Raw genomic sequence first — 54,060 nt, forward strand, 5'->3', positions numbered from 1 at the left:
TGCTTTTGCGCGCGGAAAAAGGCGTGCTTCCTCGCTTCTTTTCTCGACTGCGAATGCCGGCGGCGACTGTCACAATTGCCCTGGAAACTACCCATCCTGCATGAAACGGATGGACGGCTACCTCCCCCAGGCGGATCGAAAACGCGCTCCAGAGGGCCTCCCCGGCCCCTCCGTGAAAGGCTGGAGCCCTTGTGTTTCCAGGCTTTTAGGGGTGTGGCAGGGCTTCTCCCAAGGCTTGCGGAAAAATGTCGGAAGGCTGATGGCATTTCATCCAACTGTCACATTCCTTTCATAGAGTCTTCATGCGGCCTGACGATACTGGCCCCCGTTCCATCCAACCCCATCCTGTCCAAGGAGCAAGGCATGAAACTCAAGCGTTTGATGGCGGCCCTGACGTTCGTCGCCGCAGGCGTAGGCGCCGCTTCCGCGGTAGCCGCGATCGACCCGGCGCTGCCGGAATATCAGAAAGCCAGCGGTGTGTCGGGCAACCTGTCGAGCGTCGGCTCCGACACTCTGGCCAACCTGATGACCATGTGGGCCGAGGAGTACAAGCGCCTCTATCCGAACGTGAACATCCAGATCCAGGCTGCCGGTTCTTCCACCGCGCCGCCGGCCCTGACCGAAGGCACCGCCAACCTGGGCCCGATGAGCCGCAAGATGAAGGACGTCGAGCTGCAGGCTTTCGAGCAGAAGTACGGCTATAAGCCGACCGCTGTCCCGGTCGCTGTCGACGCCCTGGCGATCTTCGTGCACAAGGACAACCCGATCAAAGGCCTGACCATGCAGCAGGTCGATGCGATCTTCTCCGCTACCCGCCTGTGTGGCAGCAAGCAGGACGTGAAGACCTGGGGCGACCTGGGCCTGACCGGTGACTGGGCGAAGAAGCCGGTGCAACTGTTCGGCCGCAACTCGGTTTCCGGCACCTACGGCTACTTCAAGGAAGAAGCCCTGTGCAAAGGCGACTTCCGTCCGAACGTCAACGAGCAGCCGGGTTCGGCTTCCGTGGTGCAGTCGGTCAGCCAGTCGCTGAACGGCATCGGCTACTCCGGTATCGGCTACAAGACCGCCAGCGTGAAGACCGTGGCCCTGGCCAAGAAGGAAGGCGCTGCCTTCGTCGAGGACAACGAGCAGAACGCCCTGAACGGCACCTATCCGCTGTCGCGCTTCCTCTACGTCTACGTGAACAAGGCGCCGAACAAGCCGCTGGACCCGCTGGAGGCTCAGTTCCTCAAGCTGGTTCTGTCCAAGACCGGCCAGCAGGTCGTGGTCAAGGACGGCTACATCCCGCTGCCGGCCAAGGTGGCCGAGAAGGCGATCAAGGAACTGGGCCTGTAATCCAGTGACTTGAGCGGATGGCCCAGCGATGGGCCGTCCAGGCATGAAGGCTCTGCCGGCGGGCGCTAGGATCCGCCGGCCTTTCCCGCCAGCGAGGCTCTGCTGGCGGGCTTTGTTGCGTCATGTTGCTGTCATCTGTCTGTCATACAGAGCCTTTAGGGTGTCACCCCATGAACGACATGGCCAACTCCCCGATGAACTCCTCCCTTGCTCCCGAGCGGATTGACTTCAATACGCCAGCCCTGCAACGCAAGCGCCGCATCCGTGCCCTCAAGGACCGCCTGACCCGCTGGTACGTGCTGGTCGGCGGCCTGGCCGTGCTGGCGGCGATCACCCTGATCTTCTTCTACCTGGCCTACGTCGTGCTCCCCCTGTTCCGCGGCGCCGACCTGGAGACCCGCGAAGCGCTGACTCCGGCCTGGATGCAGCAGGCGCAGGTGCCCCTGCTGCTCAGCATCGAGGAGCAGAACCAGGTGGCCATGCGCGTCGGCGGCCAGGGCGAGATTCTCTTTTTCAACGCCAAGACCGGTGTCGAACTGAAGCGTGTCGCTCTGCCGCTTCCGGCGGGCAGCGAGATCCGCTCGATCGCCCAGGACCAGCCGGGCAGCCCGACGGTCGCCCTGGGCCTGTCCAACGGACAGGTGCTGGTGTTCCAGCACACCTACAAGGTCACCTACCCGGACAACAAGAAGACCATCACCCCGGAGATCGCCTTCCCCTACGGCGAGACCCCGATCGGTCTCGATCCGCAGGGCCGCCCGCTGGAGCATGTGAGCATCAATGCCGGCGACGACAGCCTGCTGCTGGCTGGCTCCGTCGCCAAGCAACTGCTGCTGTTGAGCATGACTCGGGAAGAGAACATGCTGACCGGCGAAAGCACGCTGGACGAGGAGCGCATCGAACTCCCGCAGATCGCCGAACCGGTGAAAGCCATCTACCTCGACCCGCGCAAGCAGTGGCTGTACGTGATCAACGGACGTGCCACCGCCGATGTGTTCGACCTGCACAGCCGCCAGTTGAACGGTCGCTACAAGCTGCTGGAAGACCCCAACGCCGAGGTCACCGCGAGCACCCAGCTGCTGGGCGGCATCTCGCTGCTGGTGGGCGACTCCAAGGGTGGCATCGCCCAGTGGTTCATGGCTCGCGATACCGACGGCGAACCGCGCCTGTCGCACGTTCGCGACTTCAATCTGGATGGCGCGCCGATCAGCGCCATCGCTCCGGAACAACGGCGCAAGGGCTTCATCGCCCTGGACGAGAAGGGCAACCTCGGCGTCTTCCACAGCACCGCGCACCGTACCCTGCTGGTCCAGCCGGTCGCCGACTCTTCCGGGGTCATCACCCTGTCGCCGCGGGCCAACCGCCTGCTGCTGGAGCAGGGTGGCAAGATCCACCGCTTCGCCCTGAGCAACCCGCACCCGGAAATCTCCTGGAGCGCGCTCTGGGGCAAGGTCTGGTACGAGAGCTACGACAAGCCGGCCTACGTCTGGCAGTCCACCGCCGCGACCACCGACTTCGAACCGAAGCTGAGCCTCTCGCCGCTGACCTTCGGCACGCTCAAGGCCGCCTTCTACGCGATGATCCTGGCAGCTCCGCTGGCCATCGCGGCCGCCGTCTACACCGCCTATTTCATGGCTCCGGCGATGCGCCGCAAGGTCAAGCCGGTGATCGAGCTGATGGAGGCGCTGCCGACGGTGATCCTCGGCTTCTTCGCCGGCCTGTTCCTGGCGCCCTACGTCGAAGGCCACCTGCCGGGTGTGTTCAGCCTGCTGTTGCTGACGCCGCTGGGCATCCTTCTTGCCGGCCTGCTCTGGAGCCGCCTGCCCGAGCGTATCCGTCTGAGCCTGCCGGCCGGCTGGGAAGCCGCGCTGCTGATCCCGGTGGTGCTTGCCGTCGGCGCCTTCGCCCTGTGGCTGAGCCCGCACCTGGAGACCACCTTCTTCGGCGGCGACATGCGCCTCTGGCTGAGCCACGACCTGGGCATCACCTACGACCAGCGCAATGCCCTGATCGTCGGGCTGGCAATGGGCTTCGCGGTGATCCCGAATATCTTCTCGATCGCCGAGGACGCCATCTTCAGCGTGCCGCGCAGCCTCACCTACGGCTCCCTGGCCCTGGGCGCCACGCCCTGGCAGACGCTGACCCGCGTGGTGATCCTGACCGCCAGTCCAGGCATCTTCTCGGCGCTGATGATCGGCATGGGCCGCGCCGTCGGCGAGACCATGATCGTGCTGATGGCGACCGGCAATACCCCGGTGATGGAAGTGAATATCTTCGAGGGGATGCGCACCCTGGCGGCCAACGTCGCGGTGGAGATGCCCGAGTCGGAGGTCGGCGGCAGCCACTACCGCGTGCTGTTCCTCTCGGCGCTGGTACTGCTGACGTTCACCTTCGTGATGAACACCCTGGCAGAGCTGATCCGTCAGCGTCTGCGCAAGAAATACGCGTCGTTGTAAGCGGCGGAGGTATAGCTCTGTGAAACAGAAACAGGAAACCGTCAAAGCCTGGTTCGGCAGCGGCTCGCCCTGGGTGTGGATGAACGCCGGCGCGGTGTCGATCGCGGTGATCATGACCATCGGCCTGCTGGCGGTGATCGCGGTACGCGGCCTCGGCCACTTCTGGCCGGCGAACGTCATCGAGGCGACTTACCAGATCCCTGGCGAAGCCGCCAAGACCGTGATCGGCGAGGTGGTCCAGGCCGAGGAAGTGCCGCGCGCGCGCCTGCGCAGCGCCGGCATGCCGGTCCCGGAGGCCGGCCCCGAATTCATGACCCGCGAGCTGCTCAAGCTGGGCAACCGCGAGCTTTACGGCAGCGATTTCTCCTGGGTCGTCGGCGAGTGGCTGCAGGACATCAAGCGTCCCGAAGCGCTGATGGTTCTCGAACGCCGCGAGTGGGGCAACTTCTACGGCTACCTGCTGAGCGTCAAGGAGAACGGCCAGGTGGTCGCCGAAGGCGACGCCGCGGTAGGCGAACTGCAGAAGCGCATGCAGCGGGTGGATGACCTCTACGCCAAGCTCTACAAGCTGGAGAAGGGCGACATCGGCGGGATCAACCACGGTCTCGAGCGCCTGCGCCTGAAAGAGCGCAAGTTGCAGTTGGACGGCAAGCTGGACGCCGCCGCCCAGGCCGACCTGGCCGCCGAGCGCAGCGAGTTGCAGGCGCGCTACAAGGTCCTGGAAGAGCAGCTCAACGGCCTGCACCAGGAGTTCAACCGCGACAGCGTGGTAATGCGCGACGCCAGCGGCCGCGAGAGCGAAATCACCCTTGGCAAGCTGGTGCATGCCTACCAGCCCAACGCCATGGGCCTGGGCACCAAGATGACGGTGTACTTCAAGAAGCTCTGGGAGTTCCTCAGCGACGATCCGCGCGAGGCCAATACCGAGGGCGGTATCTTCCCGGCGATCTTCGGCACCGTGATGATGACCCTGGTGATGGCGCTGATCGTCACCCCGTTCGGCGTGATCGCTGCGGTCTACCTGCGCGAGTACGCCAAGCAGGGGCCGCTGACCCGGGTGATCCGCATCGCCGTGAACAACCTCGCCGGCGTACCGGCGATCGTCTACGGCGTGTTCGGCCTGGGTTTCTTCGTCTACGTGCTGGGCGGTTCCATCGACCGGCTGTTCTTCCCCGAGGCCCTGCCGGCGCCGACCTTCGGTACCCCCGGGCTGTTCTGGGCCTCGCTGACCCTGGCGATCCTCGCCGTGCCGGTGGTGATCGTCGCCACCGAGGAAGGCCTGGCGCGGATTCCGCGCGCGGTCCGCGAAGGCTCCCTGGCGCTCGGCGCGACCAAGGCGGAAACGCTGTGGAAGATCGTCCTGCCGATGGCCAGCCCGGCGATGATGACCGGCCTGATCCTCGCCGTGGCCCGTGCCGCCGGCGAAGTGGCGCCGCTGATGCTGGTCGGCGTGGTGAAACTGGCACCGTCGCTGCCGGTCGACGGTAACTATCCGTACGTGCATCTCGACCAGAAGATCATGCACCTCGGTTTCCATATCTACGACGTCGGTTTCCAGAGCCCCAACGTCGAGGCCGCACGGCCGCTGGTATACGCTACGGCGTTGCTGCTGGTCGTGGTGATCGCCCTGCTGAACTTCTCCGCCATCGCGATCCGCAATCGCCTGCGCGAGAAGTACAAGGCCCTGGAAAACTGATTGAGGGAGCTTCCCATGCAAAACGAGACCGCCAGCCACGGCATCAACTTCGATGCGCTCGGCCGCGACCGCCAGAGCCTCGACCTGGCTTCCGAAAGTGTCGAACTGGAAGTGCCCGGGCTGAACCTGTTCTACGGCGCCAAGCAGGCCCTTTTCGACGTCCGGATGAACATTCCGAAGCAGCGCGTGACCGCCTTCATCGGCCCGTCCGGCTGCGGCAAGTCGACCTTGCTGCGCTGCTTCAACCGGATGAACGACCTGGTGGATGGCTGCCGCGTCGAAGGCGAGATTCGCCTCGATGGCCACAACATCTTCGCCAAGGGCGTCGACGTCGCCGAGCTGCGCCGTCGCGTCGGCATGGTGTTCCAGAAGCCCAACCCGTTCCCCAAGAGCATCTACGAGAACGTGGTCTACGGCCTGCGTATCCAGGGCATCAACAAGAAGCGCGTACTTGACGAGGCCGTCGAGTGGGCGCTGAAGGGGGCTGCGCTGTGGGAGGAGGTGAAGGATCGCCTGCACGAGTCCGCCCTCGGCCTGTCCGGCGGCCAGCAGCAGCGCCTGGTGATCGCCCGGACCATCGCGGTGGAACCGGAAGTGCTGCTGCTCGACGAGCCGTGCTCGGCGCTGGACCCGATCTCCACGCTGAAGATCGAAGAGCTGATCTACGAGTTGAAGTCGAAGTTCACCATCGTCATCGTTACCCACAACATGCAGCAGGCCGCGCGGGTTTCCGACTATACGGCGTTCATGTACATGGGCAAGCTGATCGAGTTCGGCGACACCGATACGCTGTTCACCAACCCGGCGAAGAAGCAGACCGAAGACTACATCACCGGCCGCTACGGCTAGCGGCGCGTCCGGAGGCGCGGCGATACCGCTGCCTCCGGCGCTCTCCGTAGCTCGTTGATGTCACCGGTCGCAGCGGCTCCAGAAGGATTCCCCACATGATCAACAAAGACAGTCTCACCCATCACATCTCCCAGCAGTTCAACGCCGAGCTGGAGGATGTGCGCAGCCACCTCCTGGCCATGGGCGGGCTGGTGGAAAAGCAGGTCAACGACGCGGTCAACGCGCTGATCGACGCCGACTCCGGCCTCGCGCAGCAGGTCCGCGAGATCGACGACCAGATCAACCAGATGGAGCGCAACATCGACGAGGAGTGCGTGCGTATCCTCGCCCGGCGCCAGCCGGCGGCCTCCGACCTGCGCCTGATCATCAGCATCTCGAAGTCGGTGATCGACCTCGAGCGGATCGGCGACGAGGCCTCCAAGGTCGCCCGCCGCGCCATCCAGCTGTGCGAGGAAGGCGAGTCGCCGCGCGGCTACGTCGAGGTTCGGCACATCGGCAGCCAGGTACAGAAGATGGTGCAGGAGGCACTGGATGCCTTCGCCCGCTTCGATGCCGACCTGGCGCTGTCCGTGGCGCAGTACGACAAGACCGTCGATCGCGAGTACAAGACCGCCCTGCGCGAACTGGTCACCTACATGATGGAAGACCCGCGGGCGATATCCCGCGTGCTCAACATCATCTGGGCCCTGCGCTCGCTGGAGCGCATCGGCGACCATGCGCGCAACATCGCCGAGCTGGTGATCTACCTGGTTCGCGGCACCGACGTTCGCCACATCGGCCTGACCCGCATGAAGGAAGAGGTCGAGAACAACCGCGGCGAGTGATCTTCCGCAGGCAAGGCTCCCTTGACCTGGAGCCTTGTTTCTTCGCGCGACTGCAGCAAGGCTTGGCATCCTGCCAGCAGGGGAGGCTATCCTAGGCGGACCTGTCCAGGAGAAGTCGATGAGCAAAGTCAGCGCGCTAGTGGTGGATGACGCCCCCTTCATCCGAGATCTGATGAAGAAAGGGTTGCGCGACAACTTCCCCGGCCTTCATATCGAGGAGGCCGTGAACGGCCGCAAGGCCCAGCAACTGCTCAGTCGGCAGAACGTCGACCTGATCCTCTGCGATTGGGAGATGCCGGAGATGTCCGGCCTCGAACTGCTGACCTGGTGCCGTGCCCAGGAAAACCTCAAGACTACCCCGTTCATCATGGTCACCAGTCGCGGCGACAAGGAGAACGTGGTCCAGGCGATCCAGGCCGGGGTGTCGGACTACATCGGCAAGCCATTCTCCAATGACCAACTGGTGGCCAAGATCAAGAAGGCCCTGAGCCGCAGCGGCAAGCTGGAAGCCCTGGCGGCCCACGCGCCGCGCCGGGAGATCGCCAGCGGCATGGCCAACGATTCGCTGGCCGCCCTGACCGGTGGTCGCGCCGAGGTGATCAAGCCCGCCGCCAGTCCGGCAAAACCGGCCCCCGCGCCGAAGCCGGCTTCGGCTCCCCAGGCCAGCGCGCGTCCCGCCGGCAGCGGCAACCCGCTGGGGCAGGCGCAATTGCGCCTGCCGCAGAGCAGCATGCCCTGCGTGATCAAGGCGGTCAGTCTGAAGGAAGCGCAACTGGTGGTGAAGCGCGCCGACCCGTTGCCGCAGGTGCTGGAAAGCGCGGTGCTGGACCTCGAGGAAAACAGCGACGTGGCGCGCCTGAACGGCTACCTGCACGCCATCGCCGGGCTGGAGCCGAAGCCGGATAGCGATTGGCTGCTGTTGACCCTGCGTTTCGTCGACCGCGACCCGCAGAAGCTCGACTACCTGTCGCGCCTGATCGCCCGCGGAAGTACCCAGAAGCACTACGTTCCCGGCGCCTGAGCGGTTTTTTCCCGACGATCCGTTCACAGCCCGCTCGCTGTCGTCTCGCCCTGGCAATAAAGCGCTGCTAGTCTTGCCGATTCGGGATAACCAGAACGACACGATCCGTGCAGTCATGCTAGGGCGCCTTCTCCTTCTCTGTGGCCTGTTCGCCGCGGCAGCTCCGGCTGCGGCCCTGACCATCTACAAGTACACCGACGCCAATGGCGTGGTGACCTACTCCGACCGCGCCGTGGCCGGGGCGCAGGTGTTCGTCTTCCGCGACCGGATGGTCGAGCACCTGGAACGGGAAGTGAAGCTGGAGACGAAGAAGCACGCGGGTGGCGAGACCCTGCAGGTGCGCAACGACCTCTACGCGCCGGTCGAGGTCGAGTTGCGGATCCGCAACCCGCGCAATGCCGTTGGGGTGCCCGACGGGCCGATTCGCTGGGTGGTCCCGGCGCGCAGCCAGGTGCGCCTGGCGACCCTGGCGCCGCGCAAGGCCGGCAAGCCGATGAGCTACACCCCGAAGCTGCGTTACGCGCTCGGCGACCCGCGCCAGCAGCCGCTGCTCTATCGCTATCCGCTGCCCTGGCGCGGCGGGCCGTTCCGCCTGTCCCAGGGCGCCAATGGCAAGTACAGCCACTTCACCCCCAAGGGCCGCTACGCGATGGACATCGCCATGCCCGAGGGCACGCCGATCATCGCTGCCCGCGGCGGCACCGTGGTGAAGATCGAGAACAACCAGAGCGGGCGCGGCAACAATCCCTCGGGCAACTTCGTCCGCATCCTGCACGACGACGGCACCATGGGCGTCTACCTGCACCTGATGCGCCATTCGGTACTGGTCGCCGAGGGCCAGCGGGTCCAGGTCGGCACGCCGCTGGCGCGCTCCGGCAACACCGGCAACAGCAGCGGGCCGCACCTGCACTTCGTGATCCAGCGCAACGTCGGCCTGGCGCTGGAGTCGATTCCCTACGACTTCGCCCAGCCGGTCGACAGCCTGCCGAACTTCGCCATCGTCCGCGAGCCTTGAAAAGTCGCCGGCGCCGTGGCGGCGCCGGCTCGTCTCAGTCGAGCTTGACCACCTTGGCCAGGACGATCTTCGGACCGCGCATCTTCTTCACGATGATCCGCAGGCCCTCGGTGTCGAGGACTTCCTCTTCCTCCGGCACCCGCTTCAGGGTGTCGTAGACCAGCCCGGCGAGAGTGTCCGCCTCGACATGATCGAGGTCGATGCCGAGCAGGCGCTCGAGCTTGAACAGCGGTGTGTCGCCGCGCACCAGCAGCTTGCCCGGCTGGTAGGCGAGGATGCCGCGCTCGGTCTTGCGGTGTTCGTCCTGGATGTCGCCGACCAGCACTTCCAGCACGTCCTCCATGGTCAGGAAGCCGACCACCTTGTGATCGGCCTCTTCCACCACGGCGAAGTGCGCGCCGCCCTTGCGGAACTGCTCCAGCAGGCGCGACAGCGGGGTGTGCTTGGTGACGATCTCCAGCGGGCGCACCAGTTCGTCGAGGTCGAAGGTCTCCGGCAGGCTGTCCAGGGCGGACAGCGCCAGCAGCAGGTCCTTGATGTGCAGCAGGCCGATGAACTCGCCCTTGTGGCTGTCCCAGACCGGGTAGCGGCTGTACTTATGGCGGCGGATCACCGCGAGGATGTCCGCCAGCGGCGCGTCGTGCTCGAGGTAGACCAGGTCTTCGCGGGAGTTGGCCCAGTCGACCACCTCCAGTTCGCCCAGCTCCACCGCCGAGGCCAGCACGCGCATGCCCTGGTCGCTGGGGTCCTGGGCGCGGCTGGAGTGGAGGATCAGCTTCAGTTCGTCGCGGCTGTAGTGATGCTCGTGGTGCGGGCCGGGCTCGCCCTGGCCGGCGATCTTGAGGATGGCGTTGGCGCTGGCGTTGAGCAGCCAGATCGCCGGGTACATCAGCCAGTAGAAAAGGTACAGCGGCACCGCCGTCCACAGCGACAGCAGTTCCGGTTTGCGGATCGCCCAGGACTTGGGCGCCAGCTCGCCGACCACGATGTGCAGGTAGGAAATGATGAAGAACGCGGTGAAGAAGGAGATCCCGCGGATCAGTTCGTCGGAATGCACGCCGATCATCGCCAGCAGCGGTTCCAGGAGTTCGGCGAAGGCCGGCTCGCCGACCCAGCCCAGGCCCAGGGAGGCCAGGGTGATGCCCAGCTGGCAGGCGGACAGGTAGGCGTCCAGCTGGTTGTGAACCTTGCGCAGGATGGCGCCGCGCCAGCCGTGCTGCTTGGCGATGGTTTCCACGCGGGTGGCGCGGAGCTTGACCATGGCGAACTCGGCGGCGACGAAGAAGCCATTGAGCAGGACGAGGAAAAGCGCGAAGAGGATCAGGCCGGCATCGGCGAAATAGGTGGCGATGCTGGTACTAGGAGAAGGGTCCATGGGGGTGTGCGGTAGCCAAAAGGCCCTTAAGAATGAGGGGCTGTGTCGTCGCTTGCAAGCCTTGGCCGTGCCGACGCCGGCGGCGCGGCACCGCGACGAGGCTCACTTCGGCGCCTTGCGCTCGGCCTCGGCGACCTGCGCCGGGGCGAAATGGCAGGTGAAGGTGCTGCCCTTGCCGGGCACGCTGCTGATTTCCAGGCGCGCGCGGTGGCGGATCAGCACGTGCTTGACGATGGCCAGGCCGAGGCCGGTGCCGCCGGTGTTGGAGGCGCGGCTGGAGTCCACCCGGTAGAAGCGCTCGGTCAGGCGCGGCAGGTGCTTGGGATCGACGCCGATACCGGTGTCCTGCACCGACAGGTGCGCGCCCTGTTCGTCGGCCCACCAGCGGATGCGGATCTCGCCTTCGTCGGGGGTGTACTTCACCGCGTTGAATACCAGGTTGGAGAAGGCGCTGCGCAGTTCCGCCTCGCTGCCCTTGAGCTGCACAGCGGGTGCGGCGTCCAGGCTGATGCGGTGGTTGCGCCCGGCGGACAGGGCCTGGGCGTCGTTACGGATGCTGACGAGGAGAGCGTCCACCGCCACCGGCTTGTTGTCGCCGGGGTAGTCGGTGGCCTCCAGCTTGGCCAGCAGGAGCAGGTCGTTGAGCAGGTTCTGCATGCGTCCGGCCTGCTGCTGCATCTGCTGCAGGGCGCGCAGCCAGCGCGGGTTCACATCCTCGACGTTGTCGAGGAGGGTCTCCAGGTAGCCGGCGATCACCGTCAGCGGCGTGCGCAGCTCGTGGGAGACGTTGGCCACGAAGTCCTTGCGCATCTGCTCCAGCTGGTGGACGCGGGTGACGTCGCGGACCAGCATCAGGTGCTCGCGGTTGCCGTAGAGGGTGATGTGGAATTGCAGGCGCAGGCGCTCGTTGATCGGCGAGGGGATTTCCAGCGGCTCGCGGTAATCCTCCTGGTCGAAGTATTCCTTGAAGCGCGGATGGCGGATCAGGTTGCTCACCGGCTGGCCACCGTCCTGCGGGGTCTTCAGGCCGAGCAGGTTTTCCGCGGCGAGGTTCCACCATTCCAGGTTGCCGTCGCTGTCGAGCATGATCACCGCGTCACGCAGGGCCGCGGTGGACTCCTGGATCCGGTCGATCACCGCCTGCAGGCGGCCACGGGCGCGCTGGTTGCGGCGTTGCAGGTGGTAGATATTGTCGAAGACTTCGCCCCAGAGGCCGTAGCTGTCCGGCGGTGGCTCGTCTGGCTGGTGGTTGCGCAGCCACTGGTGCAGGCGCAGTAGCTGCCAGAGGGTCCAGCCGAGGTAGAGAGCCAGGCCGAGGGCCAGGGCCCAGCCGTAATGGCCGCTGACCACGCCGAGCACGAGGCTGGCGGCCAGCACGAGAAGCAGGTGGCGGATCAGCGCTCCACGCCAGTCTTGGTTCACGACGGATTGCATCCTGTCCAGTGGCGGTCCGTCACGGACCGTCCAGGGGAAACGACTCCGGCCGCCGGGCGGCCGGGAGCGGGGTCAGCTCTTGGTGGAGAAACGATAGCCGGTCCCGCGGACAGTCTGAACCAGATTTTCGTAGACCTCGCCGAGCGCCTTGCGCAGGCGGCGGATATGCACGTCGACGGTGCGCTCCTCGACATAGACGTTGCCGCCCCAGACCTGGTCCAGCAGTTGGCCGCGGGTATAGGCGCGTTCCTGGTGAGTCATGAAGAACTGCAGCAGGCGGTACTCGGTGGGGCCCATCTCGGCCGGCTTGCCGTCGATGGTCACGCGGTGGCTGATCGGGTCCAGCAGCAGGCCGCCGACCTCGATCGGCGCCTCGCTGTCGCCAGGCCCGGTGCGGCGCAGCACGGCCTTCAGGCGGGCGACCAGCTCGCGGGGCGAGAACGGCTTGGTGATGTAGTCGTCGGCACCGACCTCCAGGCCCTGGATCTTGTTGTCCTCCTCGCCCTTGGCGGTGAGCATGATGATCGGGATGTCGACGGTCAGTTCGTCACGCTTCAGGCGTCGCGCCAGTTCGATGCCGGAAGTGCCGGGGAGCATCCAGTCGAGCAGGATCAGGTCCGGCTTGCGGTCGACGATCACCGCGTGCGCCTGCTGGGTATTTTCCGCCTCCAGGCACTCGTAGCCGGCCATCTCCAGGGCCACGGCGATCATCTCGCGAATCGGTGCTTCGTCATCAACGATGAGGATTGTCTTGCCAACCATGGTCTTGCCTCGGGTCGATCTGTCTTGCGCCGCATTAGATAACGAAATTGTGTCAGGTATGTGACACAACGGCGTAGTTTCCGCCGACTGCCCGCGGCGGAGCTATGCTCAACAGGTTCCGGTGCCGTCCCTGCGGGCGGCGAACGCTCCACCTGAAGACACAGGAGAGAGACGCGATGAACAGAATCCACCTGGCGCTGGGTCTGGCGCTGGCCCTGCCGGCGTTCGCCGCGCTGGCCCAGGAAACGGTGGCGCCGGCCACCGAGAAGGACGGCGTGCTGGTCGATGGCAAGGGCATGACGCTCTATACCTACGACAAGGACAGCGAAGGGCAATCCGCCTGTTCCGGGCAGTGCGCGAAGAACTGGCCGCCGCTGGCAGCGGCCCAGGGAGCGCAGGCCAGCGGCGACTGGAGCCTGGTCGCTCGCGAAGACGGCACCCAGCAGTGGGCCTACTACGGCAAGCCCCTTTATACCTTCATCCAGGACAAGAGGCCTGGCGACAAGAACGGTGACGGCAAGATGGGCGCCTGGCACGTCGCCCAGCCGGACATGGACTAGACGGCCGCCGGCCTGCGCGCCGCTCAACGCAGCGCGTAGTCGGCGACCGTGCCGAGGAAGATCGCCAGGCCAGCCCAGTGGTTGTGCAGGAAGGCGCGGAAGCAGGCCTGCGGGTCGCGGTCGCGGGTCGACCAGGCTTCCCAGACGAAGCAGGCCGCCGCCACCGCCAGGCCGAGGTAGAAGCACAGGCCCAGTTCGAAGCGGTTGCCGGCCAGCACTAGCAGGAGCAGGGTCAGGCCCTGCAGGCTGCCGATGATCAGGCGGTCGGCATCGCCGAAGAGGATTGCGGTGGACTTGATGCCGATCTTCAGGTCGTCCTCGCGGTCGGTCATCGCGTAGTAGGAGTCATAGGCGACCGTCCACAGCACGTTGGCCAGGAACAGCAGCCAGGCGCTGGCCGGCAATTCGCCGCGCTCGGCGGTGAAGGCCATCAGGATGCCCCAGGAATAGGCGGCGCCCAGCACCACCTGCGGATAGTAGGTGTAGCGCTTCATGAAGGGGTAGAGCGAGGCCACGGCTACCGCGCCGAACGACAGCCAGACGGTCGTTGCATTGGTCAGCAGGACCAGGCCGAAGCTCAGCGCGACCAGGACGGCGAAGGTGATCCAGGCCTCGCGCACGCTGATCTTGCCGGTGGCCAGCGGGCGCGCCTTGGTGCGTGCGACATGGCCGTCGAAATTGCGGTCGGCGAAATCGTTGATCACGCAGCCGGCGGCGCGCATCAGGATGACGCCGAGGACGAAGATCAGCAGGTTCTTCAGTTCCGGCACGCCGTCCGCGGCGATCCACAGCGACCAGAGGGTCGGCCAGAGCAGCAGGTAGATGCCGATCGGCCGGTCCAGCCGCACCAGTTGGACGAAGTCCCAGGCGCGGGGGTGCAGGCGGGCCAGCGGCTTGATCAGGGTGACGAACATGGGGACCTCCGGAGTCGACCGGGGGATTATACGTCGGCGATTCCCGCCTGGTCCCACAGGCGCGGTAGGTACACCTCCGCTACCAGCACCCCGAGCGCGCCGCGGGAAAACCGTGAGCGACGGCCCCAGAGACCCTCGGCGCGGACCTCGGCGGGCAGACCGGCCGCCGGATAGCGGCAGACTTCGATGGGCCCGCGCTCGAAGGCGCTGTCGCTGAACAGCAACTCGCCCAGCGAGCGGGTGCCGAGCAGCGCCAGGTCGAAGCCCGAGCCTTCCAGGGCGCTGCGCGCCGCCACGCTGCGGGCGAACACCCAGGGACGGTCGTGGCCATGCAGGTAGACCTCGCGGACCCAGCCGCTACTGCCGGTAGGGACGTCGAGCCCCTGGCATTCGTCGTCGCGCAGGGTCTGCCAGCCTTCCAGCAGGGGTTCGACGCGGAACGCGCCGTCGGCCAGGGCGGTCAGGCGCCGGGTCAGCGACCCCTCGTCGAACAGCCAGTCGAGGACGGCGGGGGAGACGCTGGACAGTTGGTCGGCGCGAAGCCAGAGCGCATTGCTGGGCATGACGGGACTACGAGACGGCGGCAGAAGGCGGCGAGGGTAGCACGTTCGGCCGGCGGCCGGTCTGCGACGCGGTGGCGCGTCACCCCCAGCCGTTCAGGCGCAGGGTGGCGCGGACCAGGCGCTGTTCTTCCTGCTCGATCTCCCGCAGGTTGTCGCGGATGCTGTGGATATGTTCGCGCGCCGCCCGTTGCGCCTGGTCCGGCTGGCGCTCGCGGAGGGCCGCGTAGAGGCGCGCGTGCTGGCGGTCGATCTGGCGTTTCTGCGGCGGCCGGTGATAGAGGTTGTTCACTGAGGCGAACACCGTGCTCAGCAGCAGTTCGTTGAGCGATTGCAGGGTATGCACCAGCACCGGATTGTGCGATGCCTCGCTGATCGCCCGGTGGAACGCGTGGTCGCGGCGGGCGTGCTCGCGGGGATCGATCGGCTGGGTTTCCTCGTGGCTGGCGAGCATCTCTTCGTAGCGCCGGGCGAGCAGGACGAAGTCTGCCTCGGTGCCGCGTAGCGCTGCCAGGCGGGCCGCCTCGCCCTCCAGCAGGGCGCGGACTTCGAGCAGGTCGTAGAGGGTGCGCGGCTGGGAGCCGAACAGGTGCATCAGCGGGCTGACGTCGGCGTTGCGGTCGAGGTCGGCGACGAACGACCCACGGCCATGCTCGGTGTCGATGATGCCGCGCCCGCGCAGCGCCCGCAGGCCCTCGCGCAGGGCCGAGCGCGAGCAGCCGAGCTTGGCCACCAGGCGCCGCTCGGACGGCAGAGCCTGGCCGACCTTGAGCACGCCGTCGACGATCAGCCGCTCGATACGCTCTGCGACCTGGTCGGCCACCCGCTGTTTCTGCATGGAAGCTCCCGTTGCACTGGTAGGACCAGTTGGCTGTCGTTACTCACTATAGAAGCTCAGGGACTTTCTAGCATGCGCCTCATGCCCATGGCTCCTGGTGATACTGGTAGGACCAGTTAGACGCCTGCTGGACCCCGGCGTCCGCGCGGTACAGGCTGTGGACGCTTGCTGATCCCGCCGACAACCACAACAAGGACAGCCGCCATGAACATCCTCTACGACGAGCGTCTGGACGGTCCGCTGCCGCAGGTGGACAAGGATGGCCTGCTGGCCGAGTTGCGCCTCCGCCTGCCCGACCTCGAACTGCTGCACGCCGCGGAAGACCTGCGTCCCTACGAGTGCGACGGACTCTCGGCGTATCGCTGCACGCCGTTGCTGGTGGCATTGCCGGAACGCATCGAACAGGTTCAGGGCCTGCTCGCCCTCTGCCATCGGCTGAAGGTGCCGGTCGTGGCGCGCGGTGCCGGCACCGGCCTGTCCGGCGGCGCGCTGCCGCTGGAGAACGGCGTGCTGCTGGTGATGGCGCGTTTCCGGCGGATCCTCGAGATCGATCCGCTGGGTCGTTTCGCCCGGGTCCAGCCTGGCGTGCGCAACCTGGCGATCTCCCAGGCCGCTGCCCCTCATGGTCTGTACTACGCACCGGACCCGTCCTCGCAGATCGCCTGCTCCATCGGCGGCAACGTCGCGGAGAACGCCGGCGGCGTGCATTGCCTGAAGTACGGCCTGACCGTGCACAACCTGTTGCAGGTGGACATCGTGACCCTGGAAGGCGAGCGCCTGAGCCTGGGGTCCAGCGCCCTGGACAGCGCCGGCTTCGACCTGCTGGCGCTGTTCACCGGCTCCGAAGGGCTGCTCGGCGTGGTGGTGGAGGTCACCGTCAGGCTGTTGCCGCGCCCGCCGGTGGCGAAGGTCCTGCTGGCCAGCTTCGACGATGTGGAAAGCGCCGGGCGGGCGGTGGCCGACCTGATCGGTGCCGGCATCGTCCCGGCCGGGCTGGAAATGATGGACAACCTGTCGATCCGCGCCGCTGAGGATTTCATCCACGCCGGTTACCCGGTCGACGCGGCGGCGATCCTGCTCTGCGAACTGGATGGCGTGGAAGCCGACGTGCACGAGGATTGCGAGCGGGTCCGCGAGCTGTTCGAGGCGGCTGGCGCCACCTCGGTGCGACAGGCCCAAGACGAGGCCGAGCGCCAGCGCTTCTGGGCCGGGCGCAAGAATGCGTTTCCGGCGGTCGGGCGGATTTCCCCCGATTACTACTGCATGGACGGCAGCATCCCGCGCCGCGAGCTGCCGCGGGTGCTGCATGGCATCGCCGAGCTTTCGCGCGAATACGGCCTGCGGGTGGCCAACGTATTCCACGCCGGCGACGGCAACATGCACCCGCTGATCCTCTTCGACGCCAACCTGGCGGGCGAGCTGGAGCGCGCTGAAGCGCTGGGCGGCAGGATCCTCGAGTTGTGCGTGGCGGTAGGCGGCAGCATCACCGGCGAACATGGCGTCGGCCGCGAGAAGATCAACCAGATGTGCGCTCAGTTCAATGCCGACGAGCTGACCCTGTTCCACGCCGTGAAGGCGGCGTTCGACCCGGCCGGGCTGCTCAATCCCGGCAAGAACGTGCCCACCCTGCATCGCTGCGCCGAGTTCGGCGCCATGCACGTCCACCACGGTCGACTGCCGTTCCCCGAACTGGAGCGTTTCTGATGAGCCAGCCGTATTTCGATCCGGACGCTGGCGCCGACCATGCCGGCGCGCTGCTCGAGCGGGTCCGCGACGCCCTGGCGCGGCGCGCGCCGCTGCGCATCGTCGGCGGCGATAGCAAGGCGTTCCTCGGCAGGCCGGTTGCGGGCGAACCGCTGGCGCTCGCCGAACACCGTGGGATCGTCGCCTACGATCCCTGCGAACTGGTGATCACCGCCCGTGCCGGTACGCCGCTGGACGAGCTACAGGCCGTGCTGGCGCGCGGCGGGCAGATGCTTGCCTGCGAGGCGCCGGGTTTCGGCGGCCGGGCGACGGTCGGCGGGGTGCTCGCCAGCGGCCTGTCCGGACCGCGCCGGCCCTGGGCGGGAGCGGTACGCGATTTCGTCCTCGGCACGCGGCTGATCAGTGGCCTGGGCACCCACCTGCGCTTCGGCGGCGAGGTGATGAAGAACGTCGCCGGCTACGACCTGTCGCGGTTGCTGGCGGGCAGCTTCGGTTGCCTCGGGGTGGTCACCGAAGTGTCCTTCAAGGTGCTGCCCATGCCGCGCTGCCAGGCCGGCCTGAGCCTGGACCTGCCGGTGGCGACGGCGTTGCGCAAGCTGGCCGAGTGGGGAGGCCAGCCATTGCCGATCAGTGCGGCCTGCCACGACGGCGAAGCCCTGCGCCTGCGCCTGGAGGGCGGCGAGGGCTCGGTACGCTCGGCGCGCGACCGCCTCGGTGGCGAAGCGCTCGAGGACGGCTTCTGGGCCGACCTGCGCGAGCAGCGCCTGCCGTTCTTCGACGACCCGCGACCGCTCTGGCGCCTGTCGCTGCCGGCGCTGGCGCCGGAGACGCCGTTGCCCGGTCGTCAGTTGCTGGACTGGGGCGGGGCGCTGCGCTGGCTGAAGAGCGACGCGCCGGCCGCGGACATCCGTGCGTGGACCGCCGCCCATGGCGGCCACGCCACCTGCTACCGCGCCGGCCATCTCGATGCGCCGTTCCAGCCGCTACCGCCTGGACTGCTCGGCCTGCACCGGGCACTCAAACGCCAGCTCGACCCGCAGGGCATCTTCAATCCCGGGCGGATGTACGCCGAACTCTGAGGAGGCGCGATGCAAACCAACCTCTGCGATTCCGCCCGGCAACGCGCCGAGGCCGCCGAAGCCGAGCGCATCCTGCGCAGCTGCGTGCACTGCGGTTTCTGCAACGCCACCTGCCCGACCTACCAGGAGCTGGGCGACGAACTCGACGGCCCGCGCGGACGGATCTACCTGATCAAGCAGTTCCTCGAGCGCGACGAGGCCAGCGAGCGCACCCGCCTGCACCTCGATCGCTGCCTGAGCTGCCGCAACTGCGAAACCACCTGCCCGTCCGGAGTCGAGTACCACAAGCTGCTGGATATCGGCCGCGACCTACTCGCCGAACGCCTGCCGCGCGGCTTCCGGCAACGCCTGCTGCGCGACGGGCTGCGCCTGCTGGCCCCGCGCCCGGGGTTGTTCGGCGCGCTGGCCGGCGCTGCCGGGCGGCTGAGGCCTCTGCTGCCTGAGGCGATGCAGGGCAAGCTGCCACGTCGGGTCGCGGCGCCGGGCAGGCGGCCGCAGCCCCGGCATGCGCGGCGCGTGCTGCTGCTCGAAGGTTGCGTGCAGCCGGCGCTGTCGCCGAACACCAACGCCGCCGCCGCGCGGGTTCTGGACCGCCTGGGAATCAGCGTGACGCCGGCGGCCGCGGCCGGCTGCTGCGGCGCGCTGGATTTCCACCTGGATGCGCAGGAGCGCGGCCGCCAGCGCGCGCGGCGCAATATCGACGCCTGGTGGCCGTTGCTGCGCGAGGGTGCCGAGGCCATCGTGCAGACCGCCAGCGGCTGCGGCGCCTTCGTCAAGGACTACGCCTACCTGCTGCGCGACGACCCACGGTACGCGGACAAGGCGCGCGAGGTCGCCGCCGCTGCCCGCGACCTGGTGGAAGTGCTTCGCGACGAGCCGCTGGAGTCCCTCGGCCTGCGCTGCGACCAGCGCCTGGCGTTCCACTGCCCATGCACACTGCAGCACGCGCAACGACTGGGCGGGGCCGTGGAGGCGGTGCTGCGGCGACTGGGCTTCCATCTCACCGAGGTGGCCGACGGTCATCTCTGCTGCGGGTCCGCCGGCACCTACTCGCTGACCCAGCCGGCGCTGTCCCGGCGTCTGCGCGACAACCGCCTGGACGCCCTGGAAAGCGGCGCGCCGGATGTCATCGCCACGGCCAACGTCGGTTGCCAGGCCCATCTCGACGGGGCCGGACGGACCCCGGTACGCCACTGGATCGAGCTGCTCGACCAGGCCTTGCCCGGAGGAGAGTGAAACCATGCACAGCAAGCCGGTACTCGGCCGCGAGGAGGTCGCCCGCGTCCTTGGCGCGGCCCGCGAGGAGGCACAGCGCCAAGGCTGGGCGGTGAGCATCGCGGTGGTCGACGACGGCGGCCACCCGCTGGCGCTGGAGCGCCTCGACGGCTGCGCGCCGATCGGTGCCTACATCGCGACGGAAAAGGCCCGCAGCGCCGCCCTGGGACGCCGGGAAACGAAGCGCTACGAGGACATGATCAACGGCGGACGCAGCGCCTTCCTCTCGGTGCCGCTGCTGCAGGCCACCCTGGAGGGCGGTGTGCCGATCCTGGTGGACGGACAGGTGGTCGGCGCGGTCGGGGTTTCCGGCGTACGCGCCGAAGAGGATGCCCGGGTGGCGCGGATCGGAGCCGAGGGGTTGTGAGGCGACCGGTGGGCACCACCCATCTTTGGTTGGCCCGTTCGGCACCACCTTGCCTTTCGGGCAGGTTGGCGGACAGGGTGGATTTGTTATAGGTTGCCGGCGCTGAACCGTGGTAACCCGCCCGAGGTAAACAATGAAGAAGTGGCAATGCGTGGTGTGTGGACTGATCTATGACGAGGCCAAAGGCTGGCCGGAAGAAGGCATCGAGGCGGGAACGCGCTGGGAAGACGTGCCTGAAGACTGGCTGTGCCCCGACTGCGGCGTCGGCAAGCTGGACTTCGAGATGATCGAAATCGGCTGAGCCCCGCTCGCCGGCGAAGAAGGCGGCCCTGGCCGCCTTTTTTCATGCCTGGCCAGCGGCCGTCCAGGAGTTATCCTTGGGACTTGGGTCCGGTCATTGACTGTCCTGCCGGGAACGCCCGGCAGCCTTGCCGTTGGCCGGCCACCGACGCTGAGCTAGGTTCGACGAACGAGGAGGGTGGCTATGCGCAAGTGGCAATGCGTGGTCTGCGGCTTCATCTACGACGAAGCCCTGGGCCTGCCCGAAGAAGGCATTCCGGCGGGAACCCGTTGGGAAGACATCCCGGCGGACTGGGTCTGCCCGGATTGCGGTGTCGGCAAGATCGATTTCGAGATGATCGAGATCGCCTGAGCGAAATCCACAGAAGCGGCGCCCGGCGCCGGCAATCACAGAGGAACGGAAATGAGCGAGCGTGCGCCCCTGGTAATCATCGGAACCGGCCTGGCGGGCTACAACCTGGCCCGCGAGTGGCGCAAGCTGGACAGCGAGACGCCGCTGCTGATGATCACCGCCGACGACGGCCGTTCCTATTCCAAGCCGATGCTCTCCACCGGCTTCTCGAAGAACAAGGACGCCGACGGCCTGGCCATGGCCGAACCGGGCGCCATGGCCGAGCAACTGAACGCACGCATCCTGACCCATACCCGGGTCACCGGTATCGATCCCGGCCATCAGCGGATCTGGATCGGCGAGGAAGAGGTGCGTTATCGCGACCTGGTCCTGGCCTGGGGCGCGGAGCCGATCCGGGTGCCGGTCGAGGGCGATGCCCAGGACGCGCTCTACCCGATCAACGACCTGGAAGACTACGCGCGCTTCCGCCAGGCGGCTGCCGGCAAGCACCGGGTACTGCTGCTCGGTGCGGGGCTGATCGGTTGCGAATTCGCCAACGACCTCTCCAGCGGCGGCTACCAGCTCGACGTGGTGGCGCCTTGCGAGCAGGTCATGCCGGGCCTGCTCCACCCGGCCGCGGCGAAGGCCGTGCAGGCAGGCCTGGAAGGCCTCGGCGTGCGCTTCCACCTGGGGCCGGTGCTGGCCAGCCTGAAGAAGGCCGGCGAGGGGCTGGAAGCGCATCTTTCGGATGGCGAGGTGATTCCCTGCGACCTGGTGGTCTCCGCCGTCGGCCTGCGTCCGCGCACCGAACTGGCCTTCGCCGCCGGGCTGGCGGTCAACCGCGGGATCGTCGTCGACCGCTCGCTGCGCACCTCCCACGCCAACATCTACGCGCTGGGCGACTGCGCCGAAGTGGACGGCCTCAACCTGCTCTATGTGATGCCGCTGATGGCTTGCGCACGCGCGCTGGCGCAGACCCTCGCCGGCAACCCCAGCCAGGTGGCCTACGGTCCCATGCCGGTGACGGTGAAGACCCCGGCCTGCCCGCTGGTGGTGTCGCCGCCGCCCCGCGGAATGGATGGCCAATGGCTAGTGGAAGGCTCTGGAACGGACCTCAAGGTCCTGTGCCGGGATACCGCTGGTCGAGTGATCGGTTATGCCCTGACCGGAGCGGCGGTGAACGAAAAATTGGCCCTGAACAAAGAGTTACCCGGCCTCATGGCTTGAATGCCATTGGTTCCGGCCGTTATGCCGTCGAGACTTGCGGCAAAATTGTCGGACGATACTGGCGCAGTCCTCGGGAGCATGCCATCCTCCATCGCGTCTACCGCAGTCTAGAGCCTATGGTTCCGGTGGACTGCGGTGCCTTTGAGCGCTGCTGGGAAGACAGCACGGACACAAAAACAACAAACCGTCAAAGAGGCAACTATGCGTAAACCAGAACTAGCCGCCGCTATCGCCGAAAAGGCCGATCTCACCAAGGAACAGGCCAATCGCGTTCTCAACGCCCTGTTGGATGAAATCACCGGCGCGCTGAACCGCAAGGACAGCGTGACCCTGGTCGGTTTCGGCACCTTCCTGCAACGCCATCGCGGAGCCCGCACGGGGAAGAACCCGCAGACCGGCCAGCCGGTGAAGATCAAGGCCAGCAACACCGTCGCCTTCAAGCCGGGCAAGGCCCTGCGCGACGCGGTCAACTGACCGCCGAGAGCCCGGAGTCAGAGCGGCTCCGGGCTTCGTCGAAGACGCTTCCGCGCTCATCGAAAGGACAGCTGTAGTCCTCCTCGCGAACAGCTACAATGCGCCGCTCATCTCCCCGGATATCGAGGCGCGTGCATGAAATTTCGTCTTCTCCTGTGGATGCTTGGTCGCCTGATGGCCAAGGTCAGCCGCGACAATCCCGCTTTCCAGAAGCAGCTCGAGGGCAAGGACCTGGTGTTCCAGTTGCATACCCTCGACGGCAAGGTGGCGCGCCACTACCTGGTCAGGGACCTGCGCGTCAGCAGCAAGCGCGGTACCCATCCGCAACCGGCATTTTCCCTGGGGTTCAAGGACGGAGCCTACGGTTTCGCCGCGATGACTTCGAAGAACCCGCAGTTGGCCTTCATGCAGGGCATCCAGAACAAGGACATCCAGATACAGGGCAATCCGGCGCTGGTGATCTGGTTCCAGGGTCTGGTGAAGTACCTCAAGCCGAAGAAGAAGGCTCCGGAGAAGAAAGCCGCCTGAGGGCGGCTTTCGATCTCATCCGGGCTGCGGCCGCAGCCTTTCGGTAGTGCGTTTCGCAGCGGACTACCCGGTCACCCCGGCAAGCGATTGAACTGGGCCGCCAGTTCGCGCAGGGCCGCTTCCGCTTCCAGCACCTTTTTCACGGCGTCCCCGGCCTTCTCCGGGGTGATCCCCATGCGCTCGTACAATGCCGCCGGAATCGCTTGCTGCGGGCCATCGCCGATGCCGCTGTTGCGCAGCAACCGGTTGGTCAGGCAGATCAGGTTGGCGTAGACCGCGTTCGGCCCGGTGTAGCTGGGGTCCTGCTGGAAGCGCAGGGCGCAATAGAGGTCGTCAGGCATGTCCCAGACGCGCATCAGCCAGGCGCCGATCTGCTCGCGGGTGATCCCCAGCAGGTGCTGTTCGATATAGGCATGGCCGAGGTGCGGGTTGACCTCCAGGTGCCGGCAGATCAGCGAGAAATGCGGCGGGAAGACATGCGCCAGGACCAGGTAGCCGAAATTGTGCAGCAGGCCGCCCAGGTAGCTCAGGCCGGACTCCGGGCGCAGCTCGCGCGGCATGGCGCGGGTCAGGCCCTCGATCACCGCGGCGGTGTAGATCGCTTGCTGCCAGTAGGGCGTGGCCTGCTGTGGCTGGTCCTTGGGCAGGCTCAGGCTCTTGCCCAGGGCGAGGCCGAGGGCCAGGTTGATCACCAGGTCGAAACCGAGGACGCGGACGATCGCGTCTTCCACCGAGCGGATCTTGCCCGGCGCGGCGTAGTAGGGCGAGGCCGCCCAACTGACCACCTGGGCGGCGAGCGCCGGATCGGTTTCCACCAGGCCGGTGATGTCGTCGACGCTGGCGTTGGGGTCGACCCGCAGCTTGATGATCTTCTGCGCCGTCTGCGGCAGCGGTGGAATCTCGATGGTCTGCTCCAGGCGCTGCTGGATGCGCCGGGCGGTGAAGGCCTGCACGGCCTGGCTGATTTCCGCGCGGTCGTCGTCCGGGCGGTCAAGGTTCAGGTTGATGTTTTCCAGCGGTTCGCCGAAGCGCGCGGCGCTGGCCTTGCCCAGCAGGCCGCGGAAGTCGTTGCTGGCGATCTCCAGGAGGATGCCGGGCTGGCCGGACTCGATCAGCAGGCGCGGTTCCTGCAACAGGCGCTCGTCGTACAGGCAGGGCGAACTGGTCAGGGGCGGCAACGCCGGCAGGCGGTGCAACTCGTGCTTGCCGAGCATTCGTTCCAGGCGCTCGGGCTTGATCGCCAGCAGCTTGCGGCCGGTCAGTTCGGTGAGCCGGGCGAGGTCCAGCAACTGGCTCTGCGGGAACAGCACCAGCAGGGTGCCGACGGCGTCGTCCAGCAGCACCGCCTGGACCCGGCGGGCGGCAGGCAGCTCCGCGCTGTCGCTGACCTCGCGGCAGGCGATGCCTAGCTTGGCGAGCAGCTGGAGGATGACCTGGGGGGCGTGCGGAGCATCGGCGGAGGCCAGGGCGGCTTCTGTCATGACGAGACCATGCGAGCTGGATTTTCCCTCAGTATAACCAGAGCTGCTTCAAGACTGAGACCTACGCCGGTCAGCGAGAGCGAAATAGATCACACTTGACCGTATTGCTGGCCGTGGCGCAACCACCGTTCGAGCAGCGGGCTGACATGCTGCGGCCAGTGCGCCAGGAGGGATTGGGCGGCACCGCGGACCGCCGGCAGCAGGTCTGCGTCGCGCATCAGGTCGGCGACCTTGAATTGCAGCAGGCCGGTCTGGCGGGTGCCGAGCATTTCGCCGGGGCCGCGCAATTCCAGGTCCTTCTCGGCGATGACGAAGCCGTCGCTGGTTTCGCGCATGATGCCCAGCCGCTCGCGGCCGATCTGCGACAGCGGTGGGTGGTAGAGCAGCACGCAGTGGCTGGCGGCGCTGCCCCGGCCAACCCGGCCGCGTAGCTGGTGCAGTTGGGCCAGGCCAAGGCGCTCGGGGTTCTCGATGATCATCAGGCTGGCGTTGGGCACGTCGACGCCGACCTCGATCACCGTGGTCGCCACCAGCAGTTGCAACATGCCTTCCTTGAAGGCCTCCATCACCACGGCCTTGTCCGCCGGCTTCATGCGCCCGTGGATCAGGCCGACACGCAGTTCGCCCAGCGCCGAGGAAAGCTCTTCGTAGGTGGTCTCGGCGGCCTGGCAGGTAAGCTCCTCGGACTCTTCGATCAGGGTACACACCCAGTAGGCCTGGCGCCCTTCGCGGCAAGCCGCGCGGACTCGCTCGATCACCTCGATACGGCGGCTGTCGGCCACCAGCACGGTATTCACCGGGGTACGCCCGGGCGGCAGCTCGTCGAGGATCGAGGTGTCGAGGTCGGCATAGGCGCTCATCGCCAGGGTCCGCGGGATCGGCGTGGCGGTCATGATCAACTGGTGTGGGCAGAGCCTGCCGTCCACGCCCTTCTGGCGCAGGGCCAGGCGCTGCTGCACGCCGAAGCGGTGCTGTTCGTCGATGATCGCCAGTGCAAGGCGCTTGAATTTCACTTCATCCTGGAACAGCGCGTGGGTGCCGACCACCATCGGCGCGCCGTCGCCGATGCGTTCCAGTGCCGCCGCGCGGGCCTTGCCCTTGAGCTTGCCGGCCAGCCAGGCGACTTCGATGTCCAGCGGCTGGAGCCACTTGCTGAAGTTGAGGAAATGCTGCTCGGCGAGGATCTCGGTCGGCGCCATCAGCGCCACCTGGTAACCGGCCTCTATGGCTTGCAGGGCGGCGAGGGCGGCGACCACGGTCTTGCCGGCGCCGACGTCGCCTTGCACCAGGCGCAGCATCGGTTCGTCCTGGGCCAGGTCGTAGGCGATCTCCGCGCCGACCCGGCGTTGCGCGCCGGTCGGCTGGAAGCCGAGGTTGGCAAGGAAGCGTTTCGGCAAGCGGCTGGCCGCCGGCAAGCGCGGCGCTGCCTGCGAACGCACGGCTTCGCGCAGGCGCTGCAGGGATAACTGGTGGGTCAGCAGTTCTTCGAAGGCCAGGCGCAACTGCGCCCAGTGCCGGCCTTCGGCCAGTTCCTCGATGTCGGCATCCGGCGGCGGCCGGTGCAGGTAGCGGATCGCCTGGTCGAGCGGGCCAAGTTGGTAATCGCGGGCCAGTTCCGCCGGCAGCCAGTCGGGCAGGCTGCTGGGGCCGAGCATGGCCAGGGCCTGTTGGCTCAACTGGCGCAGGCGCTGCTGGGTGAGGCCCTCGGTAGTCGGGTAGATCGGCGTCAGGGTCTGCTCCACCGGAATCGGCTCGTCGCCGTTCAGCGCGCGGTATTCCGGATGGTAGATCTCCAGGCCCGAGGCACCCGGCCGGACTTCGCCGTAGCAGCGCAGGTGGGTGCCGCGCTTGAGACCGTCCTTCTGCGCCTGGCTGAAATGGTAGAAGCGCAGGCTCAGGGTGCCGCTGCCGTCCTGCAGGCGCACCAGCAGGCTGCGGCGGCGCCCCATCACCACGTCGGCGCCGGCCACCACGCCCTCGACCACCGCGTCGGCCCCTGGCCGCAGGGCGCCGATGGCGGTGACGCGGGTACGGTCCTGGTAGCGCAGGGGCAGGTGGAACAGGATGTCCTGCAGGGTTTCCAGGCCTACCCGAGCGAGCTTCTCCGCCAGCGCGGCGCCTACGCCCTTTAGCGCGGTGACCGGGACCCTGGACAGCTCGGTCATGCGATTTGCGGTTGTTCCTGGGTTTGCGGACGGGCCACCGAGCACAGGCGGATCGAGTCGGCCAGCACTTCGATGGCGCGTGGACGCGGGAAGCTGGCGCGCCAGGCGATGGCAACGGTACGGAACGGCACCGGCGCGCTGAACGGGCGCACTTCGATGACGCCCGGCGCGTAGTGGTGGCTGTCCACCGCGGAGAACGGCAGCACCGAGACGCCCAGTCCGGAGGCGACCATGTGGCGGATGGTCTCCAGCGACGAGGACTCCACCGTGGTGTGCTTGTTCTCGTCGCCCTTGCGCACGGTCGGGCAGGCTTCCAGCACCTGGTCGCGGAAGCAGTGGCCTTCGCCGAGCAGGAGCAGGCTCTTGTCGTTGAGCAGCTCGGAATCGATGCTGGCCTTGGCGGTCCAGGGATGGTCGGCCGGCATCAGCACATAGAAGGGCTCGTCGAACAGCGGCTTGGTCAGGACGTCGGCTTCCTGGAACGGCAGGGCGATGATGATCGCGTCGAGTTCGCCGGTACGCAGCTTGTCGCGGAGGATATGGGTGAAGTTCTCCTCGATGTACAGCGGCATCTGCGGCGCGACCCGGTGCAGCTGGGGAATCAGGTGCGGGAACAGGTAGGGACCGATGGTGTAGATGGCGCCGACCTTCAGCGGCGCGGCCAACTGGTTCTTGCCGGCCTGGGCCAGCTCGCGGATGCCCTGGGCCTGTTCGAGGACCTTCTGCGCCTGGGCGACGATGCCTTCGCCCACTGGCGTCAGGCGCACGGCGCTCTTGCTGCGCTCGAAGATCAGCACCCCCAGCTCGTCCTCGAGCTTCTTCACGCCGACCGAGAGGGTCGGTTGGCTGACGTGGCAACGCTCGGCGGCGCGGCCGAAGTGTTGTTCCTGGGCGAGGGTGACGATGTAGCGCAGTTCGGTGAGGGTCATGGCTGCTCATCCGTTAAGATCGGCCAAGCATAGCGGCTGCACCGCCGCGAACCAACCTCCGGGGGCATGATCGGGCGTGCATTGCAGACGATTCGACGCCTACACTGCCCGCCTTGTTGTAGGAAGGAGACGGCTTCATGTCGCAAACAGTGATGATCGCCGGCTGCGGCGATGTCGGCGGGCGCCTCGGCGAGGCGCTGCTGGCCGATGGCTGGCGGGTCCATGGCCTGCGTCGCTCGGTGGACGCCTTGCCGCAGGGGATCCTGCCGGTGGCTGGCGATCTGCAGGCTCCGGAGTGTCCCGCGCAGTGGCCGAGCGAGCCGCTCGACTACCTGGTGTACAGCGCCGCCGCCAGTCAGCACGACGAGGCTGGCTACCGTGCCGCCTACGTCGACGGCCTGCGCCATGTGCTGGGCTGGTTGCAGGCCCGCGGCCAGCGGCCCAGGCGCCTGCTGTTCGTCTCCAGCACCGGGGTCTACGCGCAGACCGATGGCGGCTGGATCGACGAGGAGTCGCCGGCGCTTTCCCAGGCCTATTCCGGACGGATCATGCTCGACGCCGAGCAGGTCGCGCTGGACAGCGGGATACCGGCTACCCGCGTGCGCCTGGCCGGCATCTACGGTCCGGGGCGGGAGTGGCTGCTCAACCAGGTGCGCCAGGGGTACCGGGTGGTCAGCGAGCCGCCCCTGTATGCCAACCGGATCCACGCCGACGATGCGGCCGGGCTGCTGGCCTTTCTGTTGCGCGCCGATGCCGGCGGCCAGGCGCTGGAGGACTGCTACATCGGTGTCGACGACGCGCCCGTGGCGATGCACGAGGTGGTCGACTACCTGCGCCAGCGCCTGGGCGTCAGCCAATGGGCCGACGAACATTCGGTACGCCGCGCCGGCAGCAAGCGTTGCAGCAATCGCCGCGCCCGGGCGCTCGGCTGGGTGCCGCGCTATCCCAGCTACCGCGAGGGCTACGCGGCGGTGCTCGGGGACGCCTGATGGCTGCCAACCGGTTGTTGGCGCGTCCCTGGCTGCCTGGCGTGGAGCTGTTCCATGCGGACTTCTCCGGCCAGGCGTTCGGCCGCCACAGCCATTCGGCCTTCGCCATCGGCTCGATCCTCCACGGCGTCGGCGGCTACCAGTGCCGCGGGCGGCGCCATGCGCTGCCGGCCGGCACCCTGTCGCTGATGAACCCGGAAGAGCCACATACCGGGCACGCCGAATCCGAGCGGCTGGTCTACCGGATGCTCTATGTCGAGGAAACGCGCCTGCTCGGCCTGCTCGGCCGCAAACAGTTGCCGCGCGGCTTCGGCGAACTGAACCCGGCCGACGACGGCAGCGTGGCGGTTGGCCTGGCGCGACTGGCCGAGGACTTCCAGCGCAGCGACGCATTGGGGTTGGAAAGCCGCCTGCTGGCCTTGCTCGAACAGGTCTTCGTGCGCCACGGCGGCTTGCGCCCGGCGGCCGCGGCGCCCCGCGACGGCGGAACCACCGCACGCCTGCGCGATTACCTGGAAGCGCATGCCACCGAGGCGCTCGGTCTGGACCAGCTGGCGCAGTTGCTGCAGCGCCACCCGCGCCACCTGATCGAGGCTTTCCGGCGTGCCTACGGCGTGCCGCCGCATACCTACCAACTGCAATGCCGGGTGCGCCAGGCCAAGCGCCTGTTGCTGGAAGAGCGGCCGCTGGCGGAACTCGCCCAGCACCTCGGCTTCTACGACCAGGCGCACTTCTCCACGACCTTCCGGCGTTTCACCGGGGTCACTCCGGGGCAGTTCCGGCGCAGCGCCAAGACCTGAGTTTTTTCCAATACGGCGCCCGCCGCGCTGCACAGACTGGAGGCCTTCGCGTTTCGAGGGGCCTTCATGTTCGCCGCGTTCGTCCTTGTCGCCAGTACCCATTTCGCTGCCCTGCTGTCGCCGGGGCCGGACTTCTTCCTGTTGGTACGCGCCGCCCTGCTGCGCGACCGGCGCCAGGCCGACGGGGTGGCCGCCGGCATCGCCCTGGCCAACCTCCTGAGCATGCTGCTGGTGCTCGGCCTGCTGGCCAGCGTGCCGGACTCGGCGCACAGCGCCTTGCGCTGGCTGCAGGCGCTCGGCGGACTGTACTTCCTCTGGTTGGCGGGCCAGGCGCTGCTTGCGCAGAGGCGACTGGAAATGCCGGCGCAGCGCGACGTCCCGTCCCGCGGTGGCTATCTGCGCGGGCTGCGCGACGGCCTGCTGGCGAGCAGCCTGAATCCCAAGCTGCCGATCTTCTATGCGGGGCTGTTCGGCGTGCTGGCGCGCTTCAGCCTGCCGGGCTGGGCGCTGGCCCTGTGCCTGGCGTGGATGAGCCTGGCGGTGCTGTGCTGGGACATGGCGCTGGTGCGCCTGCTGGACAGGCCGCGCTGGCGCGGCTGGTTGCAACGGCGGGTAGGTGCGCTGGACCGGCTGTGCGGCGTCCTGCTGCTGGCGCTGGGCGGCTGGCTGGTGCTGGCCGCCCTCTGAGAGGCCTCAGCGCTCCAGCAGCCAGACGCGCTTGCCGGGCACGTAGCTGGGCATCTCGTTGGCGCCGGCGGTATTGACCGCTTCGAACAGTTGCAGCTCGTCGTCGTCGAGGCTGAACAGCAATTCGCGGCCGCGGTTGCCTTGTTGCAGCCAGATGCTGTCGTTGTCGCCGCTCATCGCTGCGCAATCGCCGGCCAGGCACAGCGCGTAGCGTTCGGCGCCGGGCAGACCGCTGACCAGGCCATTGGCCTGGAACTCGACCTTGCCGCCCTGGCCCTGGCCTTCGCGGATCTTCCAGCTGCCCTTCAGATAGCTGCCATACAAGGCCCGCTCGAAACCGCTGCCGGCAGGGCTGTTGGCCGCGGGTTGCGGGTCGAGACGGCGGAAACGCTGTTCCGGGCCGTTGGCGCTGGCCTGCTGGATCAGCTCCTTGCCGTCCAGTTCGAGACTCTCCTGGTTGTCGTCGCCATAGAAGGCAACCTTCCAGTGCTCGTCATCGCTCTTGCTCAGGGTCCCTTCGCCCAGTTCGAAGCCGTTGCTGAAGGTGGCTTCGCCTGCCTTGCTGTCGAGCTTCCATTCCAGGTTCGGGCCATAGGCGAGCAGGGCCTCGCGCAGCTTGCCGTCCTTGCTCGCGGCGTCGATCGCGGCCTGGTTGATCCAGGTGCCGGACGGATCGGCCGTGCCGGCGCAGCCGGCCAGCAGGGTGGCGGCTGCGGCGAGGAAAATCACGCGGCGCATCGTGCTACTCCATGCAGAGCGACGGGGCCTTGGGCCCCGTCGCGAACATCCGGCTTATTCGAGGACGACGATGGCGTCCATTTCCACCTGTGCGCCCTTCGGCAGGGCGGCTACGCCGATAGCGGCGCGCGCCGGGTAGGGCTGGGTGAAGTAGCGGCCCATGATCTCGTTGACCTTGGCGAAGTGCGACAGGTCGGTGAGGAAGATGTTCAGCTTGGCGACGTCGTGCAGGTAGCCGCCGGAAGCCTCGATCACCGCCTTGAGGTTCTCGAACACCTGGACGGTCTGCTCCTCGAAGCCTTCCACCAGTTCCATGGTCTTCGGGTCCAGCGGGATCTGCCCGGACACGTAGACGGTATTGCCGGCCTTGATGGCCTGGGAGTAGGTGCCGATGGCGGCCGGGGCGTTGTCGGTGTGGATAACGGTCTTGGTCATGGGAACTCCTTGCTGAAATCGAGTGGGCGCGGGGGCGCCGGATGACACAGGAAAAAGCGGGTCAGCTACGCAGGCGGGTGATCCGGATCACTCCCTTGAGGGCGCGCAGCTTCTTGATGACGCGGGCCAGGTGGACGCGATCGTGCACGCTGACGACCAGCTGGACCACGCTGATGCGACCGTCGCGCTCGTCCATGCTGATCTTCTCGATGTTGCCGTCGGCCGCGTTGACGCTGGTGGCGAGCAGGGCGATCAGGCCACGCTGGTGCTCCAGCTCGACGCGTAGTTCGACATTGAATTCGCCGGTGACATCCTTGGCCCAGCTGAGCTGGATGCATTTTTCCGGGTTGTGGCGTACTTCGCTGATGTTCTTGCAGCTTTCCAGGTGCACCACCATGCCCTTGCCGGCGGACAGGTGGCCAACGATCGGGTCGCCGGGAATCGGCGTGCAGCACTTGGCGTAGCTCAGGACCAGGCCTTCGGTGCCGCGGATCGCCAGCGGACCCTCGGCGCTTGGCGCTTCCTCGCCCTCGCTGGACAGCAGGCGGCGGGCGACCACGTAGGCCATGCGGTTGCCCAGGCCGATCTCTTCCAGCAGGTCCTCGAAGACTTCCATGCGGTACTCGGCGAGCACGGCCTGGATGCGTTCCTGGGGAATCTTCTCGAGGTGGCTGTCGAAGCCGGTAAGGGTCTTGTTCAGCAGGCGCTCGCCGAGGTTGATCGACTCGGAGCGGCGTTGCAGCTTGAGCGCATGGCGGATATGGGTGCGCGCCTTGCCGGTGACCACGAAGCTCAGCCAGGCCGGGTTCGGCCGGGCGCCCGGGGCGGTGACGATTTCCACCGTCTGGCCGCTCTGCAACGGCTCGGAGAGCGGCGCCAGGCGACGGTTGATGCGGCAGGCGATGCAACTGTTGCCGACGTCGGTGTGCACCGCGTAGGCGAAGTCGACCGCGGTGGAACCCTTGGGCAGTTCCATGATGCGGCCCTTGGGCGTGAACACGTAGACCTCGTCCGGGAACAGGTCGATCTTCACGTTCTCGATGAATTCCAGCGAGTTGCCGGCGCGCTGCTGCAGTTCCAGCACGCCCTTCACCCATTGCCGGGCGCGGGCATGGGTGCCCTTGGGCGTCTCGTCGTTGGACTTGTACAGCCAGTGCGCGGCGATCCCGTGGTTGGCCATCTCTTCCATCTCGCGGGTACGGATCTGGATCTCGATGGGCACCCCGTGCATGCCGAACAGGGTGGTATGCAGCGACTGGTAGCCGTTGGCCTTGGGAATCGCGATGTAGTCCTTGAAGCGTCCGGGGAACGGCTTGTACAGGCTGTGCACGGCGCCCAGTACGCGATAGCAGGTATCGACCTTGTCGACGATGATGCGGAAGGCGTAGACGTCCATGATCTCGTTGAACGCCTTACGCTTGCCGCGCATCTTCTGGTAGATGCTGTAGAGGTGCTTCTCGCGGCCGATCACCTGGCCTTCCATGCCTTCGCGGGCGAGGCAGTTGACCAGCGACTCCTGGATCTTGCCGACGATCTCGCGGCGGTTGCCGCGGGCCTTCTTCACCGCCTGGCGGATGCGCTCGGCGCGCATCGGGTGCATGGCCTTGAAACCGAGGTCCTCGAACTCCACGCGCATGGTGTGCATGCCCAGGCGGTTGGCGATGGGCGCGTAGATTTCCAGGGTTTCCTTGGCGATGCGCCGGCGCTTCTCGCCGGACAGCACCTCGAGGGTGCGCATGTTGTGCAGGCGGTCGGCCAGCTTGACCAGGATCACGCGGATATCGCGGGCCATGGCCATGGCCATCTTCTGGAAGTTCTCGGCCTGGGCCTCGGCCTTGGTCTCGAAGTTCATCTGGGTCAGCTTGCTGACCCCGTCGACCAGTTCCGAAACCGTCTCGCCGAACTGCGCGGTGAGCGCTTCCTTGGCGATGCCGGTGTCCTCGATCACGTCGTGCAGCATCGCGGCCATCAGGCTCTGATGGTCCATGTGCATGTCGGCGAGGATGTTGGAGACCGCCAGCGGGTGGGTCACGTACGGTTCGCCGCTGCGGCGGCGTTGCCCGTCGTGGGCCTGCTCGGCGTAGTAGTAGGCGCGGCGGACCAGGTTGACCTGGTCCGGCCCGAGGTAGCTCGACAGTCTGTCGGCGAAGGCGTCTATGCCCGGCAAGGGTTCACCCCCTGCCCGTAGGCGGGTTGCGGCGCTCGCAGGCGACGTCGAGCCGAGGCCATGGCTTACAGGGCCTCGGTGTTGGCCTCGTCGTCGAACGCTGCGAACAGCGGTTCGTCCTCGACGATGTCTTCCTGCTGGACGACGTTCTCATCGACCAGGCCGGAAGCGATCTCGCGCAGGGCGACGACGGTCGGCTTGTCGTTTTCCCAGGCCACTTTCGGCTCCTTGCCGCCGGTAGCCAGCTGACGGGCGCGCTTGGTGGCGAGCATGACCAGCTCGAAACGGTTATCGACGTTGTCCAGGCAGTCTTCAACGGTGACGCGGGCCATGGTGTTCCTCGTAACGAAAAGTGAGCCCGACGTTTGCCGGGCGGACTGAATAGTCTAAAAAATCGCCAATCTTTATGGAAGAGCCGATTTAGGCGAGCAGACGACCGAGCAGTTCGGCGTGGCGTTGCTGCTGGGCGTCCTGGCGCAACTGGCGGGCGCGGAAGATCGCCTTGAGGTCGTCCAGGGCGTGGGCGAAATCGTCGTTGATCACCAGGTGATCGTACTCCACGTAGTGGCTCATTTCGCTGACGGCTTCGCGCATGCGCCGCTCGATCACCTCGTCGCTGTCCTGGCCGCGGTTGGTCAGGCGCTGGCGCAGGGCTTCCTGGCTCGGCGGGAGGATGAAGATCGATTGGGCCTCGGGCATCAGCCGGCGCACCTGCTGGGCGCCCTGCCAGTCGATCTCGAGGATCAGGTCGAGGCCTTCGGCGAGGGTTTTCTCGACCCAGCGCTGCGAGGTGCCGTAGAGGTTGCCGAAGACTTCGGCGTGCTCGAGGAACTCGTTGCGTTCGAGCATGGCGAGGAATTCCTCGCGGCTGGTGAAGTGGTAGTTGACCCCGTCCACCTCGCCCGGACGCATGCCGCGGGTGGTATGGGAGACGGACACGCGGACCTCGGGGGCGGCGTCGAGCAGGGCCTTCACCAGGCTGGTCTTGCCGGCGCCGGAGGGAGCGGAAACGATGTACAGGGTGCCGGACATGAGGTGTTCCTGGTGCTTCGTACGGGTTGGAAAGAGATCGGGCGGAGGCGCCCGCCGGTCATTCGATGTTCTGGACCTGCTCGCGCATCTGCTCGATCAGGACCTTGAGGTTGACCGCCGCCTGGGTCGAGCGCGGGTCGAACGCCTTGGAGCCTAGAGTGTTGGCTTCCCGGTTGAGTTCCTGCATCAGGAAGTCCAGGCGCCGACCGGCGGCGCCGCCGGCCTTGAGGACCCGGCGGACCTCGCCGACGTGGGTGGCGAGGCGGTCCAGCTCCTCGGCGACATCGCTCTTCTGCGCCAGCAGGACCAGTTCCTGCTCCAGGCGCTGCGGATCGAGTTCGGCCTTGAGTTCGGCGAAGCGGTCGAGGATCTTCTGCCGCTGGTTGGCCAGCATGGTCGGCACCAGTTCGCGCAGGTTGCCGACTTCCACCAGCATCGCGTCGAGCCGATCGTTGAGCAGCTTCGCCAGCTCCTGGCCTTCGCGCGAGCGGCCGGCCTTGAGTTGCTCCAGGGCCTGGCCGAAGGCTTCCAGGGCGGCGGCGTTGAGTGCCTGCGGATCGGCCGAGTCGGCCACCAGTACGCCGGGCCAGGCCAGCACGGCGAGCGGATCGAGCGGCGCCGGCTGGCGGATCAGGGCGGCTACGCCTTCGGCGGCGGCGACCAGTTGGCGGGCGCGCTCCTGGTCGACCTGCAGGCTCTTGCCGGCGGTTTCCTCGGCGAAGCGCAGGGTGCATTCCACCTTGCCACGCGACAGGCCCTGGCGCAGCGCCTCGCGCACCGCGCCTTCGAGGTCGCGGAAGGCGTCGGGCAGGCGCAGGTGGGGCTCCAAGTAACGGTGGTTGACCGAGCGCAGCTCCCAGCTCAGGGTGCCGTGGGTACCGGCCTGCTCGACGCGGGCGAAGGCGGTCATGCTGTGCACCATGGGTCTACCTCGATAGTCGTGTGGGGAGTGCGTTCGGCGCCGGACGCGCGCGGCTGCCGTGATTCGAGCCGGGCATTGTAACCCACGTCCGGCGGGGCCCGCACGCCGACGGTGGTTGAGAGCCCAGGCTGGCCTCTATAATGGCGGCCAATTCCGCTTTCTCAGTACAGGATATCCACGATGAATCGTCCCAGTGGCCGTGCCGCCGACCAGCTGCGCCCGATCCGCATCACCCGCCATTACACCAAGCACGCAGAAGGTTCGGTGCTGGTCGAGTTCGGCGATACCAAGGTGATCTGCACCGTCAGCGCCGAGTCCGGGGTGCCGCGCTTCCTCAAGGGCCAGGGCCAGGGTTGGTTGACCGCCGAGTACGGCATGCTGCCGCGCTCCACCGGCGAGCGTAACCAGCGCGAGGCCAGCCGCGGCAAGCAGGGCGGTCGTACCCTGGAGATCCAGCGCCTGATCGGCCGCTCCCTGCGAGCGGCGCTGGACCTCAGCAAGCTCGGCGAGAACACCCTGTACATCGACTGCGACGTGATCCAGGCCGACGGCGGCACCCGCACCGCCTCAATCACCGGCGCCACCGTGGCGCTGATCGACGCCCTGGCGGTGCTGAAGAAGCGTGGCGCGCTCAAGGGCAATCCGCTGAAGCAAATGGTCGCCGCCGTTTCCGTGGGCATCTACCAGGGCGTGCCGGTCCTCGACCTGGACTACCTGGAGGATTCCGCCGCGGAAACCGACCTGAACGTAGTGATGACCGATGCCGGCGGCTTCATCGAGGTGCAGGGAACCGCCGAAGGCGCGCCGTTCCGTCCCGCCGAGCTGAACGCCATGCTCGAACTGGCCCAGCAGGGCATGCAGGAGCTGTTCGAACTTCAGCGCGCCGCGCTGGCCGAATGAGCAGACGCCCGGCACTGCCTGCCGGGCCCCGGAGAAGGAGCGCTACATGAACGATGTATCCGAAGAGGTCGCCGCGACCCCCGGCCAGGAAGCCCGGCAATGGGCGATGTTCTGCCATTTCGCGGCGTTCATCGGCCTGGTGTTTCCCTTCGGCAGCCTGCTCGGGCCGCTGATCGTCTGGCAACTCAAGCGCGAGAGCGATCCGTTCGTCGACGCCCAGGGCAAGGAAGCGCTGAACTTCCAGATCACCGTGGCGCTGGCGATGTTCGTCAGCTTCCTGCTGATGCTGGTGGTGATCGGCTTCTTCCTGCTCGGCCTGGTCTGCCTGGCGGCGCTGGTGTTGACCATCATCGCCGGCATCAAGGCCAACGAAGGCAAGGCCTATCGCTATCCGTTCTGCCTGCGGCTGATCAAGTAGGCCGCACGGGAAATAGAAAAGCCGGCGCATGCGCCGGCTTTTTCGTGTCTGACAGGGCTCAGATGCTCAACTGCCAGTCGTAGTCGACGATCAGCGGCGCATGCTGGGAGAAGCGCGGCTGGCGCGGCAGCTTGGCGTTGCGCACGAAGCGGCGCAGGCCGGGGGTCAGCACCTGGTAGTCGAAGCGCCAGCCGAGGTTGAGCATCTCGGCCTGTTCGCTGTCCGGCCACCAACTGAACTGGTCGCCTTCGCGGCTGACTTCGCGCAGGGCGTCGGCATAGCCGAGGTTGCCGAACACTTCGTCCAGCCAGGCCCGTTCGGGCGCGAGGAAGCCCGGCATCTGCTGACATTCGCGCCAGTTCTTCACATCCATCTTCTGATGGGCGACGTACAGCGAGCCGCAGTAGATGTATTCGCGGCGCTTGCGACGCTGCTTGCTCAAGTAATGGGTGAAGTCGTCCATGAACTTGAATTTCTGGTTCAAGCTCTCGTCTCCGCTCTGCCCGGAAGGCAGCAGCAGGGTGGCGATACTCACCTTGTCGAAGTCGGCTTGCAGGTAGCGCCCGTAACGATCGGCCGTTTCGAAACCTAAGCCGCTGATCACAGCTTTGGGCTGCAAACGGCTGTAGAGTGCGACACCGCCCTGTTCGGGTAGCTCGGCATCGCAGGCATAAAGGAAGTAGCCGTCCAGTTGGAAGGACGGGTCATCCAGATCGAAGGCGGAGGCTCGGGTGTCCTGCAAGCAGATCACGTCGGCATTCTGTGCTTGCAGCCAACTGAGCAAACCGCGCTCGGCCGCAGCCTGAATACCATTCACGTTCACACTGATGATCCGCATAAATGGCCCCCAAAATCACGTGCGTGTATGATACCCGAGCTCAAACGGTTTAGCTAAATTCATGCGGCTTGGTGTCATTCATGCAGGCGTATCAGCGCGATTTCATTCGTTTCGCCATCGAGCGCGGGGTTCTGCGCTTCGGTGAGTTCACCCTCAAGTCCGGGCGCACCAGCCCCTATTTCTTCAATGCCGGCCTGTTCGACAGCGGCCTGGCGCTGGCCCGCCTGGGACGCTTCTACGCCGAGGCGGTGATCGACAGCGGAATCGACTTCGACGTCCTGTTCGGCCCGGCCTACAAGGGCATTCCCCTGGCCGCCACCACCGCGGTGGCCCTCGCCGAGCAGCACCAACGCGACCTGCCCTGGTGCTTCAACCGCAAGGAAGCCAAGGACCACGGCGAAGGCGGCACGCTGGTCGGCGCGCCGCTGAGCGGCCGGGTGCTGATCATCGACGACGTGATCACCGCCGGCACCGCGATCCGCGAAGTGATGCAGATCATCGACGCCCAGGGCGCCAGGGCCGCGGGCGTGCTGATCGCGCTGAACCGCCAGGAGCGCGGCAAGGGCGAGCTGTCGGCGATCCAGGAGGTCGAGCGCGACTTCGGCATGCCGGTGGTGAGCATCGTTTCCCTGGAGCAGGTGCTGGAATATCTTGCCGAAGATGCTGAACTGAAGAAGCATCTGCCGGCGGTAGAGGCCTATCGCGCCCAATACGGTATCTGAACCTTTCACAAGGGACTGGCATGGTCGGACAGGATGTAATGCGTTGCCTGATGGCCCTGGGGCTGGTGCTCCAGGGGCTTTCCTTCGGCGCCCAGGCGGCGCCGGGCGGAGCGGTGGAGCTGTACCGCTACGTCAACGACAAGGGCGTGGTGGTGCTCGACCGCCAGGGTGTGCCGCCGCAGTACATCGGCAAGGGCTACCAGGTCCTCAACGACCAGGGCCGGGTTATCCGCACCGTACCGCCGGCGCCGACCGCCGAGGAACTGCGGCAGCGCAAGGCGGCCCAAGCCCAGGCCAGCTCCGATGCGCAGCTGCTGCGCCTGTATTCCAGCCTCGAGGACGTCGACCGCGCTCGCGAACGGCGCCTGGCGGAACTGGACGGGCTGAGCAGCGTGGCGCGCGGCAACCTGCAGTCGCTCAAGCTGCAACAGGCCAACCTGCAAGGCCAGGCGGCCAACCAGGAGCGTGCCGGACGTCCGGTGGCGCAGGCGCTGGTGGACCAGTTGGACGATCTCAAGCAGGAGGAAAAGCGCCTGCAGGGCGAGATCGGGCGTTTCCAGAAGGCCCGCGAAGACGCGGAAAGAACCTATGCCGCCGACCGCGCGCGGCTCTCCCAGCTACTCGGCGTGAGTCCCTGATTCCACTGGCGACTGTCGCTCGAACGCCCTGATCTTCTCGCGCAGCCAGTCCGGCAGGGGCTGGCTCTGTCGCTCGTTCGCATCCGCATAGACGTAGACCAGCTCGCCGACGGTGAGCAACTGCTCGTCGCGCCAGATGCCCAGCTCGAAAACCAGGCTGCTGCGCCCCAGCCGCGCCACGCGGGTGCCGATGTCCAGCCAGTCGTCGAAATGCGCCGGGGCGCGGTATTCCAGGGTGCTCTTCACCGCGAACAGGTCGCCTCCGCCGCGCAGCAGGTCGGCCGGGTAGGACATGCCGAGCTGGCGGTAGTACTCGGTGGTGGCGACGTCGAGATAGGTCAGGTAGTTGCCGTTGAAGACGATGCCCTGCGGATCGACCTCCGCCCAGCGAACCCGCAGGGAATGGAAGAAGGTGTAGTTCTGGCGCTGTGCTGCGCTGCTCATGCCGGCTCCTCGACGCTGCTGCAGACATCGACTCTAGACCGCCATCGCGCGGTGCGAAAGGGCTGGCCGCAGAACCCCCCGTCGCTGGCCCGCATTGCCCTCATCCTCGGGGCGTCGCGGCCTTAGTGTTGTTCGACGAGAACGCACGCCGTGCGCAACGAGAGAGGAACACCATGTCGTCCACGCTCCGCCCCGGACCGGGCAACTCGCGCCTTTGCCGCCCGGGGTTGCTGCTTGCCCTGGGCCTGATGCTGGTGGCCTGCGGAGAATCCACGGAGCCGCCGGCGCGGGCCGCCGATTCCCAGCGTGTCCCTGCGGACCCTGCGTTGGCGCAGGTGTATTCCGCCAGTTGCAAGCTCTGTCACGCCAATCCCGCCTCCGGCGCGCCGCTGACCGGCGATGCCGCTGCCTGGGCGCCACGCCTGGCGCAGGGCATCGACACCCTGCTGGACCACAGCATCAACGGCTACAAGGGCATGCCACCCATGGGCATGTGCATGCAGTGCTCGGAAGAACAGTTCCGGGCTTTGATCGATTTCATGTCCGCAGCGCAGGACCGATAGGGGATACCGGCATGCCAAGTCATCTGTCGCGACGCCAGCTCCTGCAACGGGCGGGAGCGCTCGGTGCGTTCGCCGCCATGGTGGGAAACCCCGCGCTGGCGGAGTTGCTCCGCGCACCGCGCCTGATTCCCTGGCGCAACTGGTCCGGCGCGCAAAGCTGCCTGCCCCTGGCGCGGGAGGCACCGAAAGACCTCGACGAACTGGTCCGGATCATCCGCCAGGCGTCCGGCAGGATCCGCCCGGTGGGCTCCGGGCATTCGTTCAGCGCGTTGGTCCCGACCGACGGCACCCTGCTCTCGCTCGCCTACTTCAGCGGCTTGCTCAGCCACGACAGCGCGACCCTCCAGGCCGAGTTCGGCGGCGGTACGCCGATGTCGCAGATGGGCGCTCCGCTCAAGGAGATCGGCCAGGCGCTGGTGAACATGGCTGATATCGATTACCAGACCCTGGCCGGCGCCATCGCTACTTCCACCCATGGCACCGGGGTCGGCTTCGGTTCCTATTCCGCCCAGGTTCGCGGTCTGCAACTGGTCACCGCGAGCGGCGAGGTGCTCGAGTGCGACGCCAAGCGCAACGTGGAGGTGTTCGATGCCGCGCGGGTCTCGCTGGGGGCGCTGGGCGTCGTGACCCGGGTGCGCCTGCAGAACCGCGCGGCCTACCGCCTGCGTGAACGGCAGTGGATCGCCCGGACCGAGGAATTGCTGGAAGACGTGGAGAAGAATACGCGCGAGAACCAGCACTGGGAGATGCTGGTGGTGACCCATTCCGACTACGCCCTGTCGATCGCCCTCAACGAGACCGACGAGCCGAAGACCCCGCCCCTGGACCCGGCGAAGGAAGGCGGCAACGAGTTCGTCGGCCTGATCGAAGGTCTCGACAAGTACCTCAGCGACTTCCCGGAGACCCGCCGCACCCTGCTCAACAGCCTGCGCCATTTCGCCCGCTTCGACGAGCGGGTCGACGATTCCTATGCGGTCTACGCCAACGTGCGCAACGTGCGCTTCAACGAGATGGAGTACTCGGTCCCCGCCGAGCATGGCCCCGCCTGCCTGCGGGAGATCCTCGCGCTGATCCGCGACAAGGACCTGCGCACCTGGTTTCCCATCGAGTACCGCTATGTGAAGGCCGACGACATTCCCCTGAGCATGTTCGAGGGCCGCGACAGTTGTTCCATTTCCGTGCATCAGCACTACAGCATGGACCACCACAACTTCTTCGCCGCGGTGGAACCGATCTTCTGGAAATACGCCGGGCGGCCGCACTGGGGCAAGCTGCATGGCCTCAACGCGCACCAGTTGCAGGGGCTCTATCCGCGCTGGAAGGCATTCGCCGAGGTGCGCCAGGCGCTGGATCCCCGCGGGCGGTTCCTCAATGCGCACCTCTCTTCCATCCTGGGCGTGACCTGAAAGGAGCGACGCCGTGAATCGACGCAAGTTCATGTTCGCCGGCCTCGGGGCCGGCGCGCTGCTGGCGGGAACTGCCGCCTGGATGCGTCCCGCCGACCGTGGCTGGCCGTACGACGACTATTTCCGCGCGCTGAACCGCGAACTCAAGGCCAATGGCCCGATGTGCCCGGTGCTGCTCATCGACCTCGATCGCCTGGACCACAACATCGATGTGGTGATGCGTTCGGTCCGCCGCGGCGGCAAGCATCTGCGGCTGGTGGAGAAATCGCTGCCTTCGCCCGGCCTGCTGGCGTACATCGCCAGGCGCGCCGGCACCCGGCGGCTGATGTCCTTCCACCAACCGTTCCTCAACCACGACGCGGTCGCTTTTGCGGATGCCGACATCCTCCTCGGCAAGCCGTTGCCGGTGCGTTCGGCGGAACTGTTCTACCGCGAGCACAAGGGTGCGTTCGACCCGGCGCGGCAGCTGCAATGGCTGATCGATACGCCGCAGCGCTTGCGTCAGTACCTGGCGCTGGCCCAGGGGCTGGGTACCCGGATGCGCGTCAACATCGAACTGGACGTCGGCCTGCATCGCGGCGGGGTGGCCGACCAGGCCGCGCTGGGCGAATTGCTGGCGCTGATCGCGGCGCATCCGCAGTACCTGGAGTTCGCTGGCTTCATGGGCTACGACCCCTTCGTCGGAATGGGGGTGCCGGGCATCCTCGGTTCGCCCGAGGAGCTGTTCGCCAAGGTCATGGCGCTCTACCAGGGACATGTCGACTTCACCCGCCAGCGCTTCGCCGCGCTGTGGACACCACAGCTGACCCTGAATACCGCCGGCAGCCCCAGCTATCGCATGCACGAGAAGGAAACGCTGAGCAGCGAGGTCTCGGTGGGCACCGCCATGCTCAAGCCGAGCCACTACGACCTGGCGTCCCTGGCCGAGCATGTGCCGGCCGTCTACATCGCCACGCCGGTACTCAAGAGCACCGGCGCGGTGCAGATCCCGGCGCTGGACGGCAAGTCCCGGCTGTTTTCCTGGTGGGACCCCAACCAGCGCGGCACCTTCTTCATCTACGGCGGCAACTGGATGGCCGACTTCGCCTCGCCCGAGGGACTGCGCAGCAACGGCATCTACGGGCGCAGCTCGAACCAGGAAATGGTCAACGGCTCGCCTTCGGTGGGCCTGGAGGTGGACGACCAGGTCTTCCTGCGGCCGACCCAGAGCGAGTCGGTGCTGCTGCAATTCGGCGACCTGCTGGCGCTGCGCGGCGGGCGGATCGTCGAGCGCTGGCCGGTTTACGCCTAGGACGCCTGGCGCTTTCCTCGTCGATGGCGGCAGCCCGCGGATACCGGGCTGCCGCTTCGTTCCGATGCCTCAGAGTTCGAACGGAATGGTCAGCTTGGCCCAGAGCATGTCGCCCTCGGGGCGGTTCTCCACGTCGAATTCCTTGGCCCAGCGGATCTCCGCGCTGGCGTACTTGAGGAAGGTCAGGTGCACGGCCGGGCCGATGGCGAAGACCTGGCCGCGTACGCCGTCGTCGACTTCCTCGCCGAAACCGAACACCCGTACGGTCTCGCCGTTCTGTTTGTCGTCGGTGGTCTGCTTGAGGTAGTAGCCGTTCAGGCCGAGGCGCAGGTTGTCGGTCACCCGGTAGCTGGCGGAATAGTCGAAATGGAAGATCTGCCCCGAGCGATAGTCGGTGTCGTGGTTTTCCATGTTGAAGCTGTAGGTGGCCTTCAGCGACAGCTCGGTGCGTTCGGTGGGCAGCCAGGTGAAGGAGAACAGCGGCTTGTAGGTGTAGAAGTTGTTGCTGGTGTTGGCCAGCCGCTCGGCATCGTACTTGCCGGTGGGCACGGTGACCTCCACGGCGGCGGCCAGGGTCAGGTCCTTGCCCATGTCCCAGAGGATGATCGGCGCGAAGGTGGTGTCGCCCATGCTTTCCCGTTCGTCGCTCAGGCCGAACGCGGCCACCCGTTGGCGGAGATAGGGCTGGGCGATGTAGCCGCCCAGGCGCCCGCCGAAGATCCGCAGCGGGCTCAGGTAGTCCAGGCGAGGGATGATCGCATCCGAGCTGATCTTCACGTCGGACACCTTGCCGCCGAAGGAGCTGATGTTCAGCTTCCTGGCTTCGTAGTGGTTGTAGTAGACGTTGAAGGCGAACATGTGGTCGGGGAGGTTGTCGACGTCCAGTGGCAGGGTGAAGAAACCGTCGGTTCCTGGACCAATGTTGTCCACGCCGCCTTCGCTGGCGTGGGTGCAGCAGCTGACGGCGAGGGTGACGCAGGCGGCCAGGCGCAGGGGCCTGTGGGGGCGGATCGGGTTCATGGGCGGGCTCTTATTATTGTTGGCGTGGCTCGGGGCACGGCATAGGAATAAGCCCTAACGGCAGGCCGAGGCAGGGCATTGACGGTCAGCGAGGGGGGGATTTGCGGACACTGCGCAATGCTTTGTTACATCTGTGCGGAACGCTATATGATGGGACGCTCATCCCATGTCGCGATCCACCGCCAGAACAAGAACGAAGCCGAGACCGGCTCAGGATTTCGCCCATGCACAACAATGCCGCCGATGCGCGCTACGAACTCGCCCAGGTATCCACCTTCCTGCTGCAGACGCTGGCCGAGGTGGTCGAAGGCCATGGTGTCGATCCCGCGCGGCTGTGCCGGGGCCTGGGCTTCACCGTCGAAGACCTGCAGGACCCTACCCAGCGCATCTCCTACCGCCAGGCCGTGAGCATGATCCAGCGTGCCCTCCAGGCCCTGCCGGAGCGGGGACTGGGGCTGTGGGTCGGACACCAGAACGTGCTCGGTACCCTTGGCCTGCTGGGCCATGTGCTGTCGCTGTGCCGGACCCTGCGCGACGCGTTCGACATCGGCGTGCGCTACCAGCACAGCTCGGGCGGTATCGTCACCTCCAGCGTCTACCAGCAGGGCGACACCTTCTTCGTCGAGGTTGAATGCCACCTGCCCAGCAGTGAGGTGCAGGTGTTCGCCATCGAGGAGTTCTTCGCCAGCCTGCTGGTGTATGGGCGTGCCCTGGTCAGCCCGGCGTTCGAACCGCTGGGCATCGAACTCATCCATGCCGCTCCGCCCTACGCGGGCGAATACCTGCGCCTGCTGGGGCCCCAGGTACGCTTCGGCTGCCTGCACAACCGCATGGCGATCGCCAGCCACTGGCTGGACATGCGCCTGCCCAACCACAACCTGCCGGCGTTGCGCCAGGCGCTGGCCCTGCTGGAGCAGGAAAGCACCCAGGTGCACCGGAAACTCGACTTGGTCCAGGCGGTGGAACGGGCCATCGCCCGCGACCTAAGCCTGGGCAGCCAGATCGAAAGGATTTCCGCCGAACTGAACATGAGCAGCCGCACCCTGCGGCGCCGGCTGGCCGAACACGGGCTGACCTTCGAGGCGTTGCTGGAGCAGGTGCGGCGAGGGCGGGCGATGAGCCTGCTGGGCAACCCCGGGATGTCCATCGAACGTATCACCGAGGAAGTGGGATATCGTGATATCCGCAGTTTCAGGCGCGCGTTCAAGCGCTGGACGGGAGTGAGCCCGGCGACCTTCCGTAGCGAGGGCACGAGCCCGTTGGACCAGGTCTTCACGCTGGCCGCGCGACGCTAATGGAGGAACCGCCATGGCGCGCCGGAGCGCGCCGTGGCGGGCGATCAGTGACGCTTGCGGTTGCTGATCAGGGTGCCGACGCCGCTGTCGGTGAAGATTTCCAGCAGCACGGCATTCGGCACCCGGCCATCGATGATGTGCGCGCTGGTCACGCCGCCCTGCACCGCTTCCAGGGCGCAGCGGATCTTCGGCAGCATGCCGCCGTAGATGGTGCCGTCGGCGATCAGCTCGTTGACCTGTTCGGTGGACAGCCCGGTCAGCACCTGGCCCTGCTTGTCCATCAGGCCGGCGATGTTGGTCAGCAGCATCAGTTTCTCGGCCTTCAGCGCTTCCGCCACCTTGCCGGCCACCAGGTCGGCATTGATGTTGTAGGACTCGCCGTTGCTGCCCACGCCGATCGGCGCGATCACCGGAATGAAGTCGCCCTTGACCAGCATGTTCAGCAGCCCGACGTTGACCCCGGTGACTTCGCCCACGTGGCCGATGTCGATGATCTCCGGCTTGGTCATCTCCGGGGTCTGGCGGGTCACGGTGAGCTTCTTCGCGCGGATCAGCTCGGCGTCCTTGCCGGTCAGGCCGATGGCGCTGCCGCCGTGGCGGTTGATCAGGTTGACGATGTCCTTGTTCACCTGGCCGCCGAGGACCATCTCCACCACGTCCATGGTCGCCGCGTCGGTGACGCGCATGCCGTCGATGAAGTGGCTCTCGATCGACAGGCGCTTGAGCAGGTCTCCGATCTGCGGGCCGCCGCCATGCACCACCACCGGGTTGATGCCGACCGCTTTCATCAGCACCACGTCGCGGGCGAAGCCGGCCTTCAGCTCCTCGCTCTCCATGGCGTTGCCGCCGTACTTGATCACCAGCGTCTTGCCGACGAAGCGGCGAATGTAGGGCAGGGCCTCGGAAAGGACCTTGGCAACCTGGGCGGCGTCATCGCGACTCAGGGTCATGGGGAGCTCCGACATGTCAGAAGGGCACGGGCAGCGAGGAATCCACTGCCTTCAGTTGGTTACGGAAGACGGTCTTGATGCGCTCCAGCTCTTCCTCGGTGTCCGCTTCGAAGCGCAGGACCAGCACGGGAGTGGTGTTGGAGGCGCGTACCAGGCCCCAGCCTTTGGGGTAGTCGACCCGCACGCCGTCGAGGGTGGTGATGTTGCCTTCGCCCCATTGGGCGTCGCGTTGCAGCGCCTCGATGATGGCGAACTTGCTGTCCTCGGTGACGGTGATGTTGATTTCCGGGGTGGAAATGTCGCTCGGGAAGGCCGAGAACACGTGCTCGCTGTCACGCTGATCCTGGCTGAGGATTTCCAGCAGGCGGGCGGCGCTGTAGATGCCATCGTCGAAGCCGAACCAGCGCTCCTTGAAGAACACGTGGCCGCTCATCTCGCCAGCCAGCAGGGCGCCGGTTTCCTTCATCTTCTTCTTGATCAGCGAGTGGCCGGTCTTCCACATCACCGGACGGCCGCCGTAGCCGCTGATCAGGGCGATCAGACGGCGGGTGCACTTGACGTCGAAGATGATGTCGGCCCCCGGGTTGCGCGAGACCACGTCCTTGGCGAACAGCATCAGCAGACGGTCCGGATAGATGATGGTACCGGTATTGGTGACCACGCCGACGCGATCGCCGTCGCCGTCGAAGGCCAGGCCCAGGTCGGCGTTCTCGGCCTTGACCTTGGCGATCAGGTCCTTCAGGTTCTCCGGCTTGCCCGGGTCCGGATGGTGGTTCGGGAAGTTGCCGTCGACCTCGCAGTACAGCGGGATCACGCTGCAGCCCAGGGCCTCGATCAACTGCGGGGCGATCACCCCGGCCACGCCGTTGCCGCAGTCGACCACCACCTTCATCGGCTTGGCCATGGCGATGTCGTCGCGGATCTGCTTGAAGTAGCGCGGCAGGATGTCGACCTGCTCTACGCTGCCGACGCCGGATGCCAGGTCGTTTTTCTCGATGCGCTCGCGCAGGGCCTGGATCTGCTCGTTGGCCAGGGTCTCGCCGGCGACCACGATCTTGAAGCCGTTGTAGTCCGGCGGGTTGTGGCTGCCGGTCAGCATCACCCCGGACTTGCCCTCGAGCACGTTGGCCGCGTAGTACAGCACCGGGGTAGGCACCATGCCCACGTCGCTGACCTGGCAACCGCAGTCCACCAGGCCCTGGATCAGCTGCTTGACCAGCTCGGGACCGGACAGGCGGCCATCGCGGCCGACAGCGACGCACGGTTCGCCGCGGGCGAGGCTTTCCGAGCCGATGGCGCGACCGATCCAGTAGGCGGTCTCGGCGGTGAGGGTATCGCCTACCACGCCACGGATGTCGTAGGCGCGGAAGATGCTGGCGGGCAGCGTCGGTGCTTTTGCAGTGCTCATGATGGGGGTTTGCTCCAATCCCAGGAGGTCCTGGTCTTCATCGAGAATGTCGATATCCAGAATGTCGGTGTTCTGGAACAACGGATCTGCCAATGCCGGCTCCTCGCGAGGAGGCGCTTTCGCCACCGCCACCGGCGCCACCGGCGCTGCCTTGGCAGGGCTGGGCACGCTGGTCGGCTCCGGCTTGCGCCGCGGCTGGCGGGCCAATGCCTGGATCAGCGGGGCGAAGCCCGGCAGGCTAGGCACAGGGGGTTTGGCAGTGCGTTGCCCGCCGAGTTCCTGAAGATACTGACCGAGGGTCAGGACATCCTGATGCAGGCGGCGCAACAGCGACGAACGGGTGAGGTAGGCGCCGAGGATGCCGCCGAGCAGCGCCAGCAGCGCCGCGAGTGCCGGCAGCAGCGGCGAGGCCTGGGTCGAAGCGACGCTGCCGGGCGTGTAGTTCAGTTTCCAGTTCGGATTGCCGCTGTCCAGCGCTTGCGCACCCTTGCCCGGCGCCGGCGTACCGCGTTGCAGCAGCACCTGGGCCGGTGCGCCGGAGAACTGCTGGACCAGTTGTACCTGGCCGGCATCGCCCGGCAAGGGCGGCAGGGCGCGCAGCAGCCGTTGCAGGTCGACCGCCAGCAGCAGCGTGCCTTGCAGGCTCTGGTCGGCGCCGCGCACCGGCGCTGCGCTGTACAGCAGCCAGCGCTGGCCGACCTTGTAGGCTTCGGCGGCGACGTTCTGGCCACTTTCCACCCGGTGCAGGATATCCAGGGCGGCGAAGCTGACCGGGCCGGGGCTGTCGTTGTCCTGGGCGGCCTGGCCGGGCGCGTTCAGGTGGGCATCGACCACGCCGTCCCAGGCCAGCAGGCTGAGCTGGGCGGCCTCGATGCGGGCGGCGTCGCCGCTTTGCAGGGCTTCGAGGGCGAGGGGGCTGGCCGCGGCGGCGCGGGTGTCGGCGGCGAGTTGCTGCAAGGCCTGGCGCAAGGCGCCGGCCTGGCCTTCGGCCCAGGCCGCGTCCAACTGGCGCTGCTGCGCCTCACCGGCGCCGCCGAAGACGCCGAACCAGAGCAGGGCGCCGGCAGCCGCCACGCCCAGCAGGCTGGCGCCTATGCCGGGCAGCAGGTCCTTGCCGTCAGCGCGTTCGGACGCTGCCTTGCGCGGCTTCTTTTCCGGTTCGAGCAGGTCGCCCAACTCGTTCCCATCCTTGGCGGTGCGCTGGAAAAGCTTCATGCCGCGTCTCCTCGGCGTCTCGTCCTGTGTTCGGGGTCAGTGGCTGCCGGAATGGCCGAAGCCGCCGGCGCCGCGCTGGCTTTCGTCGAACGCCTCGACCAGCTCGAAATGCGCCTGCACCACCGGCACCAGTACCAACTGCGCGATGCGCTCGCCGACGGCGATGGTGAACGGCGACTCGCCGCGGTTCCAGCACGACACCATCAGCTCGCCCTGGTAGTCCGAGTCGATCAGGCCGACCAGGTTGCCCAGCACGATGCCGTGCTTGTGGCCCAGGCCGGAGCGCGGCAGGACTAGGGCGGCGAGGCCGGGATCGGCGATGTAGATGGACAGGCCGGTGGGAATCAGCAGGGTCTGGCCCGGGCCGAGGACGCTGTCCTCCTTGAGCATGGCGCGCAGGTCCAGGCCGGCCGAGCCCGGCGTGGCGTACTGCGGGAGCGGGAAGTCGGAGCCCAGGCGGGGGTCGAGGATCTTGGCTTGGAGAGAGTGCATCAGTAACTCATTGCTGGTTGAGGCGGTCGGCGATGAAGGCGACCAGCTGGCGAGCGATCTTGCCCTTGCTGGTCTGGGCGAAGGTGCTCGGATGCAGGTCGCGGTCGATCACCGTGATCGCGTTCTCGTCGCTGTTGAAGCCGATCGAGGGGTTGGCCACGTCGTTGGCGACGATCAGGTCGAGGTTCTTGTCCTTCAGCTTGCGTGCAGCATAGTCCAGCAGGTTTTCGGTTTCTGCGGCGAAGCCCACGCTGAAGGGACGATCCTCGCGCTGTGCGAGGGTGGCGAGAATGTCGGGATTGCGCACCAGCTGCAAGAGCAAGCCCTCGCCGCTGGTAGGGTCTTTCTTCAGTTTGTGCGCGGCGACCACTTCCGGGCGGTAGTCGGCGACCGCCGCGGAGGCGATCAGCAGGTCGCAGGGCATCGCCGCCTCGCAGGCGGCCAGCATGTCGCGGGCGCTGACCACGTCGACGCGCTGCACCCGGTCGGGCGTGGGCAGGTGCACCGGGCCGGTGACCAGGGTCACCCGTGCGCCGGCTTCCACCGCCGCCTCGGCGAGGGCGAAGCCCATCTTTCCGGAACTGTGGTTGGTGATGTAGCGCACCGGGTCGATGTTTTCCTGGGTCGGGCCGGCGGTGATCAGCACATGCACGCCGGTCAGCGCCTGGCGCTGGAAGCAGTCGGCGGCGCGCTGCGCCAGTTCCTCGGCTTCGAGCATGCGTCCGAGGCCGACGTCGCCGCAGGCCTGGCTGCCCGCTGCCGGACCGAACAGGTGGAAGCCGCGCTGGCGCAGCAGCTCGGCGTTGGCCTGGGTCGCGGTGTCGCGCCACATGGCCTGGTTCATCGCCGGTGCCAGGGCGATTTGCGCGTCGGTGGCCAGCACCAGGGTGGTCAGCAGGTCGTTGGCCACGCCCTGGACCAGGCGCGCCATGAGGTCGGCGGTAGCCGGTGCGATCAGCACCAGATCGGCCCAGCGGGCCAGTTCGATGTGGCCCATCGCGGCTTCCGCCGCCGGGTCCAGCAGATCGGTATGCACCGGATGGCCGGACAACGCCTGGAGGGTCAGGGGCGTGATGAACTCGCGGCCGCCCTGGGTCATCACCACTCGGACTTCAGCGCCCTGGTCGCGCAGGCGGCGGACCAGTTCGGCGCTCTTGTAGGCGGCAATGCCGCCGCCCACGCCGAGGACGATGCGTTTCCGATAGAGCCGCTGCATAGGCTTGCCTTAATAAGGAAATGGATGACATGCGCTTCGGCAAACGCGCCTCCCCAGGTCGTCTGCCGCGCAAAAAGGATGGGCTAAGATAGCACAGCGTCCGCACGGGAACAGCGGGCGGGCTCGATGGGGAAAGCGAATGAGCATCCGCGATTGGCCCGAAGCCGAACGGCCTCGGGAGAAGCTTCTGGAGCAGGGCGCGGCGGCCCTTTCCGATGCCGAGCTGTTGGCGATCTTCCTGCGCACGGGAGTGGCCGGTTGCAGTGCGGTCGAGCTGTCGCGGCGGCTGTTGAGCGAGTTCGGCGGGCTGCGTGCCCTGCTCGAGGCGGACCTCGCCTCGTTCTGCGGCCATCTCGGGCTCGGCGTGGCCAAGTATGCGCAATTGCAGGCCGTGCTGGAGATGGGCCGGCGCCACCTGGCCGAGCGCCTGCGTCGCGATTCGATACTGGAGAGCCCGCAGGCGGTGCGCGACTATCTCAAGGCGCGCCTGCGCCACGAGCAGCACGAGGTGTTCGCCTGCCTGTTCCTCGACACGAGGCACCGGGTCCTGGCGTTCGAGGTGCTGTTCCAGGGCAGCATCGATGGCGCCAGCGTCTACCCGCGCCAGGTGGTCAAGCGCACCCTGGCGCACAACGCGGCGGCGCTGATCCTGACCCATAACCACCCCTCCGGCGACGCCCGTCCGAGTCTCGCCGACCGCCAGCTCACTGCGCGCCTCAAGGAAGCCTTGGCGCTCATCGACGTGCGGGTGCTCGACCACTTCATCATCGGCGACGGCGAGCCGCTGTCGCTGGCCGAATACGGTTGGCTGTGAGCGTTCGACGAAGGGCTCAGCCCAGGCGCCGCTCGATGCCCGCCAGCAGGCGCCGGCGGATCAGCCCGCTGACCGGGCGGATCGCCAACCAGTAGGGGGTGAAGCGCAGGCGGCTGGCGCGATCGGGGCAGAACACCCGGGTTTCCGTGTGCAGCAGGGTACCGCTGGCGCTGGGCGTGCAACGGAAACACAGCACGAGCTTGGCCACTCCGGGCTGGTCGTAGCAGCGGAAATGCTCGCCGTCCGCGATGCGTTCCAGGGCGAAGTCGGCGCGCCAGAAGCGGCCGACCAGGCCGTAGGCGATGGCCTGGTCGGCGCGGCGCTCCAGGCGGGTGAACTCATGCAGGCCGAAGCGTGGGCGGCCGGCCAGGTCGTTGCGCCGGCCCAGCAGGCCGGCCAGCCTTCCCGGCGCTTCGCGCAGGACGAGGAAGGCGCGCACCAGCGGGTCGTCGAAGCGCAGCAGGTCTTCCACCGCGTCGAGTACCGCTGCGGCCGGCGCGTCGATCAGCCGCTGGTGGTGTTCGCTGAACTGCCAATGCGGCAGGTAGAGACGGTCGAGATCCATCGCTGGGTTCTCCCGGGCGTGGCCTTCAGCGTTTCACGGCGACCCGAGAGAAATCCTGGCGACCGAACGGATTGACCTGGTAGCCCTGCACCTCCTGGCGGGTAAGGGCGAAGGCGGTCGGGTGGGCCAGGGGCAGCCAGAGCGCCTGTTCGTGGATCAGTTTCTGCGCCTGGTGGTACAGGCCGGTGCGTTGTTCCTGGCTGCTGGCGGCCTTGCCGTCGGCAATCAGCTTGTCCAGGCCGGGGTCGCAATAGCGCGCGAAGTTGAGCCCCGACTTGACGCTGGCGCAGCTGAATTGCGGAGTGAGGAAGTTGTCCGGATCGCCGTTGTCGCCTGCCCAACCCATGAACAGCAGGTCGTGTTCGCCGTTCTTGGCGCGACGGATCAACTCGCCCCATTCGATGACGCGGATGTTGGCCTTGATCCCGGCCTCCGCCAGGTCGGCCTGGAGCAGTTGGGCGCCGAGGCTCGGGTTGGGGTTGAGCAGGCTGCCGGACGGGCGGGTCCAGATGTTCAGCTCGGGAAGCTGCTTGCCGGCCAGCAGCTTGCGCGCCTGTTCGGGGGCGTGCGGGTAGGCGGGAATATCCCTGGCATAGCTCCAGGTGTTCGGCGGATAGATGCCGGTGGCGGCACTGGCGCTGCCTTCGAATACCGCCTGCAGGTAGCTGGTGCGGTCGAAGGCCAGGTTGATCGCCTGGCGCACCTTGGGATCGTCCAGCGGCGGATGCTGGGTATTGAGGGCGACGAAGGCGGTCATGAAGGCCGGCGTCTGCTCGACCTTCAGGCTGGCGTCCTTGCGCGCGCTCTCCACGTCCAGCGGCTTCGGCGACAGGGCGATCTGGCATTCGCCGCGGCGCAACTTCTGCAGGCGCACGTTGGCGTCCGGGGTGATGGCGAAGATCAGCGCGTCGACCGCCGGCTTGCCGGCGAAGTACTCGGGGTTGGCGGCGTAGCGCACCACCGCGTCCTTCTGGAAGCGCTTGAACACGAACGGGCCGCTGCCGATCGGCTCGGCGTTGAGCTTTTCCGGGGTTCCGGCCTTCATCAACTGGTCGGCGTATTCCGCCGAATAGATGGAGGCGAAGCCCATGCTCAGCATCGGCAGGAAGGTCGCGTCGGGGTGGTCGAGAACGAACAGCACCTGGTGGTCGCCGCTTTTCTCCACCCGCTTGATCAGCTCCGGCAGTTGCATCGACTGGGCGTGCGGGAAGCCGTTCTGCGCCACCTTGTGCCAGGGATTGGCCGGATCGAGCATGCGCCGGAAGCTGAACACCACGTCGTTGGCGTCGAGCGTACGGCTCGGCTTGAAGTAGGCGGTGCTGTGGAAGTGCACACCCTGGCGCAGGTCGAAGCGATAGCTCAGGCCGTCGTCGGACACCGACCAGCGCTCGGCCAGCGATGGCACCACCGTCCCCTTGCCGGCGTCGAACTCGACCAGGCGATTCATCAGCACATCGGCCGAGGCGTTGGTGGTGGTCAGCGAGTTGTACTGGACCACGTCGAAGCCCTCGGGGCTGGCTTCGGTGCACACGCTCAAGGCGGCAGCGGCGGCGGGCTGGGCGAGCAGCAGGGGGGCGAGGAACAGGGAGAAAGCGGCGAGGCGCATGACGGGCTCCATTCGAACGGTTAACATGCCCATCCGCAGCGGTTGGGCGCAGTCATGCAAGGCCGTTGGCGACCTTGAATCGCTACCCTAGACCATGCGGCGGGCAGCGACAACGAGGCAAGGCGACGAACGGCCGCGGTGCGAAGCCCGCAGTGAGGCGGGCCGCGGCTGCGCCATGGTCTTCACCCTTGCGGCGCGGGGCGCCTTTCTGATATAAAGCTGCGCTCTTTTCTGGGGCCACGCTCTCCTTCGTTGGGATGCAGCGGGTAAGACCCCGGTGAAACTGAGTATCGAACTTGAGTTAAAGCAGCCAACCCATGCCGGGTTGGGCATGAGGTTATAGAGGGCTGAGGCATGTCTAGAGTCTGTCAAGTAACCGGTAAGGGTCCGGTTACCGGGAATAACATTTCCCACGCACACAACAAAACCCGCCGCCGTTTCCTGCCGAACCTGCAGCACCACCGTTTCTGGGTCGAGTCCGAGAAGCGCTTCGTACGTCTGCGCGTTTCCGCCAAGGGCATGCGTATCATCGACAAGCGTGGCATCGAGGCCGTCCTGGCTGACCTGCGTGCCCGCGGCGAAAAATTCTAAGGAGCTGAATCATGCGTGAATTGATTCGTCTGGTGTCCAGCGCCGGTACCGGCCACTTCTACACCACCGACAAGAACAAGCGTACCAAGCCTGAGAAGATCGAGATCAAGAAGTACGATCCGGTCGTTCGTCAGCACGTGATCTACAAGGAAGCCAAGATCAAGTAATTGATCCGGCACCTTGCGAAAAGCCCGCCACCTGGCGGGCTTTTTCATTTCCGGCGTACGAACCCCGGGCCGCGCACAAAAAAGCCCGCCAGGTGGCGGGCAAGGGTAACAAGCATTCTGGATGCAGCCGGGGCTCAGGCCTTGGCTTCGAAGATCACATACACCTTGCGACAGGCTTCGAGCACTTCCCAGGTGCCCTGGAAGCCGGCAGGGATCACGAAGCGGTCGCCGG

Annotated in this window: 56 protein-coding genes (1 of these 56 only partly in view); 31 read left to right on the top strand and 25 right to left on the bottom strand. The window is 66.7% G+C overall.

The window, feature by feature from the left end; genetic code table 11:
* The first annotated feature begins 363 nt into the window (after positions 1-363).
* The 7 genes from pstS (at position 364) to HMPREF3014_RS07220 (ending at position 9,196) form a co-directional block, all read left to right on the top strand.
* The gene (gene pstS, locus HMPREF3014_RS07190) at positions 364-1,335 is read left to right on the top strand and encodes a phosphate ABC transporter substrate-binding protein PstS (RefSeq protein WP_003096673.1); all 972 of its coding nucleotides are present in this window, start codon (positions 364-366) and stop codon (positions 1,333-1,335) included.
* Between the two features lie 422 nt (positions 1,336-1,757).
* Positions 1,758-3,791, top strand: a complete 2,034-nt coding sequence (locus tag HMPREF3014_RS07195) for an ABC transporter permease subunit (protein WP_077688114.1) — start codon at positions 1,758-1,760, stop codon at positions 3,789-3,791.
* 19 nt (positions 3,792-3,810) lie between these two features.
* Entirely contained in the window at positions 3,811-5,487 is a 1,677-nt protein-coding gene (gene pstA / locus HMPREF3014_RS07200; protein WP_003096667.1) for a phosphate ABC transporter permease PstA, read from the top strand.
* Between the two features lie 15 nt (positions 5,488-5,502).
* Positions 5,503-6,336: a phosphate ABC transporter ATP-binding protein PstB gene (pstB, locus tag HMPREF3014_RS07205; RefSeq protein ID WP_003096663.1), complete on the top strand. Its 834-nt coding sequence runs from the start codon at positions 5,503-5,505 to the stop codon at positions 6,334-6,336.
* A 95-nt stretch (positions 6,337-6,431) separates the two neighbouring features.
* Entirely contained in the window at positions 6,432-7,160 is a 729-nt protein-coding gene (gene phoU / locus HMPREF3014_RS07210) for a phosphate signaling complex protein PhoU (RefSeq protein WP_003096661.1), read from the top strand.
* 118 nt (positions 7,161-7,278) lie between these two features.
* The gene (locus HMPREF3014_RS07215) at positions 7,279-8,181 is read left to right on the top strand and encodes a chemotaxis response regulator CheY (protein ID WP_023087922.1); all 903 of its coding nucleotides are present in this window, start codon (positions 7,279-7,281) and stop codon (positions 8,179-8,181) included.
* A gap of 115 nt (positions 8,182-8,296) precedes the next feature.
* Positions 8,297-9,196, top strand: coding sequence for a peptidoglycan DD-metalloendopeptidase family protein (locus HMPREF3014_RS07220; RefSeq protein WP_003096656.1), 900 nt, complete (start codon positions 8,297-8,299; stop codon positions 9,194-9,196).
* A 34-nt stretch (positions 9,197-9,230) separates the two neighbouring features.
* Here HMPREF3014_RS07220 and HMPREF3014_RS07225 read toward each other — a convergent pair whose 3' ends face one another.
* From HMPREF3014_RS07225 to phoB, 3 genes are all read right to left on the bottom strand, one after another.
* A complete protein-coding gene (locus HMPREF3014_RS07225) occupies positions 9,231-10,571 on the bottom strand; it encodes a hemolysin family protein (RefSeq protein ID WP_003096655.1) in 1,341 nt (446 codons plus the stop codon).
* 102 nt (positions 10,572-10,673) lie between these two features.
* A complete protein-coding gene (gene phoR, locus HMPREF3014_RS07230) occupies positions 10,674-12,005 on the bottom strand; it encodes a phosphate regulon sensor histidine kinase PhoR (RefSeq protein WP_017148679.1) in 1,332 nt (443 codons plus the stop codon).
* A gap of 72 nt (positions 12,006-12,077) precedes the next feature.
* Positions 12,078-12,767 carry a phosphate regulon transcriptional regulator PhoB gene (gene phoB, locus HMPREF3014_RS07235; protein ID WP_003096653.1) on the bottom strand — a complete coding sequence of 230 codons (690 nt, stop codon included), beginning with the start codon at positions 12,765-12,767 and terminating at the stop codon, positions 12,078-12,080.
* Between the two features lie 176 nt (positions 12,768-12,943).
* Here phoB and HMPREF3014_RS07240 point away from each other — a divergent pair, with 176 nt between their 5' ends.
* The gene (locus tag HMPREF3014_RS07240; protein ID WP_023087921.1) at positions 12,944-13,327 is read left to right on the top strand and encodes a COG4315 family predicted lipoprotein; all 384 of its coding nucleotides are present in this window, start codon (positions 12,944-12,946) and stop codon (positions 13,325-13,327) included.
* A 23-nt stretch (positions 13,328-13,350) separates the two neighbouring features.
* On the opposite strand, the gene ubiA is transcribed toward HMPREF3014_RS07240, so the two are convergent.
* From ubiA to glcC, 3 genes are all read right to left on the bottom strand, one after another.
* Positions 13,351-14,241: a 4-hydroxybenzoate octaprenyltransferase gene (gene ubiA / locus HMPREF3014_RS07245; RefSeq protein WP_003104612.1), complete on the bottom strand. Its 891-nt coding sequence runs from the start codon at positions 14,239-14,241 to the stop codon at positions 13,351-13,353.
* A 26-nt stretch (positions 14,242-14,267) separates the two neighbouring features.
* The gene (locus tag HMPREF3014_RS07250; RefSeq protein ID WP_003114374.1) at positions 14,268-14,804 is read right to left on the bottom strand and encodes a chorismate lyase; all 537 of its coding nucleotides are present in this window, start codon (positions 14,802-14,804) and stop codon (positions 14,268-14,270) included.
* A gap of 79 nt (positions 14,805-14,883) precedes the next feature.
* A complete protein-coding gene (gene glcC, locus HMPREF3014_RS07255) occupies positions 14,884-15,639 on the bottom strand; it encodes a transcriptional regulator GlcC (protein ID WP_003115387.1) in 756 nt (251 codons plus the stop codon).
* A 204-nt stretch (positions 15,640-15,843) separates the two neighbouring features.
* Here glcC and glcD point away from each other — a divergent pair, with 204 nt between their 5' ends.
* The 9 genes from glcD (at position 15,844) to HMPREF3014_RS07300 (ending at position 22,924) form a co-directional block, all read left to right on the top strand.
* Positions 15,844-17,343 carry a glycolate oxidase subunit GlcD gene (gene glcD / locus HMPREF3014_RS07260; RefSeq protein ID WP_003114372.1) on the top strand — a complete coding sequence of 500 codons (1,500 nt, stop codon included), beginning with the start codon at positions 15,844-15,846 and terminating at the stop codon, positions 17,341-17,343.
* The gene (gene glcE / locus HMPREF3014_RS07265) at positions 17,343-18,422 is read left to right on the top strand and encodes a glycolate oxidase subunit GlcE (RefSeq protein ID WP_003117170.1); all 1,080 of its coding nucleotides are present in this window, start codon (positions 17,343-17,345) and stop codon (positions 18,420-18,422) included. The genes glcD and glcE overlap by 1 nt, the downstream gene beginning before the upstream one ends.
* Before the next feature lie 9 nt (positions 18,423-18,431).
* A complete protein-coding gene (gene glcF / locus HMPREF3014_RS07270; RefSeq protein WP_003136271.1) occupies positions 18,432-19,658 on the top strand; it encodes a glycolate oxidase subunit GlcF in 1,227 nt (408 codons plus the stop codon).
* Between the two features lie 4 nt (positions 19,659-19,662).
* Positions 19,663-20,064 carry a heme-binding protein gene (locus HMPREF3014_RS07275; protein WP_003098332.1) on the top strand — a complete coding sequence of 134 codons (402 nt, stop codon included), beginning with the start codon at positions 19,663-19,665 and terminating at the stop codon, positions 20,062-20,064.
* Between the two features lie 133 nt (positions 20,065-20,197).
* Positions 20,198-20,365: a rubredoxin gene (locus HMPREF3014_RS07280; protein ID WP_003098330.1), complete on the top strand. Its 168-nt coding sequence runs from the start codon at positions 20,198-20,200 to the stop codon at positions 20,363-20,365.
* Between the two features lie 183 nt (positions 20,366-20,548).
* On the top strand, positions 20,549-20,716 hold the full coding sequence (locus HMPREF3014_RS07285; protein ID WP_003098329.1) for a rubredoxin: 168 nt from the start codon (positions 20,549-20,551) through the stop codon (positions 20,714-20,716).
* A 51-nt stretch (positions 20,717-20,767) separates the two neighbouring features.
* On the top strand, positions 20,768-21,922 hold the full coding sequence (alkT, locus tag HMPREF3014_RS07290; protein ID WP_003117168.1) for a rubredoxin-NAD(+) reductase AlkT: 1,155 nt from the start codon (positions 20,768-20,770) through the stop codon (positions 21,920-21,922).
* 201 nt (positions 21,923-22,123) lie between these two features.
* A complete protein-coding gene (locus HMPREF3014_RS07295; RefSeq protein ID WP_003096630.1) occupies positions 22,124-22,396 on the top strand; it encodes an HU family DNA-binding protein in 273 nt (90 codons plus the stop codon).
* Positions 22,397-22,531: 135 nt separating this feature from the next.
* On the top strand, positions 22,532-22,924 hold the full coding sequence (locus HMPREF3014_RS07300; protein ID WP_023087920.1) for a hypothetical protein: 393 nt from the start codon (positions 22,532-22,534) through the stop codon (positions 22,922-22,924).
* Between the two features lie 71 nt (positions 22,925-22,995).
* Here HMPREF3014_RS07300 and HMPREF3014_RS07305 read toward each other — a convergent pair whose 3' ends face one another.
* The 3 genes from HMPREF3014_RS07305 to oxyR form a co-directional block, all read right to left on the bottom strand.
* Positions 22,996-24,405: an HDOD domain-containing protein gene (locus HMPREF3014_RS07305; RefSeq protein ID WP_023087919.1), complete on the bottom strand. Its 1,410-nt coding sequence runs from the start codon at positions 24,403-24,405 to the stop codon at positions 22,996-22,998.
* A gap of 89 nt (positions 24,406-24,494) precedes the next feature.
* Positions 24,495-26,570, bottom strand: a complete 2,076-nt coding sequence (gene recG, locus HMPREF3014_RS07310) for an ATP-dependent DNA helicase RecG (RefSeq protein WP_023087918.1) — start codon at positions 26,568-26,570, stop codon at positions 24,495-24,497.
* Positions 26,567-27,499 (bottom strand): oxidative stress transcriptional regulator OxyR, encoded by a 933-nt coding sequence (oxyR, locus tag HMPREF3014_RS07315; RefSeq protein WP_003096622.1) that lies wholly within the window; start codon positions 27,497-27,499, stop codon positions 26,567-26,569. The genes recG and oxyR overlap by 4 nt, the downstream gene beginning before the upstream one ends.
* A gap of 137 nt (positions 27,500-27,636) precedes the next feature.
* Between oxyR and HMPREF3014_RS07320 the strand changes: the two genes are divergently transcribed.
* The 3 genes from HMPREF3014_RS07320 (at position 27,637) to HMPREF3014_RS07330 (ending at position 29,975) form a co-directional block, all read left to right on the top strand.
* Positions 27,637-28,488, top strand: coding sequence for an SDR family oxidoreductase (locus HMPREF3014_RS07320; RefSeq protein WP_003121310.1), 852 nt, complete (start codon positions 27,637-27,639; stop codon positions 28,486-28,488).
* On the top strand, positions 28,488-29,288 hold the full coding sequence (locus tag HMPREF3014_RS07325; RefSeq protein ID WP_003096615.1) for an AraC family transcriptional regulator: 801 nt from the start codon (positions 28,488-28,490) through the stop codon (positions 29,286-29,288). Before HMPREF3014_RS07320 ends, HMPREF3014_RS07325 begins: the two co-directional genes overlap by 1 nt.
* Before the next feature lie 66 nt (positions 29,289-29,354).
* Entirely contained in the window at positions 29,355-29,975 is a 621-nt protein-coding gene (locus HMPREF3014_RS07330) for a LysE family translocator (RefSeq protein WP_023087915.1), read from the top strand.
* Between the two features lie 6 nt (positions 29,976-29,981).
* On the opposite strand, the gene HMPREF3014_RS07335 is transcribed toward HMPREF3014_RS07330, so the two are convergent.
* The 6 genes from HMPREF3014_RS07335 to HMPREF3014_RS07360 all read right to left on the bottom strand — a co-directional run bounded on the left by HMPREF3014_RS07335 (position 29,982) and on the right by HMPREF3014_RS07360 (position 35,269).
* Positions 29,982-30,713 carry a hypothetical protein gene (locus HMPREF3014_RS07335; protein WP_003096611.1) on the bottom strand — a complete coding sequence of 244 codons (732 nt, stop codon included), beginning with the start codon at positions 30,711-30,713 and terminating at the stop codon, positions 29,982-29,984.
* A gap of 54 nt (positions 30,714-30,767) precedes the next feature.
* Positions 30,768-31,148, bottom strand: coding sequence for a RidA family protein (locus HMPREF3014_RS07340; RefSeq protein WP_003096609.1), 381 nt, complete (start codon positions 31,146-31,148; stop codon positions 30,768-30,770).
* Positions 31,149-31,209: 61 nt separating this feature from the next.
* The gene (spoT, locus tag HMPREF3014_RS07345) at positions 31,210-33,315 is read right to left on the bottom strand and encodes a bifunctional GTP diphosphokinase/guanosine-3',5'-bis pyrophosphate 3'-pyrophosphohydrolase (RefSeq protein ID WP_003096603.1); all 2,106 of its coding nucleotides are present in this window, start codon (positions 33,313-33,315) and stop codon (positions 31,210-31,212) included.
* 65 nt (positions 33,316-33,380) lie between these two features.
* Positions 33,381-33,647: a DNA-directed RNA polymerase subunit omega gene (gene rpoZ, locus HMPREF3014_RS07350; protein ID WP_003096602.1), complete on the bottom strand. Its 267-nt coding sequence runs from the start codon at positions 33,645-33,647 to the stop codon at positions 33,381-33,383.
* Positions 33,648-33,735: 88 nt separating this feature from the next.
* A complete protein-coding gene (gene gmk, locus HMPREF3014_RS07355; protein ID WP_003098317.1) occupies positions 33,736-34,347 on the bottom strand; it encodes a guanylate kinase in 612 nt (203 codons plus the stop codon).
* Positions 34,348-34,405: 58 nt separating this feature from the next.
* On the bottom strand, positions 34,406-35,269 hold the full coding sequence (locus HMPREF3014_RS07360) for a YicC/YloC family endoribonuclease (RefSeq protein ID WP_003096599.1): 864 nt from the start codon (positions 35,267-35,269) through the stop codon (positions 34,406-34,408).
* Between the two features lie 180 nt (positions 35,270-35,449).
* Here HMPREF3014_RS07360 and rph point away from each other — a divergent pair, with 180 nt between their 5' ends.
* Both rph and HMPREF3014_RS07370 read left to right on the top strand, forming a co-directional pair.
* Positions 35,450-36,169, top strand: a complete 720-nt coding sequence (gene rph, locus HMPREF3014_RS07365; RefSeq protein WP_003096595.1) for a ribonuclease PH — start codon at positions 35,450-35,452, stop codon at positions 36,167-36,169.
* Positions 36,170-36,215: 46 nt separating this feature from the next.
* Positions 36,216-36,587 (top strand): DUF4870 domain-containing protein, encoded by a 372-nt coding sequence (locus tag HMPREF3014_RS07370; protein WP_003096590.1) that lies wholly within the window; start codon positions 36,216-36,218, stop codon positions 36,585-36,587.
* A 58-nt stretch (positions 36,588-36,645) separates the two neighbouring features.
* Here HMPREF3014_RS07370 and HMPREF3014_RS07375 read toward each other — a convergent pair whose 3' ends face one another.
* Complete coding sequence (locus HMPREF3014_RS07375; protein WP_003098313.1) at positions 36,646-37,425, bottom strand: exodeoxyribonuclease III; 780 nt, start codon at positions 37,423-37,425, stop codon at positions 36,646-36,648.
* 80 nt (positions 37,426-37,505) lie between these two features.
* Between HMPREF3014_RS07375 and pyrE the strand changes: the two genes are divergently transcribed.
* Together pyrE and HMPREF3014_RS07385 are read left to right on the top strand one after the other, a co-directional pair.
* Positions 37,506-38,147, top strand: a complete 642-nt coding sequence (gene pyrE, locus HMPREF3014_RS07380) for an orotate phosphoribosyltransferase (RefSeq protein ID WP_003096586.1) — start codon at positions 37,506-37,508, stop codon at positions 38,145-38,147.
* A gap of 20 nt (positions 38,148-38,167) precedes the next feature.
* Positions 38,168-38,785 carry a hypothetical protein gene (locus HMPREF3014_RS07385; protein WP_003161150.1) on the top strand — a complete coding sequence of 206 codons (618 nt, stop codon included), beginning with the start codon at positions 38,168-38,170 and terminating at the stop codon, positions 38,783-38,785.
* Here HMPREF3014_RS07385 and HMPREF3014_RS07390 read toward each other — a convergent pair.
* Complete coding sequence (locus HMPREF3014_RS07390; protein WP_003098308.1) at positions 38,765-39,229, bottom strand: acyl-CoA thioesterase; 465 nt, start codon at positions 39,227-39,229, stop codon at positions 38,765-38,767. The genes HMPREF3014_RS07385 and HMPREF3014_RS07390 overlap by 21 nt on opposite strands.
* Before the next feature lie 173 nt (positions 39,230-39,402).
* Between HMPREF3014_RS07390 and HMPREF3014_RS07395 the strand changes: the two genes are divergently transcribed.
* The 3 genes from HMPREF3014_RS07395 to HMPREF3014_RS07405 all read left to right on the top strand — a co-directional run bounded on the left by HMPREF3014_RS07395 (position 39,403) and on the right by HMPREF3014_RS07405 (position 42,489).
* Positions 39,403-39,792 carry a c-type cytochrome gene (locus tag HMPREF3014_RS07395; RefSeq protein ID WP_003098306.1) on the top strand — a complete coding sequence of 130 codons (390 nt, stop codon included), beginning with the start codon at positions 39,403-39,405 and terminating at the stop codon, positions 39,790-39,792.
* Between the two features lie 77 nt (positions 39,793-39,869).
* Complete coding sequence (locus tag HMPREF3014_RS07400; protein ID WP_003098304.1) at positions 39,870-41,198, top strand: D-arabinono-1,4-lactone oxidase; 1,329 nt, start codon at positions 39,870-39,872, stop codon at positions 41,196-41,198.
* A gap of 82 nt (positions 41,199-41,280) precedes the next feature.
* Entirely contained in the window at positions 41,281-42,489 is a 1,209-nt protein-coding gene (locus HMPREF3014_RS07405; RefSeq protein WP_073647832.1) for a DSD1 family PLP-dependent enzyme, read from the top strand.
* A gap of 69 nt (positions 42,490-42,558) precedes the next feature.
* Here the strand turns inward: HMPREF3014_RS07405 and HMPREF3014_RS07410 are convergent, their stop codons facing one another.
* Positions 42,559-43,509 carry a SphA family protein gene (locus HMPREF3014_RS07410; RefSeq protein WP_003114361.1) on the bottom strand — a complete coding sequence of 317 codons (951 nt, stop codon included), beginning with the start codon at positions 43,507-43,509 and terminating at the stop codon, positions 42,559-42,561.
* 224 nt (positions 43,510-43,733) lie between these two features.
* On the opposite strand from HMPREF3014_RS07410, the gene sphR reads away from it, so the two are divergent.
* Entirely contained in the window at positions 43,734-44,804 is a 1,071-nt protein-coding gene (gene sphR / locus HMPREF3014_RS07415; protein WP_003114360.1) for an AraC family transcriptional regulator SphR, read from the top strand.
* 44 nt (positions 44,805-44,848) lie between these two features.
* On the opposite strand, the gene argB is transcribed toward sphR, so the two are convergent.
* Genes argB through coaBC form a run of 4 tightly spaced genes read right to left on the bottom strand, consistent with a single transcriptional unit; the run spans position 44,849 to position 50,085 of the window.
* On the bottom strand, positions 44,849-45,754 hold the full coding sequence (argB, locus tag HMPREF3014_RS07420) for an acetylglutamate kinase (protein WP_003096572.1): 906 nt from the start codon (positions 45,752-45,754) through the stop codon (positions 44,849-44,851).
* 16 nt (positions 45,755-45,770) lie between these two features.
* On the bottom strand, positions 45,771-48,377 hold the full coding sequence (locus tag HMPREF3014_RS07425; RefSeq protein WP_021205352.1) for a phosphomannomutase/phosphoglucomutase: 2,607 nt from the start codon (positions 48,375-48,377) through the stop codon (positions 45,771-45,773).
* Between the two features lie 36 nt (positions 48,378-48,413).
* Positions 48,414-48,869, bottom strand: coding sequence for a dUTP diphosphatase (gene dut, locus HMPREF3014_RS07430; RefSeq protein ID WP_003098293.1), 456 nt, complete (start codon positions 48,867-48,869; stop codon positions 48,414-48,416).
* 7 nt (positions 48,870-48,876) lie between these two features.
* On the bottom strand, positions 48,877-50,085 hold the full coding sequence (gene coaBC / locus HMPREF3014_RS07435; RefSeq protein WP_003114358.1) for a bifunctional phosphopantothenoylcysteine decarboxylase/phosphopantothenate--cysteine ligase CoaBC: 1,209 nt from the start codon (positions 50,083-50,085) through the stop codon (positions 48,877-48,879).
* Between the two features lie 139 nt (positions 50,086-50,224).
* On the opposite strand from coaBC, the gene radC reads away from it, so the two are divergent.
* Complete coding sequence (gene radC, locus HMPREF3014_RS07440) at positions 50,225-50,899, top strand: RadC family protein (protein ID WP_003117160.1); 675 nt, start codon at positions 50,225-50,227, stop codon at positions 50,897-50,899.
* 16 nt (positions 50,900-50,915) lie between these two features.
* On the opposite strand, the gene HMPREF3014_RS07445 is transcribed toward radC, so the two are convergent.
* Both HMPREF3014_RS07445 and HMPREF3014_RS07450 read right to left on the bottom strand, forming a co-directional pair.
* Complete coding sequence (locus HMPREF3014_RS07445; RefSeq protein ID WP_003098290.1) at positions 50,916-51,464, bottom strand: hypothetical protein; 549 nt, start codon at positions 51,462-51,464, stop codon at positions 50,916-50,918.
* Between the two features lie 25 nt (positions 51,465-51,489).
* Positions 51,490-53,070 (bottom strand): ABC transporter substrate-binding protein, encoded by a 1,581-nt coding sequence (locus HMPREF3014_RS07450; protein ID WP_003117158.1) that lies wholly within the window; start codon positions 53,068-53,070, stop codon positions 51,490-51,492.
* Positions 53,071-53,424: 354 nt separating this feature from the next.
* Here HMPREF3014_RS07450 and rpmB point away from each other — a divergent pair, with 354 nt between their 5' ends.
* Both rpmB and rpmG read left to right on the top strand, forming a co-directional pair.
* Positions 53,425-53,661 carry a 50S ribosomal protein L28 gene (gene rpmB / locus HMPREF3014_RS07455; protein WP_003096556.1) on the top strand — a complete coding sequence of 79 codons (237 nt, stop codon included), beginning with the start codon at positions 53,425-53,427 and terminating at the stop codon, positions 53,659-53,661.
* An 11-nt stretch (positions 53,662-53,672) separates the two neighbouring features.
* On the top strand, positions 53,673-53,828 hold the full coding sequence (gene rpmG / locus HMPREF3014_RS07460; RefSeq protein WP_003096555.1) for a 50S ribosomal protein L33: 156 nt from the start codon (positions 53,673-53,675) through the stop codon (positions 53,826-53,828).
* 134 nt (positions 53,829-53,962) lie between these two features.
* On the opposite strand, the gene HMPREF3014_RS07465 is transcribed toward rpmG, so the two are convergent.
* Positions 53,963-54,060, bottom strand: partial view of a cupin domain-containing protein gene (locus tag HMPREF3014_RS07465; protein WP_003096551.1) — the final stretch only. Its footprint extends 265 nt past the window's final position; 98 of the gene's 363 nt are visible here — the last part of the coding sequence; its start codon lies off the right edge, out of view — the gene reads right to left on this strand; it ends in the stop codon at positions 53,963-53,965.

Source organism: Pseudomonas sp. HMSC065H01, from assembly GCF_001815235.1.
GTDB classification, from domain to species: Bacteria; Pseudomonadota; Gammaproteobacteria; order Pseudomonadales; family Pseudomonadaceae; genus Pseudomonas; species Pseudomonas aeruginosa.

Bases quoted from the DNA above. Each gene is read 5' to 3' on its own strand.
- pstS (WP_003096673.1), top strand. From the start codon at position 364: ATGAAACTCAAGCGTTTGATGGCGGCCCTGACGTTCGTCGCCGCAGGC.
- HMPREF3014_RS07195 (WP_077688114.1), top strand. From the start codon at position 1,758: ATGCAGCAGGCGCAGGTGCCCCTGCTGCTCAGCATCGAGGAGCAGAAC.
- pstB (WP_003096663.1), top strand. From the start codon at position 5,503: ATGCAAAACGAGACCGCCAGCCACGGCATCAACTTCGATGCGCTCGGC.
- phoU (WP_003096661.1), top strand. From the start codon at position 6,432: ATGATCAACAAAGACAGTCTCACCCATCACATCTCCCAGCAGTTCAAC.
- HMPREF3014_RS07215 (WP_023087922.1), top strand. From the start codon at position 7,279: ATGAGCAAAGTCAGCGCGCTAGTGGTGGATGACGCCCCCTTCATCCGA.
- HMPREF3014_RS07220 (WP_003096656.1), top strand. From the start codon at position 8,297: ATGCTAGGGCGCCTTCTCCTTCTCTGTGGCCTGTTCGCCGCGGCAGCT.
- HMPREF3014_RS07225 (WP_003096655.1), bottom strand. From the start codon at position 10,571: ATGGACCCTTCTCCTAGTACCAGCATCGCCACCTATTTCGCCGATGCC.
- phoR (WP_017148679.1), bottom strand. From the start codon at position 12,005: ATGCAATCCGTCGTGAACCAAGACTGGCGTGGAGCGCTGATCCGCCAC.
- phoB (WP_003096653.1), bottom strand. From the start codon at position 12,767: ATGGTTGGCAAGACAATCCTCATCGTTGATGACGAAGCACCGATTCGC.
- HMPREF3014_RS07240 (WP_023087921.1), top strand. From the start codon at position 12,944: ATGAACAGAATCCACCTGGCGCTGGGTCTGGCGCTGGCCCTGCCGGCG.
- ubiA (WP_003104612.1), bottom strand. From the start codon at position 14,241: ATGTTCGTCACCCTGATCAAGCCGCTGGCCCGCCTGCACCCCCGCGCC.
- HMPREF3014_RS07250 (WP_003114374.1), bottom strand. From the start codon at position 14,804: ATGCCCAGCAATGCGCTCTGGCTTCGCGCCGACCAACTGTCCAGCGTC.
- glcC (WP_003115387.1), bottom strand. From the start codon at position 15,639: ATGCAGAAACAGCGGGTGGCCGACCAGGTCGCAGAGCGTATCGAGCGG.
- glcD (WP_003114372.1), top strand. From the start codon at position 15,844: ATGAACATCCTCTACGACGAGCGTCTGGACGGTCCGCTGCCGCAGGTG.
- glcE (WP_003117170.1), top strand. From the start codon at position 17,343: ATGAGCCAGCCGTATTTCGATCCGGACGCTGGCGCCGACCATGCCGGC.
- glcF (WP_003136271.1), top strand. From the start codon at position 18,432: ATGCAAACCAACCTCTGCGATTCCGCCCGGCAACGCGCCGAGGCCGCC.
- HMPREF3014_RS07275 (WP_003098332.1), top strand. From the start codon at position 19,663: ATGCACAGCAAGCCGGTACTCGGCCGCGAGGAGGTCGCCCGCGTCCTT.
- HMPREF3014_RS07280 (WP_003098330.1), top strand. From the start codon at position 20,198: ATGAAGAAGTGGCAATGCGTGGTGTGTGGACTGATCTATGACGAGGCC.
- HMPREF3014_RS07285 (WP_003098329.1), top strand. From the start codon at position 20,549: ATGCGCAAGTGGCAATGCGTGGTCTGCGGCTTCATCTACGACGAAGCC.
- alkT (WP_003117168.1), top strand. From the start codon at position 20,768: ATGAGCGAGCGTGCGCCCCTGGTAATCATCGGAACCGGCCTGGCGGGC.
- HMPREF3014_RS07295 (WP_003096630.1), top strand. From the start codon at position 22,124: ATGCGTAAACCAGAACTAGCCGCCGCTATCGCCGAAAAGGCCGATCTC.
- HMPREF3014_RS07300 (WP_023087920.1), top strand. From the start codon at position 22,532: ATGAAATTTCGTCTTCTCCTGTGGATGCTTGGTCGCCTGATGGCCAAG.
- HMPREF3014_RS07305 (WP_023087919.1), bottom strand. From the start codon at position 24,405: ATGACAGAAGCCGCCCTGGCCTCCGCCGATGCTCCGCACGCCCCCCAG.
- recG (WP_023087918.1), bottom strand. From the start codon at position 26,570: ATGACCGAGCTGTCCAGGGTCCCGGTCACCGCGCTAAAGGGCGTAGGC.
- oxyR (WP_003096622.1), bottom strand. From the start codon at position 27,499: ATGACCCTCACCGAACTGCGCTACATCGTCACCCTCGCCCAGGAACAA.
- HMPREF3014_RS07320 (WP_003121310.1), top strand. From the start codon at position 27,637: ATGTCGCAAACAGTGATGATCGCCGGCTGCGGCGATGTCGGCGGGCGC.
- HMPREF3014_RS07325 (WP_003096615.1), top strand. From the start codon at position 28,488: ATGGCTGCCAACCGGTTGTTGGCGCGTCCCTGGCTGCCTGGCGTGGAG.
- HMPREF3014_RS07330 (WP_023087915.1), top strand. From the start codon at position 29,355: ATGTTCGCCGCGTTCGTCCTTGTCGCCAGTACCCATTTCGCTGCCCTG.
- HMPREF3014_RS07335 (WP_003096611.1), bottom strand. From the start codon at position 30,713: ATGCGCCGCGTGATTTTCCTCGCCGCAGCCGCCACCCTGCTGGCCGGC.
- HMPREF3014_RS07340 (WP_003096609.1), bottom strand. From the start codon at position 31,148: ATGACCAAGACCGTTATCCACACCGACAACGCCCCGGCCGCCATCGGC.
- rpoZ (WP_003096602.1), bottom strand. From the start codon at position 33,647: ATGGCCCGCGTCACCGTTGAAGACTGCCTGGACAACGTCGATAACCGT.
- gmk (WP_003098317.1), bottom strand. From the start codon at position 34,347: ATGTCCGGCACCCTGTACATCGTTTCCGCTCCCTCCGGCGCCGGCAAG.
- HMPREF3014_RS07360 (WP_003096599.1), bottom strand. From the start codon at position 35,269: ATGGTGCACAGCATGACCGCCTTCGCCCGCGTCGAGCAGGCCGGTACC.
- rph (WP_003096595.1), top strand. From the start codon at position 35,450: ATGAATCGTCCCAGTGGCCGTGCCGCCGACCAGCTGCGCCCGATCCGC.
- HMPREF3014_RS07370 (WP_003096590.1), top strand. From the start codon at position 36,216: ATGAACGATGTATCCGAAGAGGTCGCCGCGACCCCCGGCCAGGAAGCC.
- HMPREF3014_RS07375 (WP_003098313.1), bottom strand. From the start codon at position 37,425: ATGCGGATCATCAGTGTGAACGTGAATGGTATTCAGGCTGCGGCCGAG.
- pyrE (WP_003096586.1), top strand. From the start codon at position 37,506: ATGCAGGCGTATCAGCGCGATTTCATTCGTTTCGCCATCGAGCGCGGG.
- HMPREF3014_RS07385 (WP_003161150.1), top strand. From the start codon at position 38,168: ATGGTCGGACAGGATGTAATGCGTTGCCTGATGGCCCTGGGGCTGGTG.
- HMPREF3014_RS07390 (WP_003098308.1), bottom strand. From the start codon at position 39,229: ATGAGCAGCGCAGCACAGCGCCAGAACTACACCTTCTTCCATTCCCTG.
- HMPREF3014_RS07395 (WP_003098306.1), top strand. From the start codon at position 39,403: ATGTCGTCCACGCTCCGCCCCGGACCGGGCAACTCGCGCCTTTGCCGC.
- HMPREF3014_RS07400 (WP_003098304.1), top strand. From the start codon at position 39,870: ATGGTGGGAAACCCCGCGCTGGCGGAGTTGCTCCGCGCACCGCGCCTG.
- HMPREF3014_RS07405 (WP_073647832.1), top strand. From the start codon at position 41,281: ATGCGTCCCGCCGACCGTGGCTGGCCGTACGACGACTATTTCCGCGCG.
- HMPREF3014_RS07410 (WP_003114361.1), bottom strand. From the start codon at position 43,509: ATGAACCCGATCCGCCCCCACAGGCCCCTGCGCCTGGCCGCCTGCGTC.
- sphR (WP_003114360.1), top strand. From the start codon at position 43,734: ATGCACAACAATGCCGCCGATGCGCGCTACGAACTCGCCCAGGTATCC.
- argB (WP_003096572.1), bottom strand. From the start codon at position 45,754: ATGACCCTGAGTCGCGATGACGCCGCCCAGGTTGCCAAGGTCCTTTCC.
- HMPREF3014_RS07425 (WP_021205352.1), bottom strand. From the start codon at position 48,377: ATGAAGCTTTTCCAGCGCACCGCCAAGGATGGGAACGAGTTGGGCGAC.
- dut (WP_003098293.1), bottom strand. From the start codon at position 48,869: ATGCACTCTCTCCAAGCCAAGATCCTCGACCCCCGCCTGGGCTCCGAC.
- coaBC (WP_003114358.1), bottom strand. From the start codon at position 50,085: ATGCAGCGGCTCTATCGGAAACGCATCGTCCTCGGCGTGGGCGGCGGC.
- radC (WP_003117160.1), top strand. From the start codon at position 50,225: ATGAGCATCCGCGATTGGCCCGAAGCCGAACGGCCTCGGGAGAAGCTT.
- HMPREF3014_RS07445 (WP_003098290.1), bottom strand. From the start codon at position 51,464: ATGGATCTCGACCGTCTCTACCTGCCGCATTGGCAGTTCAGCGAACAC.
- HMPREF3014_RS07450 (WP_003117158.1), bottom strand. From the start codon at position 53,070: ATGCGCCTCGCCGCTTTCTCCCTGTTCCTCGCCCCCCTGCTGCTCGCC.
- rpmB (WP_003096556.1), top strand. From the start codon at position 53,425: ATGTCTAGAGTCTGTCAAGTAACCGGTAAGGGTCCGGTTACCGGGAAT.
- rpmG (WP_003096555.1), top strand. From the start codon at position 53,673: ATGCGTGAATTGATTCGTCTGGTGTCCAGCGCCGGTACCGGCCACTTC.